The sequence below is a fragment of the Nocardioides sp. IC4_145 genome (assembly GCF_011250565.1).
In the GTDB taxonomy this organism is placed as follows: Bacteria; Actinomycetota; Actinomycetes; order Propionibacteriales; family Nocardioidaceae; genus Nocardioides.
Map to the genome: position 1 here is coordinate 1 of NZ_JAANMS010000008.1, position 56,871 is coordinate 56,871.

At 73.6% G+C, this 56,871-nt stretch carries 55 protein-coding genes, 2 tRNA genes and 1 pseudogene; 38 read left to right on the forward strand and 20 right to left on the reverse strand.

Annotated elements, in window-relative coordinates; translation table 11 throughout:
• The 3 genes from G6553_RS05600 to G6553_RS05610 form a co-directional block, all read right to left on the reverse strand.
• Positions 1–480: CbiQ family ECF transporter T component (locus G6553_RS05600; protein WP_166189958.1), on the reverse strand; the 480-nt coding region annotated here is incomplete at its 3' end.
• Positions 477–1,187: an ABC transporter ATP-binding protein gene (locus G6553_RS05605; RefSeq protein WP_347565526.1), complete on the reverse strand. Its 711-nt coding sequence runs from the start codon at positions 1,185–1,187 to the stop codon at positions 477–479. The genes G6553_RS05605 and G6553_RS05600, both read right to left, overlap by 4 nt.
• A 3-nt stretch (positions 1,188–1,190) precedes the next feature.
• Positions 1,191–1,793, reverse strand: coding sequence for a biotin transporter BioY (locus G6553_RS05610; RefSeq protein ID WP_207619409.1), 603 nt, complete (start codon positions 1,791–1,793; stop codon positions 1,191–1,193).
• Between the two features lie 102 nt (positions 1,794–1,895).
• Here G6553_RS05610 and G6553_RS05615 point away from each other — a divergent pair, with 102 nt between their 5' ends.
• Entirely contained in the window at positions 1,896–2,459 is a 564-nt protein-coding gene (locus G6553_RS05615; RefSeq protein WP_166189960.1) for a TetR family transcriptional regulator, read from the forward strand.
• Positions 2,460–2,462: 3 nt separating this feature from the next.
• On the opposite strand, the gene G6553_RS05620 is transcribed toward G6553_RS05615, so the two are convergent.
• The 7 genes from G6553_RS05620 to G6553_RS05645 form a co-directional block, all read right to left on the reverse strand.
• The gene (locus tag G6553_RS05620) at positions 2,463–2,993 is read right to left on the reverse strand and encodes a 2'-5' RNA ligase family protein (protein ID WP_166189962.1); all 531 of its coding nucleotides are present in this window, start codon (positions 2,991–2,993) and stop codon (positions 2,463–2,465) included.
• Positions 2,990–5,383, reverse strand: coding sequence for a GNAT family N-acetyltransferase (locus tag G6553_RS05625; RefSeq protein ID WP_207619410.1), 2,394 nt, complete (start codon positions 5,381–5,383; stop codon positions 2,990–2,992). Before G6553_RS05625 ends, G6553_RS05620 begins: the two co-directional genes overlap by 4 nt.
• Positions 5,380–6,678 carry a SidA/IucD/PvdA family monooxygenase gene (locus G6553_RS05630; RefSeq protein ID WP_166189964.1) on the reverse strand — a complete coding sequence of 433 codons (1,299 nt, stop codon included), beginning with the start codon at positions 6,676–6,678 and terminating at the stop codon, positions 5,380–5,382. The genes G6553_RS05625 and G6553_RS05630 overlap by 4 nt, the downstream gene beginning before the upstream one ends.
• The gene (locus tag G6553_RS05635) at positions 6,675–8,135 is read right to left on the reverse strand and encodes an aspartate aminotransferase family protein (RefSeq protein ID WP_347565527.1); all 1,461 of its coding nucleotides are present in this window, start codon (positions 8,133–8,135) and stop codon (positions 6,675–6,677) included. Before G6553_RS05635 ends, G6553_RS05630 begins: the two co-directional genes overlap by 4 nt.
• Before the next feature lie 58 nt (positions 8,136–8,193).
• A complete protein-coding gene (locus tag G6553_RS05640) occupies positions 8,194–9,456 on the reverse strand; it encodes a SpoIIE family protein phosphatase (protein ID WP_347565536.1) in 1,263 nt (420 codons plus the stop codon).
• Entirely contained in the window at positions 9,381–10,190 is an 810-nt protein-coding gene (locus G6553_RS20970; protein WP_242680037.1) for an alpha/beta hydrolase, read from the reverse strand. The genes G6553_RS05640 and G6553_RS20970 overlap by 76 nt, the downstream gene beginning before the upstream one ends.
• Positions 10,191–10,341: 151 nt before the next feature.
• Complete coding sequence (locus G6553_RS05645; protein WP_166189967.1) at positions 10,342–11,274, reverse strand: 3-methyladenine DNA glycosylase; 933 nt, start codon at positions 11,272–11,274, stop codon at positions 10,342–10,344.
• A 32-nt stretch (positions 11,275–11,306) separates the two neighbouring features.
• Between G6553_RS05645 and G6553_RS05650 the strand changes: the two genes are divergently transcribed.
• The 5 genes from G6553_RS05650 (at position 11,307) to G6553_RS05670 (ending at position 14,850) form a co-directional block, all read left to right on the forward strand.
• Entirely contained in the window at positions 11,307–12,116 is an 810-nt protein-coding gene (locus G6553_RS05650) for a fumarylacetoacetate hydrolase family protein (protein ID WP_166189969.1), read from the forward strand.
• A 38-nt stretch (positions 12,117–12,154) separates the two neighbouring features.
• Positions 12,155–13,594 (forward strand): glutamate--tRNA ligase, encoded by a 1,440-nt coding sequence (gene gltX, locus G6553_RS05655; protein ID WP_242680051.1) that lies wholly within the window; start codon positions 12,155–12,157, stop codon positions 13,592–13,594.
• A gap of 3 nt (positions 13,595–13,597) precedes the next feature.
• Complete coding sequence (locus G6553_RS05660) at positions 13,598–14,527, forward strand: type II CAAX endopeptidase family protein (protein WP_166189972.1); 930 nt, start codon at positions 13,598–13,600, stop codon at positions 14,525–14,527.
• Positions 14,528–14,594: 67 nt separating this feature from the next.
• Positions 14,595–14,666, forward strand: a tRNA-Gln gene (locus G6553_RS05665).
• Positions 14,667–14,777: 111 nt separating this feature from the next.
• Positions 14,778–14,850: transfer RNA gene (locus tag G6553_RS05670), tRNA-Glu, on the forward strand.
• A gap of 88 nt (positions 14,851–14,938) precedes the next feature.
• Here G6553_RS05670 and G6553_RS05675 read toward each other — a convergent pair.
• Positions 14,939–16,015 carry an LCP family protein gene (locus G6553_RS05675; protein ID WP_166189974.1) on the reverse strand — a complete coding sequence of 359 codons (1,077 nt, stop codon included), beginning with the start codon at positions 16,013–16,015 and terminating at the stop codon, positions 14,939–14,941.
• A gap of 105 nt (positions 16,016–16,120) precedes the next feature.
• Here G6553_RS05675 and G6553_RS05680 point away from each other — a divergent pair, with 105 nt between their 5' ends.
• Together G6553_RS05680 and G6553_RS05685 are read left to right on the forward strand one after the other, a co-directional pair.
• Positions 16,121–17,641 carry an AlkA N-terminal domain-containing protein gene (locus tag G6553_RS05680; protein ID WP_166189976.1) on the forward strand — a complete coding sequence of 507 codons (1,521 nt, stop codon included), beginning with the start codon at positions 16,121–16,123 and terminating at the stop codon, positions 17,639–17,641.
• 2 nt (positions 17,642–17,643) lie between these two features.
• Complete coding sequence (locus G6553_RS05685) at positions 17,644–18,117, forward strand: methylated-DNA--[protein]-cysteine S-methyltransferase (RefSeq protein ID WP_166189978.1); 474 nt, start codon at positions 17,644–17,646, stop codon at positions 18,115–18,117.
• 59 nt (positions 18,118–18,176) lie between these two features.
• Here G6553_RS05685 and G6553_RS05690 read toward each other — a convergent pair whose 3' ends face one another.
• Positions 18,177–18,899, reverse strand: a complete 723-nt coding sequence (locus tag G6553_RS05690) for an IclR family transcriptional regulator (protein WP_154615004.1) — start codon at positions 18,897–18,899, stop codon at positions 18,177–18,179.
• Positions 18,900–18,996: 97 nt separating this feature from the next.
• Here G6553_RS05690 and leuC point away from each other — a divergent pair, with 97 nt between their 5' ends.
• From leuC to G6553_RS05705, 3 genes are all read left to right on the forward strand, one after another.
• A complete protein-coding gene (gene leuC / locus G6553_RS05695) occupies positions 18,997–20,406 on the forward strand; it encodes a 3-isopropylmalate dehydratase large subunit (RefSeq protein WP_166190124.1) in 1,410 nt (469 codons plus the stop codon).
• A gap of 109 nt (positions 20,407–20,515) precedes the next feature.
• Entirely contained in the window at positions 20,516–21,121 is a 606-nt protein-coding gene (leuD, locus tag G6553_RS05700; RefSeq protein ID WP_166189980.1) for a 3-isopropylmalate dehydratase small subunit, read from the forward strand.
• An 89-nt stretch (positions 21,122–21,210) separates the two neighbouring features.
• The gene (locus G6553_RS05705) at positions 21,211–21,948 is read left to right on the forward strand and encodes an HU family DNA-binding protein (protein ID WP_166189981.1); all 738 of its coding nucleotides are present in this window, start codon (positions 21,211–21,213) and stop codon (positions 21,946–21,948) included.
• Between the two features lie 8 nt (positions 21,949–21,956).
• On the opposite strand, the gene cofC is transcribed toward G6553_RS05705, so the two are convergent.
• Positions 21,957–22,613 (reverse strand): 2-phospho-L-lactate guanylyltransferase, encoded by a 657-nt coding sequence (gene cofC, locus G6553_RS05710; protein ID WP_166189983.1) that lies wholly within the window; start codon positions 22,611–22,613, stop codon positions 21,957–21,959.
• A gap of 50 nt (positions 22,614–22,663) precedes the next feature.
• Here cofC and G6553_RS05715 point away from each other — a divergent pair, with 50 nt between their 5' ends.
• Positions 22,664–23,458 carry a lysophospholipid acyltransferase family protein gene (locus G6553_RS05715; RefSeq protein WP_166189985.1) on the forward strand — a complete coding sequence of 265 codons (795 nt, stop codon included), beginning with the start codon at positions 22,664–22,666 and terminating at the stop codon, positions 23,456–23,458.
• The gene (locus tag G6553_RS05720) at positions 23,455–24,474 is read left to right on the forward strand and encodes an NAD(P)H-dependent glycerol-3-phosphate dehydrogenase (protein ID WP_166189987.1); all 1,020 of its coding nucleotides are present in this window, start codon (positions 23,455–23,457) and stop codon (positions 24,472–24,474) included. The genes G6553_RS05715 and G6553_RS05720 overlap by 4 nt, the downstream gene beginning before the upstream one ends.
• A gap of 126 nt (positions 24,475–24,600) precedes the next feature.
• On the opposite strand, the gene G6553_RS05725 is transcribed toward G6553_RS05720, so the two are convergent.
• A complete protein-coding gene (locus tag G6553_RS05725) occupies positions 24,601–25,701 on the reverse strand; it encodes an aminotransferase class I/II-fold pyridoxal phosphate-dependent enzyme (RefSeq protein ID WP_242680039.1) in 1,101 nt (366 codons plus the stop codon).
• Positions 25,702–25,731: 30 nt separating this feature from the next.
• On the opposite strand from G6553_RS05725, the gene G6553_RS05730 reads away from it, so the two are divergent.
• Entirely contained in the window at positions 25,732–26,853 is a 1,122-nt protein-coding gene (locus G6553_RS05730) for a D-alanine--D-alanine ligase family protein (protein WP_166189989.1), read from the forward strand.
• Between the two features lie 93 nt (positions 26,854–26,946).
• Here the strand turns inward: G6553_RS05730 and G6553_RS05735 are convergent, their stop codons facing one another.
• Entirely contained in the window at positions 26,947–27,183 is a 237-nt protein-coding gene (locus G6553_RS05735) for an Lrp/AsnC ligand binding domain-containing protein (RefSeq protein ID WP_166190128.1), read from the reverse strand.
• A 116-nt stretch (positions 27,184–27,299) separates the two neighbouring features.
• Between G6553_RS05735 and G6553_RS05740 the strand changes: the two genes are divergently transcribed.
• The gene (locus G6553_RS05740; protein ID WP_166189990.1) at positions 27,300–28,271 is read left to right on the forward strand and encodes a thiamine-phosphate kinase; all 972 of its coding nucleotides are present in this window, start codon (positions 27,300–27,302) and stop codon (positions 28,269–28,271) included.
• 111 nt (positions 28,272–28,382) lie between these two features.
• Here G6553_RS05740 and rpmB read toward each other — a convergent pair whose 3' ends face one another.
• A complete protein-coding gene (gene rpmB, locus G6553_RS05745; RefSeq protein ID WP_011756723.1) occupies positions 28,383–28,568 on the reverse strand; it encodes a 50S ribosomal protein L28 in 186 nt (61 codons plus the stop codon).
• 161 nt (positions 28,569–28,729) lie between these two features.
• Between rpmB and G6553_RS05750 the strand changes: the two genes are divergently transcribed.
• The 16 genes from G6553_RS05750 (at position 28,730) to G6553_RS05825 (ending at position 46,644) form a co-directional block, all read left to right on the forward strand.
• On the forward strand, positions 28,730–30,391 hold the full coding sequence (locus G6553_RS05750) for a DAK2 domain-containing protein (protein ID WP_166189992.1): 1,662 nt from the start codon (positions 28,730–28,732) through the stop codon (positions 30,389–30,391).
• Between the two features lie 28 nt (positions 30,392–30,419).
• A complete protein-coding gene (locus G6553_RS05755; RefSeq protein WP_166189994.1) occupies positions 30,420–32,687 on the forward strand; it encodes an ATP-dependent DNA helicase RecG in 2,268 nt (755 codons plus the stop codon).
• A gap of 7 nt (positions 32,688–32,694) precedes the next feature.
• Positions 32,695–33,300 carry a 16S rRNA (guanine(966)-N(2))-methyltransferase RsmD gene (gene rsmD / locus G6553_RS05760; protein ID WP_166189996.1) on the forward strand — a complete coding sequence of 202 codons (606 nt, stop codon included), beginning with the start codon at positions 32,695–32,697 and terminating at the stop codon, positions 33,298–33,300.
• Between the two features lie 13 nt (positions 33,301–33,313).
• Positions 33,314–33,808 carry a pantetheine-phosphate adenylyltransferase gene (coaD, locus tag G6553_RS05765; RefSeq protein ID WP_166189997.1) on the forward strand — a complete coding sequence of 165 codons (495 nt, stop codon included), beginning with the start codon at positions 33,314–33,316 and terminating at the stop codon, positions 33,806–33,808.
• 156 nt (positions 33,809–33,964) lie between these two features.
• Entirely contained in the window at positions 33,965–34,498 is a 534-nt protein-coding gene (locus G6553_RS05770; RefSeq protein WP_347565528.1) for a YceD family protein, read from the forward strand.
• A 64-nt stretch (positions 34,499–34,562) separates the two neighbouring features.
• The gene (rpmF, locus tag G6553_RS05775; protein WP_166189999.1) at positions 34,563–34,748 is read left to right on the forward strand and encodes a 50S ribosomal protein L32; all 186 of its coding nucleotides are present in this window, start codon (positions 34,563–34,565) and stop codon (positions 34,746–34,748) included.
• Entirely contained in the window at positions 34,703–35,506 is an 804-nt protein-coding gene (gene rnc / locus G6553_RS05780; protein ID WP_166190001.1) for a ribonuclease III, read from the forward strand. The genes rpmF and rnc overlap by 46 nt, the downstream gene beginning before the upstream one ends.
• Before the next feature lie 4 nt (positions 35,507–35,510).
• Positions 35,511–36,410: a bifunctional DNA-formamidopyrimidine glycosylase/DNA-(apurinic or apyrimidinic site) lyase gene (gene mutM, locus G6553_RS05785; RefSeq protein WP_166190003.1), complete on the forward strand. Its 900-nt coding sequence runs from the start codon at positions 35,511–35,513 to the stop codon at positions 36,408–36,410.
• A 160-nt stretch (positions 36,411–36,570) separates the two neighbouring features.
• Complete coding sequence (locus G6553_RS05790) at positions 36,571–36,774, forward strand: hypothetical protein (protein WP_166190005.1); 204 nt, start codon at positions 36,571–36,573, stop codon at positions 36,772–36,774.
• 124 nt (positions 36,775–36,898) lie between these two features.
• Positions 36,899–40,462, forward strand: a complete 3,564-nt coding sequence (gene smc / locus G6553_RS05795; protein ID WP_166190007.1) for a chromosome segregation protein SMC — start codon at positions 36,899–36,901, stop codon at positions 40,460–40,462.
• Positions 40,459–40,899 carry a thioesterase family protein gene (locus G6553_RS05800; RefSeq protein ID WP_166190009.1) on the forward strand — a complete coding sequence of 147 codons (441 nt, stop codon included), beginning with the start codon at positions 40,459–40,461 and terminating at the stop codon, positions 40,897–40,899. Before smc ends, G6553_RS05800 begins: the two co-directional genes overlap by 4 nt.
• A 41-nt stretch (positions 40,900–40,940) precedes the next feature.
• A complete protein-coding gene (locus tag G6553_RS05805; RefSeq protein ID WP_166190011.1) occupies positions 40,941–41,135 on the forward strand; it encodes a hypothetical protein in 195 nt (64 codons plus the stop codon).
• A gap of 61 nt (positions 41,136–41,196) precedes the next feature.
• Positions 41,197–42,375 (forward strand): signal recognition particle-docking protein FtsY, encoded by a 1,179-nt coding sequence (ftsY, locus tag G6553_RS05810; RefSeq protein WP_207619411.1) that lies wholly within the window; start codon positions 41,197–41,199, stop codon positions 42,373–42,375.
• Positions 42,376–42,594: 219 nt separating this feature from the next.
• Complete coding sequence (locus G6553_RS05815; RefSeq protein ID WP_347565529.1) at positions 42,595–43,908, forward strand: ammonium transporter; 1,314 nt, start codon at positions 42,595–42,597, stop codon at positions 43,906–43,908.
• Positions 43,905–44,243 (forward strand): P-II family nitrogen regulator, encoded by a 339-nt coding sequence (locus tag G6553_RS05820; RefSeq protein WP_166190015.1) that lies wholly within the window; start codon positions 43,905–43,907, stop codon positions 44,241–44,243. Before G6553_RS05815 ends, G6553_RS05820 begins: the two co-directional genes overlap by 4 nt.
• Positions 44,244–44,430: 187 nt before the next feature.
• Positions 44,431–46,644: a [protein-PII] uridylyltransferase gene (locus G6553_RS05825; protein WP_166190017.1), complete on the forward strand. Its 2,214-nt coding sequence runs from the start codon at positions 44,431–44,433 to the stop codon at positions 46,642–46,644.
• A gap of 110 nt (positions 46,645–46,754) precedes the next feature.
• On the opposite strand, the gene G6553_RS05830 is transcribed toward G6553_RS05825, so the two are convergent.
• Together G6553_RS05830 and G6553_RS05835 are read right to left on the reverse strand one after the other, a co-directional pair.
• Complete coding sequence (locus G6553_RS05830; protein ID WP_166190019.1) at positions 46,755–46,955, reverse strand: YbdD/YjiX family protein; 201 nt, start codon at positions 46,953–46,955, stop codon at positions 46,755–46,757.
• Complete coding sequence (locus tag G6553_RS05835) at positions 46,952–49,156, reverse strand: carbon starvation CstA family protein (protein WP_166190020.1); 2,205 nt, start codon at positions 49,154–49,156, stop codon at positions 46,952–46,954. Before G6553_RS05835 ends, G6553_RS05830 begins: the two co-directional genes overlap by 4 nt.
• Positions 49,157–49,299: 143 nt before the next feature.
• On the opposite strand from G6553_RS05835, the gene ffh reads away from it, so the two are divergent.
• From ffh to G6553_RS05850, 3 genes are read left to right on the forward strand one after another with little or no spacing between them, the layout of a single operon-like run.
• A complete protein-coding gene (gene ffh / locus G6553_RS05840) occupies positions 49,300–50,874 on the forward strand; it encodes a signal recognition particle protein (RefSeq protein WP_166190022.1) in 1,575 nt (524 codons plus the stop codon).
• Positions 50,875–50,898: 24 nt separating this feature from the next.
• Complete coding sequence (locus G6553_RS05845) at positions 50,899–51,270, forward strand: NYN domain-containing protein (RefSeq protein WP_166190134.1); 372 nt, start codon at positions 50,899–50,901, stop codon at positions 51,268–51,270.
• Between the two features lie 22 nt (positions 51,271–51,292).
• Positions 51,293–52,375 carry an amidohydrolase family protein gene (locus G6553_RS05850; RefSeq protein WP_166190025.1) on the forward strand — a complete coding sequence of 361 codons (1,083 nt, stop codon included), beginning with the start codon at positions 51,293–51,295 and terminating at the stop codon, positions 52,373–52,375.
• Between the two features lie 9 nt (positions 52,376–52,384).
• Here G6553_RS05850 and G6553_RS05855 read toward each other — a convergent pair whose 3' ends face one another.
• Together G6553_RS05855 and G6553_RS05860 are read right to left on the reverse strand one after the other, a co-directional pair.
• On the reverse strand, positions 52,385–53,839 hold the full coding sequence (locus tag G6553_RS05855) for an ABC transporter substrate-binding protein (RefSeq protein WP_166190027.1): 1,455 nt from the start codon (positions 53,837–53,839) through the stop codon (positions 52,385–52,387).
• 126 nt (positions 53,840–53,965) lie between these two features.
• Positions 53,966–54,562, reverse strand: a complete 597-nt coding sequence (locus G6553_RS05860; RefSeq protein ID WP_166190029.1) for a hypothetical protein — start codon at positions 54,560–54,562, stop codon at positions 53,966–53,968.
• Positions 54,563–54,741: 179 nt separating this feature from the next.
• On the opposite strand from G6553_RS05860, the gene rpsP reads away from it, so the two are divergent.
• From rpsP to trmD, 4 genes and pseudogenes are all read left to right on the forward strand, one after another.
• On the forward strand, positions 54,742–55,290 hold the full coding sequence (gene rpsP / locus G6553_RS05865; protein ID WP_166190031.1) for a 30S ribosomal protein S16: 549 nt from the start codon (positions 54,742–54,744) through the stop codon (positions 55,288–55,290).
• 5 nt (positions 55,291–55,295) lie between these two features.
• On the forward strand, positions 55,296–55,535 hold the full coding sequence (locus G6553_RS05870; RefSeq protein WP_166190033.1) for an RNA-binding protein: 240 nt from the start codon (positions 55,296–55,298) through the stop codon (positions 55,533–55,535).
• Between the two features lie 95 nt (positions 55,536–55,630).
• Positions 55,631–56,179: a ribosome maturation factor RimM gene (gene rimM / locus G6553_RS05875; RefSeq protein WP_347565530.1), complete on the forward strand. Its 549-nt coding sequence runs from the start codon at positions 55,631–55,633 to the stop codon at positions 56,177–56,179.
• 7 nt (positions 56,180–56,186) lie between these two features.
• Positions 56,187–56,867 (forward strand): annotated as a pseudogene (gene trmD, locus G6553_RS20975) (tRNA (guanosine(37)-N1)-methyltransferase TrmD); the annotation flags it as partial.
• Positions 56,868–56,871 lie beyond the last annotated feature (4 nt).

The following is a 56,871-nucleotide window of genomic DNA, read 5'->3' on the forward strand; positions in this document are numbered from 1 at the left end:
CTCCAGGGCGAGGGCGAGGGTGGCGGGGAGGGCGGCGATGGCGAGGGAGAAGGCGAGCGCGACCCGTTCGGGGTCGACGCTGAGCCGGCGCAGCGGGCGGAGCCAGCGGACGAGGGCGTCGAGCAGGGCGTTGACCGGCGTGGTGGTCGTGAGGACGAGCGCGGCGACGGCGAGGGCGACCAGGTCGAGGGTGGTCTCGGCGGCGCGGGCGAGGCCGTTGACCCACCACTGCACGGCCGAGACGACGAGCAGCAGCACCGCGAGGCCGTGCAACGCACGGAGCACAGCCCCCAGCGGCACCCGCGCGACGACCGCGGTGACGAGGACCAGCGCCAGGCAGGCGCCCGAGGCCGGCAACGACCGGACCAGCACGACGACCAGGCTGAACGCGGCGAGGAGCGCGACCTTCGGCCCGACCGGCAGCCGGTGCAGGACCGTCCGCCCGGGACGGTAGGTGCCGACGAGGAGCAGCTGGCTCACGGGCCGGTCACCGCGGCGACGTAGCGGTCGACGGCGGCGTCGGGTTCGCCGTCGTACGCCACGGCCCCGTCCAGCACGACCAGCACCCGGTCGCAGCGCCGGGCCAGGTCGAGGTCGTGGGTGACGAGCACGAGCTGCTGGGGGAGCGAGAGCAGCAGGTCGCCGACGCGCCGGGAGTTGGCGAGGTCGAGCAGGGTGGTCGGCTCGTCGGCGACCAGCACGTCCGGCGCGGTGGCGAGCACGCCGGCGAGCGCGAGCAGCTGCTTCTGCCCGCCCGAGAGCGCGTGCACCGAGGTGTCGGCGTGGTCCGCCAGTCCGTGCTCGGCGAGCACCTCCAACGCCCGCGTCCGCCGCGACCGGGCGTCCCTCACGGACCGCCGCAGCGACAGCTCGACGTCCTCCACGCAGGTCGGCATCACCAGCTGCGCGGACGGGTCGGTGAAGCAGAACCCCACCCGACGACGTACGGCGCCGCCGGCACGCGCCACGTCGAGCCCGTCGACCAGCACCCGCCCGGACGTCGGCGTGACGAGGCCGTTGAGCAGCCGCGCGAGCGTGGACTTGCCGGAGCCGTTCGCGCCGACGACGCCGATCCGCTGCTCGGTGAGCGTCAGCGTGGTCGGGGCGAGCACGACACGCTCGCCCTCGGCGGTGGGGACGACGACCGAGGCGGCGTCGAGCTCGATCCGCACCGGCGACTCAGCCACGACTCATCGGCGGTGCAGCAGCTGCGGGAACGCCCGGTGCACCTCGGCGGCGACCAGCGCGACCAGGGCAGCCTTGAGGACGTCGCCGGCCCAGAACGGCGCGTCGTAGCCCCAGGCGACCGTCCACGGGACGTCGTACCAGTACTTCATGCCGACGATCCCGAGCAGGTGGTTGACCACGACGCCCGGGACGGCGCACCAGAACACCCAGAACGCCCGCGACTTCCGCGCCCGGCCGGCGACCCGGCTGACCAGGAGCCCGGCGAGCCCCGCCACGAGCGGGAACGACCACAGGTAGCCGAGCGTCGGCCCCGTGAACGTCCCGAGCCCGCCCTCGCGGCCGGAGAAGACCGGGAGCCCGATCGCGCCGAGGCCGAGGTAGAGAAGCACGGCGAGGAACCCGCGGGTCGGCCCGAGCACGCACCCGGCGAGCAGGATGCCGAAGGTCTGGAGGGTGATCTCGACCGCGGCGCCGCCGACGGGTACGCCGCCGACGAGCGCGCACGCGGCGATGAGCGCGGCGAAGGCGGCGACGAGCGCGAGGTCGGTCGTCGTGAGCCGGCGTCGCGGGGCGTCGACGGGAGCGGTCGAGTCGGTCATGGTCATCGGGGGTCCTTCGCAGACGGGGCGACCTGAACGCTGGTCAGGTGAACGGCGTTCAGGTTAGGGTCGCTGTCGTCCGGAGGTCAACGGGGAGGAGGCAGTGACGTGCGCAACCACCGCGCCGACGTCGTCGACCAGGCCCTGCGGGTGCTCGACACCTACGGGCTCGGCGACCTGACCATGCGGCGGCTGGGCAAGGAGCTCGGCGTCCAGCCCAGCGCGCTCTACCACCACTTCCCGAGCAAGCAGCTGCTCCTGGCCGCCGTCGCCGACGAGCTGCTCGCCCGCGGCGCCCGGCCCGCGCCGACCGGTCCGTGGGAGGACCGCGTGCTGGCGCGCTGCCTCGAGCTGCGCGACGCGATGCTCGCCTACCGCGACGGCGCGGAGGTCGTCGCGACCGTGCACGCCTTCGGTCTCGGCGCCGAGGCGCCCGAGCGGGCGCTCGCGGAGGCGGTCGCCGGGTCGGGCGCACCCGCCGACCTCGTCCGCGCCGCGACGCGCACGCTGCTGCACCTCGTCTTCGGCCACACCACCGACGAGCAGACCCACCTGCAGGCCGGCAGTGCGGGCGCCATCGACGACGAGCCGCGCGAGCGCTCCGACCTCGAGGTCGGCGTCGGCCTGGTCGTCGACGGGATCAGGGCGCGGGCCGCGGCCCACCGGTCCTGACTCCTAGCCCCTGGTCCCGAGCGGCCAGCGCTGCAGGAGCCGGCATCCGTCCGCCTCGTACCAGGACAGGTCCAGCGCATCCGCCCGGCACCGCGCCGGCACCACGTCGCCGAGCAGCGCGCGCGTCGACTCCTCCGAGACGTCCGGCGAGCGCAGGTCCAGGGTGAGGTGGGGGACCGGCGCGAACTCCCCGGCGTACGGCGGGCACTGCGGGAACGCCTCCGCCAGCCGCTCGGTCAGCGTCCGGAACGGCGCCTCCGGCTCGGGCACGAGGTGCACGATCCCGCTCGCGAACGTCGCCAGCCGCTCGAGCACGAAGTCGAACGGCTCGACGGACGCCGCGACCTCCGCGACCGAGGCCAGGTCGGCCGGCGACGGCTCGGCGAGCCACGGGCCGAGCGCGGTCACGTGCGCGTGCACGAACGACGGGTCGGCCGAGACCCACGCCGGGTCGTAGTGCGCGTGCCGGCCCCGCACGAACGGCTCGAGCGGCGGGACCGGCACCTGCAGCACGCTGTGCCCCGGCCACGTCACGCGCCGGAGTCAACCACCCCCGCGGGACCGGTCTGCGCGACGGGGTTGGCCAGCGTCCCGGCGTACATCAGCGACTCCGCCTGGTCGGTGATGTCGACCATCTGCAGGGTGTTGCGCAGCTGGAGCCGGTTGAGGCAGCTGTGGCGGAACTCCCCACGCAGCAGGTCGTACGCCGCGTGCCGCGCAGCCAGCTCGGGGTGGTCGTCGCGGTGGCGCACCAGGCAGTCGCGCACCTCCGCCCAGAACGCCGCCTCGTCGAGCACCCCGTCGAGGTGCAGGATCGCCGCGACGTGCCGCAGCACCCCGTCGAACACGTCGGTGTGCAGCGCCAGCGCGCGCACGTCCTGCGGCACGTCGGCGCGGATCCGCTCGACCTCGGGCGGCAGCGGCTGGTCGTCCATGACGGCGACCTCCTCGCCGACGTCCTTCATCAGCACGCGGTCGACGGCGGCGTCGCGCAGCACGAGCACGAGGTTCTCGCCGTGCGGCATGAACGCGAGCTCGTGCGCGACCAGGCAGTGCGCGACCGGGCGGACGTAGGCGTCCAGCCAGCGGCGCACCCATGCCCGAGCGGGCAGCCCGGACCGGTCGACGAGCGCGGAGACGAATGCCCGGCCGTCACCGTCGCGGTGCAGCAGCGCGGCCATGGTGACCAGCCGCTCGTCCTCGCCGAGCCGCGGCAGCGGGCTCTCGCGCCACAGGGCGGCGAGCATCTTCTGGTACGGCGACCGCACGCCGGCCCGCTCGGCGAGCCGGTGGTAGGCGTCGCCGGTGTAGCCGATGGCGGCGCGCTCGCGGAGCACCGAGAAGCCGCACGCGCGCAGCTCCTCGTCGCCGTCCACCAGGCCCGCGACCCAGTCGTTGATCGCCGGCGTCGGACCCATGTATGCCGGCGACAGCCCGCGCAGGAACCCCATGTTCTGCACCGCCAGCGCCGTCTTCACGTAGTGCCGCTCGGGCCGGCTGGTGTTGAAGAACGTCCGGATCGACTGCTGCGCCTGGTAGTCGTCCGGGCCGTCGCCGAGGAGCACCAGGTCGCGCCGCGCGACGTCCGGCGCGAACGTCACCGCGACCTTGCGCCGCCACTGCCAGGGGTGCACGGGCAGGTAGAGGTAGTCGCCCGGGTCCAGCCCGAGGTCACGCAGCCGCTTCTCGAAGCCGACCCGCGTCTTCTCGTCGAGCTCGCTCTCCCACAGCTGCTGCTCGGTGAGGTCGGCGGCCAGCGACAGCCGGGTGTGGTCGCGCCGGGCAGCGACCCACACGAGGCGGACGGGCGCGCCGGCCTCGGGGGAGTACGCCGCGTGGTCGTCGACCCCGAAGCCGATCCTCCCGTTGTTGGCCAGGAACCCCGGGTGGCCCTCGGTCATCGCGGACTCGAGCGCCTGGTAGCCCGCCGCAGCGGGACCCTCGAGCGCAGCCAGCAGGTCGTCCACGCCGAGGGCGGAGTGCTCGAGCTTCCACGCCGCCGAGGCGAGGGTGGCCGCGAGCTCCTCGAGGTACGTCGGCAGCAACCCGTCGGGGATCCCCAGCAGCGGCGCCAGCTCGACGACCAGCTCCTGCACGTCCAGCGGCGCCGGCTCGCCGTCGAGCGTCCGCTCCACGCTGGCCGGGTCGACGGCCCAGTGCTCGAGGGCGAGCCGCTGCGCGCGGAAGGTGTAGCGCGTCCGCCCGTCGGGGGAGACCAGCTCCCAGCGGTCGCCCGCCGAGCCGAGCGGCACCGGCGAGAGCAGCCGCTCGTGCGAGAGCTCCGAGAGCGCCTTGGTCACCAGGTGGCGCTGTGCGCGGGCGAGGTGGCCGGGGGTCAGGTGGCTCGCAGCGGGCAGGTCAGGGGGCGGGCCGGCGGACAGGTCAGCGGGGCGGTCGAGGACGGACAGGACGGCCTCCTTCGCGACGGGGGTGGTCAGGGAGACGGTGCGGACCTCGCGGAACCCGAAGGCGGTGTTCATCGCGCGGATCGCGCCGTTGCGGGCGTCGGGCTCGACGACGACCCGCCGCACGGCCGGGTCGGCGAAGCAGTGGTCGAGCACCGCGCCGAAGACCCGGCGGGTGAAGCCGGGAACAGGCTCGCCGGCCGGCGGCGCGACGAGCACGTGCATCCCGAGGTCACCGGGCCGCAGGTCGGGCAGGTCGCGGATCGGCGAGTGCGCGGACAGCGCGGGGTCGTAGGTCTCGGCCAGGAACGCCGGCTCCCCGCCGACCCGCCCCAGCCACGCCGCGTGGTGGGGGGCGGCGGCGATGGCGGCGTACTCGCTCGCGACCTCGGCCGCGCTCGCCCCCTGCATCAGCCAGAAGGCCGAGCGGGGGTGGGTGACCCACGCGTGCAGCAGGGCGAGGTCGCGGTCGAGGTCGAGCGGCTCGAGGGTCACCCGAAGCAGGTGGGAGACGGTCACGACGGCACCCTCCGCAGGTGGTCGGGCACGCCGAAGGACTGCACCGCGATCCGCTTCTCGACGGGGTAGACCTCGCGGCCGGTCAGCGCCGCGATGATCACCGAGCTGCGGTGGGCGCCCATCCCGAGGTCGGGCGCCACGAAGCCGTGCGTGTGCTCCTCGGCGTTCTGGACGTAGACCTCCGTGCCGTCCTCGTCCACGGCGTAGGTCGCCGACGCGAGGAACCGACCCTGGTCGTCGAGGCGCAGCCGGTCACGGACGGGGTCGAGGAAGGCCGGCACCTGCGCGGCGTACCCCGTCGCCAGCACCAGCCCCTCGGTGCGCACCGAGAAGTCCTCGTCGGTCTCGTCGTGGTGCAGGCCGAGGTCGTACGCCGTGCCGTCCCACGCCGCGTCGACCACGCTCGTGTTGGTCAGCAGGGTCGTGCGCGGGCCGGCGCCCTGCACCCGCAGCCGGTAGTGCAGGTCGAAGATCGCGTCGACCAGGTCGCCGCTGATCCCCTTGTAGAGCGAGCGCTGCTCGCGCAGCAGCCGCTCGCGGGTCTCGCCGGGCAGGCCCTGGAAGTACGACGTGTACTCCGGCGAGGTCAGCTCGAGGGTGAGCTTGGTGTACTCCATCGGGAAGAACCGCGGGCTGCGCGTCAGCCACACCAGCTCGTAGTCGTGGTCGGGGCTCTCCGACAGCAGGTCGTGGTAGACCTCCGCGGCGCTCTGCCCGCTGCCGACGATCGTGATCCGCGGCAGCCGCTGCAGCTCGGCCTTGTGCGCGAGGTAGTCGGCGGTGTGGATCGCCGGCCCGCCCGCCTCGCGGACGCAGGGGAGCACCCGCGGCTGCGTGCCGGTGCCGAGCACCACCTTGCGGCCGCGGAAGACCTCGCCGCGCGCGGTGGTGACCACGTACGCAGCCCCGTCGTGCTCGACGGAGGTCACGGCCTGCCCGAACCGCACCGAGCCGATCCGCTCGGCGGCCCACCGGCAGTAGTCGTCGTACTCCCGGCGCAGCGGGTAGAAGGACTCGCGGATGTAGAAGGGGTAGAGGTTGCCGGTCTCCTTGAGGTAGTTGAGGAACGACCAGCGCGACGTGGGGTCGGCCATCGTCACCAGGTCGGCGAGGAACGGCACCTGCAGCGTCGCGTCGTCGAGCATCATCCCGGGGTGCCAGGCGAGCGTCTCGCGGGCCTCGAGGAAGACGCCGTCGAGGTCCTCGACCGGATCGGCGAGGCAAGCGAGGCCGAGGTTGAACGGGCCGAGGCCGATGCCGACGACGTCGTGGACGTGCTCCTGCGGGGTGCTCATGCCGCCACCTCCGCGGTCAGCTCGCGGCCGAGCGCGGCGACGGCGTCGGTGACCGCGAGGACGTCGTCGAGGCTGGCCATCGGGTTGAGCAGGGTGAGCTTGAGCCAGCACCGGCCGCCGACCTTCGTGGCGGCCACCATCGCGGTACCGCGCTCGTAGAGCGTCGAGCGGATCCGCCCGGCGAGCAGGTCGGCGGTGTCCTCGCTCAGGCCGGCGGGCCGGTAGCGGAAGACCACCGTCGAGAGCTGCGGGGTCGCGGCCAGCTCGAGCTCGGCGTGCTCGGCGAGCCGCTCGCCGACCGCGGTCGCGAGGTCGACGACGTCCTCGACGTAGTCGCCGATCGCGTCCGGACCCATCACCCGCAGCGTCAGCCACAGCTTGAGCGCGTCGAACCGGCGGGTGGTCTGCAGGCTCTTGTCGACCTGGTTGGGGTGCGCGGCATCCTTCGGGTTGAGGTAGTCCGCGTGCCACGTGACGTGCCCCAGGTGCCGGCTGTCCCGGACGAGCAGCGCGCTGGAGGAGACCGGCTGGAACCACGTCTTGTGGTAGTCCACCGTCACCGAGTCGGCCCGCTCGATGCCGGCCAGCCGGGGCCGCAGCCGGGCCGAGGCGAGCAGGCCGCCGCCGTACGCCGCGTCGACGTGCAGCCACGCGCCGTGCGCCTCCGCCAGTGCGGCGACCGCCGGGAGCGGATCGACCGCGCCGAAGTCGGTCGTGCCGGCGGTCGCGACGACCGCCATCGGGACCAGCCCGTCCGCGCGCACGCCGGCGAGCGCACGGCCCAGCGCCACCGGGTCCATCCGGTGGTCCTCGTCGACCGCGACGGTGACGACGGCGTCGGGGGAGAGGCCGAGGAGCTTCGCGGCCTTCTGGACGCTGAAGTGGCCGTCCGCCGAGGCGAGCACCCGCAGGTGGGTGGCCGGGTGACCGGCCGCGAGCGCGGCGTCGCGGGCGAGGTGGAGCCCCTGGAGGTTCGACTGCGTCCCGCCGCTGGTGAAGACGCCGTCGGCGGTGGCGCCGAAGCCGATCCGGCCGGCCGTCCAGTCGACGAGGTGCCGCTCGACGAACGTGCCGCCGACGCTCTGGTCGAAGGTGTCGAGCGAGGAGTTCACCGCGGAGACGAAGAGCTCCGCCAGCAGGGCGGGCACGACGACCGGGCAGTTGAGGTGGGCGACGTACGACGGGTCGTGGAACCACACCGCGTCGTCGAGCCAGACCCGGCTCATCTCCGCCAGCGCGGCGCCGGTGTCCCCGAGCGGCCGGTCGAGGTCGACGTCGGCGACGACCTTCGCGGCCTGCTCAGGCAGCACGCCGGTGGCGGGGCCGGTTTGCTTCGCCTGGGCGCGCAGCGCGTCGGCGAGGTGGTCGAGCCCGAGCCGCATCGTGGCCAGGAAGTCGTCGAGGTGGTCGGGGTGGAACAGGTGCCGGGTGTCGCCGGCGGGCGGGGCAGGGGGCACGGGCCTTCCTTCCGAGTAAGGTAAGGCTCACCTTAGTGATACGTGCTCGGTGCGCAACTCACCCCGTCTCGAGATCCGGCCCCGGCTCGTCGTCCGGCGCGGCCGAGACCGCCACGATCGCGATGTCGTCGTGCGTGACGCCGTCCTGGTAGGTCACGACCTCGTCGCGCAGGCCGTCCACCAGGCCAGGGACGTCCGCGGCGCCGAGCCGCCCGACCGTCGCGCGCAGACGCTCCTCGCCGAACAGCTCGCCCTCGCGCCGGGCCTCGGTCACCCCGTCGGTGTAGAGCACGAGCACCTCGCCCGGCGCGAGGCGGAGCTCGGTCTCGGTGTACTCCTGGTCGCTCAGGATGCCCACCAGCGGGCCGTTGACGTCGACCTCGACCGGTGCGGACCCGGGCCGCAGCAGCAGCGGCGGCGGGTGGCCGCCGGCCGCGACCACGACCCGCCACGCGCCGTCCGGCTCGCGGCGCATCCGCAGGATGACTACGGTGCAGAAGCGGTCGGTCTCGTGGAAGCCGACGATGTCGTTGAGCTCGGCCAGCAGCGACGACGGCCGGTGGTGCAGCACGGCGAGCGCGCGGACGGTGTTGCGGACCAGCGAGGTCACCACGGCCGCGTCGACGCCCTTGCCGGAGACGTCGCCGAGGACCACGACCTGCTCGTCGGGCCCGGTCGGGAAGACGTCGTAGAAGTCGCCGCCCACCTGGCTGCCGTCGCCGGAGGGGCGGTACGTCGCCGCGAGCGTCAATCCGCGCACGCGCGGCGGCACCGGCGGCACCAGCGTCTGCTGCAGCGTCCGGGCCAGGGTCATCGCCCGAGCCTCGGCCGCGCGCGCCTCGTCGTGGGCGCGCAGCAGCTGCTGCTCGTAGCGGCGCCGCTCGGTCGCGTCGAAGACGGCGACCAGCACCTCGCGCTCCGCGCCGTGCTCGTCACGGGTCAGCGTCGCGTTGAGCAGCACCGAGAGCCGTGACCCGTCGCCGCACCGCAGGTCGACCGCGATCTCGTGCACCGATCCCTGCATCCGGAGCATCGGCGCGTAGTGGGTCTCGTGGAAGATCCGGCCGCCCGGCGTCAGCAGGTCGACCAGCCGGCGGCCGACCACCGCCTCGAGGGGTCGGGCGGTCCACCTCAGGAAGGTCGCGTTGACCCGCAGCACCGTCCCGTCGGGCGCGGTCGTCAGGAAGCCGCACGGCGCCTGGTCGAGCAGCCGTTCGGCGTCGTCGCGGGCGTTCGGGCTGGTGGTCAGGCCGCGACCCGTCCCTCGAGCCAGGCGCCGATGGCGTCCGAGGTGAGCTCCGGGGAGCTCAGCTGCGGGCAGTGCCCGGTCGCCTCCAGGGCGACGAACGTGCTGTCGGGCACCTGCTCGGCGACGTACTCCCCGACCTCCATGGGTGCGATGACGTCCTCGCGGCACTGCAGCACCAGGGTCGGCACCGGCACCCGCGGCAGGTCCTCGCGGTTGTCGGAGAGGAACGTCGCCTCGGCGAAGCGGCGCGCCACGTCGGGGTCCATCCGGCAGAACGCCTCGGTGAGCTCGTGCCCCAGCTCGGGACGGTCCGGGTTGCCGACGATCGCCGGTGCCATCGCCGCCGACCAGCCGAGGTAGTTGCTCGCCAGCGACTCGAGCAGCTCGTCGATGTCCTCGCGGGCGAACCCGCCGACGTACCCCTCGTCGTCGATGTACCGCGCGGACGGCCCCACCATCACCAGTGACGCGAAGCGGTCCGGCTCCGCGATGGTCGCCATCGCCCCGACCATCGCCGCCACCGAGTGGCCGACGAGCACCACGTCGCGCAGGTCCAGCGCGCGCACGACGTCGAGCACGTCCTGCCGGTAGCCGTCGAGCGACGCGTACTTGTCCGCGTCGTACGCCGCCGGGTCGCTCCCGCCGCCACCCACGAAGTCGAAGGTCACCACCCGGTACCGGTCCGCGAACCCCGGAGCCACGTGCCGCCACATGCTCTGGTCGCACCCGAACCCGTGCGCGAAGACCATCGGCTGCGCCCCCTCGGGACCCCGGACCGTCACGTTGTTGCGCGCGAGGATGTCCATGCCTCGGACCCTAGTGAAGCCCGGCGCGCTTGTCTCCATCCGCGGAACCCCGCCGCACCGCTGGTCGCGCAGGCGAGCTCTCGCTGGTTGAGCAGGCGAGCGCCAGCGAGCCGTGTCGAAACCCGGCGACCCTGCCTACGGCCCTGCGCCCTCACCGGCTCTCGACACGGTCGGCGCTGGCGCGCCTCCCTGCTCGACCAGCGGGGACGGCGGCGTCGGCGACGGCGAGCAGCCGCTCGCACTCCTCGACGAGCCGGCGACGCAGGGGAGCGCCGCGCTCGGCGAAGGCGCGCTGGGCGGCGACGTACTCCTGCTTGCCCTCGGGCGTCTCGACGCGCACCGGCTCGAAGCCGAGGTCGCCGAGGTCGTAGGGCGCGGCCCGCATGTCCAGCCCGCGGATGTCGCGGGCGAGCTCGAAGCAGTCGGCGACCAGGTCGGAGCAGATCATCGGCGTGAGCCGGAAGGCGTGCTTGTAGAGGTCCATGCCGGCGTGCAGGCAGGCCGGCTGCTCGAACGCCGGCCGGTCGGCGCTGGTCGGGCGCAGGGTGTTCAGCGGGCGGGCCGGCTCGGTGAAGAAGCGGTAGGCGTCGAAGTGCGAGCAGGCGATCCGGTGCGACTCGACGACCGCGTCGGTGCCCTCGGCACCCAGGCGCAGCGGCCAGTCGGCGTGCCGGGTCTCGTCCTCGCCGAGTCGGTAGACCATGGCCCACTCGTGCATCCCGAAGCAGCCGAAGTTCGCCGGCCGCTCCGAGGTGGCGGCGAGCAGCGCACGCAGCGAGCCGAGCAGCGGCCGCTGCGACGCGACGTACGCCGGGTCGACGGCGACGACGCCGTCCACGCCCGGCACGGCGGCGTACCCCTTGAGCGAGGCGTGGTCAGCCGCGTCGACGAGCCCGACGCCGAACCCCGGGTGCCACCGCCGCAGCTGCGCGGGCCGCTGGGAGTAGTAGGTGAAGAGGAAGTCGTGCACCGGGTGCTTGACCCGCGACTCCCGGCGGGCGAGGTGCGGCGCGACGAAGGCGTCGACGCGGGCCGCGTGTGCCGCGGCTCTCGCCTGCCACTCGGCCGGTTCCAGCACCTCCACGGCGCCCGATGCTAGGTCGATAGTGTCGAGTCGTGCGCATCGCGAGATTCACCACCGGCGAGGACCCCCAGTACGGCGTCGTGACCGGCGAGCTGGACGAGTTCGGGCAGCCCGACGAGGACGCCGTGGTCGTGGCGCTCGCCGGCGACCCGTTGTACGTCGGCATGAAGCTGCTCGACCAGGAGCACAAGCTCGCCGACGTCCGCCTGCTCGCGCCGGTCCTGCCGCGCAGCAAGGTCGTCGGCATCGGCCGCAACTACGCCGCCCACGCCGCCGAGATGGGCAACGACGTGCCCACCGAGCCGCTGATGTTCCTCAAGCCGAACACCAGCGTGGTGGGGCCGGGCGACCCGATCTTCTACCCGCCGCAGACGAGCGACCTGCACTTCGAGGGCGAGCTCGCGGTGGTCATCGGCCGGATCTGCCGCGACGTGCCGCCGGAGCAGGCGACCGACGTCATCCACGGCTACACGATCGCCAACGACGTGACCGCGCGCGACCTGCAGAAGGGCGACGTGCAGTTCACCCGCGCGAAGGGCTTCGACTCCTTCTGCCCGCTCGGGCCCTGGGTCGAGACGGACCTGGACCCGCAGCACTTCGCGGACGGCGTCCGCGTGCAGACCTTCCTCAACGGCGACCTCAAGCAGGACGGCAGCACCGCCGACCTGATCTTCGACGTCCCGACGCTCGTGTCCTACGTCTCGAGCGTGATGACGCTGCTCCCCGGCGACGTCATCCTCACCGGCACCCCCGAGGGTGTCGGTCCGATGGAGGTGGGCGACGAGGTCGAGGTCTCGATCGCCGGCCTCGGCACTCTCACGAACAAGGTGGCCCAGCGTTGAACAGCTCCGGGTTGAGCAACACCCCCGTCCGCGTCCGGATGGCCCCGTCCCCGACCGGCAGCCCGCACGTCGGCCTGGCCCGCACCGCGCTCTACAACTGGGCGTTCGCGCGCAAGCACGGCGGCACCTTCGTCTTCCGCATCGAGGACACCGACAAGGAGCGCAACACCCAGGAGTCCTACGACTCGCTCATCGACCTGATGCAGTGGCTGGGCCTGGAGTGGGACGAGGGCGTCGTCGTCGGCGGCCCCTACGGCCCCTACCGCCAGTCCGAGCGCACCGACATCTACGCCGACGTGCTGGCGCGGCTGCGCGAGTCGTCCTACACCTACGACTGCTTCTGCACCACCGAGGAGGTCGAGCAGCGCCGCAAGGCCAGCGGCTCCAAGGTGATGGGGTACGACGGCTTCTGCCGCGACCTGTCCGCGGAGCAGCGGGCGGCGTTCGAGGCCGAGGGCCGCACGCCGGTCGTCCGGTTCCGGATGCCCGACGGCGAGATCACCTTCGACGACCTCGTGCGTGGCGAGATCACCTTCCAGACCGAGCACGTGCCGGACTTCGCGCTGGCCCGCGCCAACGGCGACCCGCTCTACACGCTCACCGCGCCGGTCGACGACGCGACGATGAAGATCACCCACGTCCTTCGCGGCGAGGACCTGCTCTCGAGCACGCCCCGTCAGATCGCGCTGTTCGAGGGGCTCAAGGCGATCGGTGTCGCCACGGAGACCCCGGCGTTCGGCCACCTGCCCTACGTCATGGGGGAGGGCAACAAGAAGCTCTCCAAGCGCGACCCGCAGGCCCACATGGCGCTCTACCGCGAGCAGGGCTTCCTGCCCGAGGGCCTGCTCAACTACCTCGCGCTGCTGGGGTGGGCGATCGCCGCCGACCGCGACGTGTTCACGCTCGAGGAGATGGTCGAGGCGTTCGACATCACGGACGTCAACCCCAACCCGGCGCGCTTCGACCTGAAGAAGGCCGAGGCGATCAACACCGCCCAGATGCGGCTGCTCAGCATCGAGCAGGTCACCGAGCGCGTGCTGCCGTTCCTGGTCGACGCCGGCGTGGTCGACGCGGACGACGAGGCCGACCGCGTGCTGCTCGAGAAGGCGATGCCGTTGGTCGCCGAGCGGATCAACAAGCTCACCGAGGCCGTCGACATGCTCGGCTTCCTCTTCGTCGACGAGGCCGACTTCACCCGCGACGAGGCGGACGCCGCCAAGGCGCTGGACGAGAAGGGTGTCGAGGTCGTCCAGGCGGCGTACGACGCCGTCGAGCCGCTCGCGGAGTGGACGACCCAGGCGATCCAGGACGCCCTCCAGGCCAAGCTTGTCGAGGAGCTCGGCCTCAAGCCGCGCAACGCCTTCGGGCCGGTGCGCGTGGCGATCACCGGACGCCGGGTCTCCCCGCCGCTGTTCGAGTCGATGGAGCTCCTCGGCCGCGACCGGAGCCTGTCCCGGCTCCGCTCCGCGCTGGGCTGACCCGTGGACCTGACCTACGAGCGGCTGCACCGGCTCGGCCGCACCGGGTGGTGGCGGCCGCTCGTGGGGCTGCTGCTCCTCGTGGTGCTCGTGCTCGTCCTCCAGACGGTCGTCACCGCGGTCCTCGCGATCTACCTCGTCGCCACGGGCGTCGGCGTGGAGGAGGCCCTGGACCGGCTCTCGGGCGACCCGGTCACGCCCTCGTTCCTGGCGCTGGTGAACCTGGGCTGGGCGCTCGCGATCCCAGCGGTGTGGCTGGTGGGGTTCGCCCTGCACCGGCTGCGCCCCGGGTGGGTCTCCTCGGTGGGGCTCCGGCTCCGGTGGCGGTGGTTCGCGGCCTGCTTCGGCGTGGCGTTCCTCGCACTGCTGCTCACCCTGGTCGTCTCGGCGCTGCTCCCGTCGCAGGGGGCCGGCACCGAGGTGTCGACCGACCTCAACGAGTTCACCCGCACGACGCGTGACTTCGCTCTCGTCGTGCTGCTGCTCACACCGCTGCAGGCGGCGGGGGAGGAGTACGCCTTCCGCGGCTACCTCACCCAGGCGTTCGGCGGCCTGGTGCGGTGGCGCTCGGTGGCTGTGGTCGTGCCGGCGTTCCTCTTCGCGCTGGCCCACGGCGCGGGGCAGGACCTGCCGATCTTCTTCGACCGCTTCGCCTTCGGCCTGGTCGCGGGAACCCTGGTGATCCTCACCGGGGGCCTCGAGGCCGGCATCGCGATGCACGTGCTGAACAACTGGCTGGCCTTCGGGATCGCGCTCGCGTTCGGCGACATGACCTCGGCGCTCAACCCGTCCGGCGGCACGTGGTGGAGCCTGCCGGTGACGCTTACCCAGTCGCTCGCGTTCCTCGGCCTGACGCTGCTCGCGGCCCGCGCGATGGGCGTGCGCCGGACGGTCGACGGGGCCGTTTTGGAGCGCCGAAACACTCGCGTGTAAGGTTCTCGACCGTGCCCACCGCCACGGCGGAGGGCACAGAACTGCCGACATAAGTCTTGTTGGTCAGTGGGATATGGTGTAATTGGCAGCACGACTGGTTCTGGTCCAGTTAGTCTAGGTTCGAGTCCTAGTATCCCAGCGAGTCGCGGGTCCTTCCCGGTGAAGAGCCCGCGATTTTGTGCGAACGACAGCCCCGGCTAGAGTTCCGCAGGCCGCTCGGGAGAGCGGCTGACACAACTGCACAACACATGCCCCGTTCGTCTAGCGGCCCAGGACGCTGGCCTCTCACGCCGGAAGCACGGGTTCGAATCCCGTACGGGGTACACGAGGAAGGCCCAGGAGATCACCTCCTGGGCCTTCCACCTTTTCCCGGTAGGTCCGGCGGCAGGTCAGCCGCAGGTCGGTCGCAGGTCAGCCGCAGAGCCCGTTGGCGGCGGCCTCGGCCGTGGAGCCGCCCGGGCGGCGGCCGCTGATGGCGCCGCGGCCGAGCTCGCCGAGGGGCCGGTCGGCGACGACCCGGCGCCACAGCTCGTCGGCCTCGGGGGTCAGCTCCACGCGGCCCCAGTTCGGGTCGTCGCGGGGCAGCTCGACGACCGGCGCGGTGACGAACCGGATCTTGCCGAGCCTGGCGTGGCGCAGCGAGGCGGCCAGGTCGACGATCTCGGAGACGCTGGCCAGCTCCGGGTCGGTCTGGATCGACCCGGCCACGGCGCTCGCGAAGGAGACCAGGCGGTCGGGGCGGGTCAGCGTCCGGGCGGAGAGCACCTTGGCGATCATCGAGGCGATGAACGCCTGCTGGCGGCGTACGCGACCCAGGTCGGCGTTGGGCGTCGACGCGCGCTGCCGCATGTAGGCCAGCGCGTCCTCGCCGCCGACGACCTGCGTGCCGGCGTCGAGGTGGATGCCGTGCTCGCGGTCGTCGACCTCCTCCGGCAGGCAGACCTCCACCCCGCCGACGGCGTCGACGATCTCCTTGAACCCGCCGAAGTCCACGACCACGTAGTGGTCGACGTAGATCCCGGTCACGGCCTCGAGCTGGGCCACCGCGCACGGCGCGCCACCGACGGCGAGCGCCTCGTTCCAGGTCGCGTCGGAAGCCCCGGGCACGACCTCCCCGTCCACCGTGCACTCGGGCCGGTCGACGAGCGTGTCGCGCGGCACGGAGATGCCGTACGCCGACCGGCGACCGTCCGCGACGTGCAGCAGGATGGCCACGTCCGACCCGCCCCCGCCGGCCTCGCCGTCGATGCCGCAGCCCTCGCAGTCGCGCTCGTCGGTGCCGAGCACGAGGATGTTCACGGCGCCGGTGGGCAGGTCCGGCCCGGGTCGCTCCACCCCGCCGGCGTGGTCGATCGGCGCGCCCTCGTCGATGCGCCGGTCGACGTGGCGATAGACGAGCACGACGGCGATCCCGGTCACGAGCGCCAGGCAGAGCTGGGTGACGAGGACGACCCGCCAGACGGTCCGGCGGTGCGTGCGGTCGGCCACGCCCGCCATCGTCGCAGAGGGGGCGGCTCCGTGGTCCGGTTCGCGGCCGACGGCGGTGTCCGAATCCCGCCAGCCACGGTCGGCGCCATGGGCGAGGATGGGTCCATGACCACGACGCGCGAGAGGCTCGACCCCGAGTCCTGCTACCGCGCCGTGGCGTCCCGGGACCGGCGCTTCGACGGGGTGTTCTGGACCGCCGTGCGGACGACCGGCATCTACTGCCGGCCCTCCTGCCCGGCCCGCACCCCGGCGTACGGCAACGTCACCTTCCACCCGAGCGCGGCCGCAGCCCAGGCCGCCGGCTACCGCGCCTGCAAGCGCTGCCTGCCCGACGCCACGCCCGGCAGCCCGGACTGGGACGTCGCCGCCACCGTCGCCGGACGCGCGATGCGTCTCATCGCCGACGGCGTGGTCGACCGCGAGGGCGTCGAGGGGCTGGCGCGCCGCCTCGGCTACACCCCCCGGCACCTGTCCCGCCTGCTGCTCGCCGAGCTCGGTGCCGGCCCGCTCGCCCTGGCCCGCGCCCGCCGCGCGCAGACCGCCCGCGTGCTCATCGAGACCACCGACCTGGGGTACGCCGACGTCGCGTTCGCCGCCGGCTTCGCCAGCGTGCGGCAGTTCAACGACACCGTGCGCGAGGTGTACGCCGCGTCCCCGACGCAGCTGCGCGGGCGTCGCGGCGGCCGCACGGGCGGCGGGACCGTGACGATGCGGCTCGCGGTGCGCACGCCGTTCGCGGGCCGGGCGCTCCTGGAGTTCCTCGCCTTCCACCTGGTGCCGGGCGTCGAGGTGGCCGGCGACGGCTGGTACGCCCGCACCCTCGACCTGCCCCACGGGCCCGGCACGGTCCGCCTCGACCTCGCCGACCAGGACGACGTCGGGCGCACGGCCTTCGTCCCCGCGACCTTCACCCTGCACGACCTGCGCGACACCACCGCCGCGGTCGAACGGGCCCGCCGGCTGCTGGACGCCGACTGCGACCCGACGGCCGTCACGGCCCACCTCGCCGACGACCCGGTGATCGGGCCGCTCGTCCGGCTCCGTCCGGGTCTCCGGGTGCCGGGCCAGGTCGACGGCGACGAGACCGCCGTCCGCACGGTCATCGGGCAGCAGGTCAGCGTCACCGGCGCGCGGGCCGTGACCGGCCGCGTCGTCGCCGAGCACGGGCGGCCGGTCGTCACCGACGTCCCCGGGCTCACCCACCTCTTCCCGGACGCGGCCGCGCTCGCCGAGGTCGACCCGGGCACGCTGCCGATGCCCCGCGCCCGTGGCCGCGCCCTGGTCGGCCTCGCCGCGGCGCTGGCCGCGGGCGACGTCGTGCTCGACCGCGGCGCCGACCGTGACGACGTACGCCGTCGGCTGCTCGCGCTGCCCGGGATCGGCCCGTGGACGGCCGACTACGTGGCGATGCGCGCCCTGGCCCACCCCGACGTCTTCCTGCCCACCGACATCGGCGTGCGCAACGCCCTGCGCGGCCTGGCGCACGGACCGGGCCGCGACGACGCCGCGGTCGTCCGCACGATCGCCGGGGCCGACGCGTGGCGGCCCTGGCGGTCCTACGCCCTGATGCACCTGTGGAGCACGCTCATGCCACCCGTCCCGGCGGACCGACCCGAGGATACCTGACCATGTGGACCGTCATCGAGAGCCCCGTCGGGGACCTGCGCCTCGTCGAGGACGAGGGTGCGATCACCGCGATCGAGTTCGCGCCGTTCGGCGAGAAGCACGTGCGGGGCGAGCGCGACGACGCGCACCCGCTGCTGGTCGAGACCGCGCGGCAGCTGGCGGCGTACTTCGCCCGGGACCTCAAGGAGTTCGACCTCCCGCTCGCGCCCGTCGGCAGCGACTTCCAGCAGCGGGTCTGGGCCGAGCTGTGCCGGATCGGTTACGGCGAGACCGCGTCGTACGGCCAGGTCGCCGCGCGCCTAGGCATGACCGCCGCGGCCTCGCGCGCGGTCGGGCTCGCGAACGGTCGCAACCCGGTGCCGATCGTCGTGCCCTGCCACCGGGTGATCGGTGCGAACGGCACGCTCACCGGGTACGCCGGCGGCCTCCCGCGCAAGCAGCTGCTCCTGGCCCTGGAGTCCGACGGGCTGTTCTGACCGCCTCGTGCTGCTGGGCGTGCGTCCTGCGCACGCCCAGCAGCACGAGGCGAGGTGGGTCACTCCGCGGCGGCGCGGCGCAGCGACTCCGAGAGCCGCTCGGCGGCGGCGAGGACCGCGGGCGCGTGCATCCGGCCGGGCTGGCGGGAGAGCCGCTCGAGCGGGCCGGAGACCGAGACGGCGGCGATGACCTTGCCGCCGGGGGAGCGGACCGGGGCGGAGACCGACGCGACGCCCTGCTCGCGCTCGCCCACGGACTGGGCCCAGCCGCGGCGGCGGATGCCGGAGAGCGCGGCGGCGGAGAAGGCGGAGTTCTGCAGGCCGCGGTGCATGCGCTCGGGGTCCTCCCACGCGAGCAGCACCTGGGCGGCGGAGCCGGCGCGCATGGTGAGCTGCGAGCCGACCGGGATGGTGTCGCGCAGGCCCGAGGGGCGCTCGGCGGCGGCGACGCAGACGCGGTGCTCGCCCTGGCGGCGCCACAGCTGGGCGGACTCGCCGGTGATGTCGCGCAGGCGGGCCAGGACGGGGCCGGCGGTGGCGAGCAGGCGGTCCTCGCCGGCGGCGGCGGAGAGCTCGGCGAGCCGGGGGCCGAGCACGAAGCGGCCCTGCATGTCGCGGGCCACCAGCCGGTGGTGCTCGAGGGCGACGGCGAGGCGGTGGGCCGTGGGTCGGGCCAGGCCGGTGCCGGCGACCAGGCCGGCCAGGGTGGCGGGGCCCGACTCGAGGGCGGTGAGCACGAGAGCGGCCTTGTCGAGCACGCCGACTCCGCTGGTGGTGTCCATATGGCAATACTGCCGTCTCGCATCATGGGATGCAAGGGTCTACACTGGGACACGCACCGAGAAGTACGTCACGAGCACGTTCATGAGGGAGACAACCATGGGTCGGACGCTGTCCGAGAAGGTCTGGGACGAGCACGTCGTCCGCTCGACGCCGGGAGAGCCGGACCTGCTCTACATCGACCTCCACCTCATCCACGAGGTCACCTCGCCGCAGGCCTTCGACGGCCTCCGGCTCGCCGGCCGCCAGGTCCGCCGCCCCGACCTGACCCTCGCCACCGAGGACCACAACGTCCCGACGCTGGACTGGGACAAGCCGATCGCCGACCCGGTCTCGCGCACCCAGGTGGAGACGCTGCGGCGCAACGCCGAGGAGTTCGGCGTCCGCCTGCACCCGCTCGGCGACCTCGACCAGGGCATCGTCCACGTCGTCGGCCCGCAGCTGGGCCTGACCCAGCCGGGCATGACGATCGTGTGCGGCGACAGCCACACCAGCACCCACGGCGCCTTCGGTGCGATCGCCTTCGGCATCGGCACCTCCGAGGTCGAGCACGTGCTCGCGACCCAGACGCTGATGCAGGCCAAGCCCAAGACCATGGCCGTCACCGTCAACGGCAGCCTTCCCGACGGCGTCACCGCCAAGGACCTCGTCCTCAACCTGATCGCGCACACCGGCACCGGTGGCGGCCAGGGCTACATCGTGGAGTACCGCGGCCAGGCCATCGAGGAGCTCTCGATGGAGGGCCGGATGACGGTCTGCAACATGAGCATCGAGTGGGGCGCCAAGGCCGGCATGATCGCGCCGGACCAGAAGACCTTCGACTACATCCAGGGCCGCCCCGAGGCGCCGACCGGCGCCGACTGGGACGCCGCCGTCGAGCACTGGACCAGCCTGCGCACCGACGACGACGCGGTCTTCGACAAGGAGCTCGTGCTGGACGCCAGCACGATGACCCCGTTCGTCACCTGGGGCACCAACCCCGGCCAGGGCGTGCCGCTGGGCGCCTCCGTGCCCACGCCGGAGGACTTCGAGGACGTCAGCGACCAGGTCGCCGCGCAGAAGGCGCTGGAGTACATGGGGCTCGAGGCCGGCACCCCCATGCGCGAGGTCAAGGTCGACACCGTCTTCGTCGGCTCCTGCACCAACGGCCGGATCGAGGACCTCCGCCTGGCCGCCGACATCATCAAGGGTCACACGGTCGCCCCCGACACCCGCCTGCTCGTCGTCCCCGGCTCGGTCCGGGTCCGGCTGCAGGCCGAGGAGGAGGGCCTGGACGTGGTCTTCAAGGAGGCGGGTGCCGAGTGGCGCGGCGCCGGCTGCTCGATGTGCCTGGGCATGAATCCCGACACGCTCCAGCCGGGCGAGCGCAGCGCCTCGACCTCCAACCGCAACTTCGAGGGACGCCAGGGCAAGGGCGGCCGCACGCACCTGGTCTCGATCCCGGTGGCCGCCGCCACCGCCGTGCGCGGCACCCTCTCCTCGCCGTCCGACCTCGCGTCGATCGGGTGAGGGACGAACCCGAGCAGCAGACGCGAGGTTGAGCAGCGCCACGGCTGAGCCTGCGAAGCCGTGACGCGCGTGTCGAAACCTGAGCCCGATCGAGGAGCCTGAAGAACCCATGGACAAGTTCACGACCCACACCGGCGTCGGCGTGCCGCTGCGCCGCAGCAACGTCGACACCGACCAGATCATCCCCGCCGTCTACCTCAAGCGGGTCACGCGCACCGGCTTCGAGGACGGCCTGTTCGCCGCCTGGCGCAACGACCCGTCGTTCGTCCTCAACGACCCGGTGTACGCCGCCGGCTCGGTGCTCGTCGCCGGGCCCGACTTCGGCACCGGCTCGTCGCGGGAGCACGCCGTCTGGGCGCTGCAGAACTACGGCTTCAAGGCCGTCATCTCCCCGCGCTTCGCCGACATCTTCCGCGGCAACTCCGGCAAGGCCGGGCTGCTGGCCGCCCAGGTCGACGAGAAGGTCGTCCAGCGGCTCTGGGACCTGCTCGAGGAGCAGCCCGGCGCCGAGATCACCGTCGACCTCGAGTCCCGGACGGTCCGCGCCGGGGCGGGTCCTGACGCGATCGAGGACTCCTTCGACATCGACGACTACACCCGCTGGCGCCTGCTCGAGGGCCTCGACGACATCGGCATCACGCTGGGCCACGACGCCGACATCGCGTCGTACGAGGCCTCGCGCCCCAGCTGGAAGCCGGTCACCCAGCACGCCTGACCCGTTGTGACCTGGCCCGCTCGCCCCTAGCGTGCGTCCTCGAGGTCGAGCACGAGCTCGGCGTCCTGGTTCGTCGGAAGGGAAGCCAGATGAACAAGTCCGAGCTCATCGACACGCTCGCGGAGCGCTTCGACGGGAACAGGAAGGCGGCGGCGCACGCGCTCGAGTCGGTCGTCGACACGATCACCCGTGAGGTCGCCAAAGGCAACAAGGTCGCGATCACGGGCTTCGGCTCGTTCGAGAAGCGGGTGCGCGAGGCTCGATGGGTGCGGAACCCGTCGACCGGCGAGCGGGTGCAGGCGAAGAAGACGGCGGTGCCGCGGTTCAAGGCCGGGTCGCAGCTCAAGGACGTCGTCTCGGGCGCCAAGAAGCTCCCGGCGTTGACCGTGGCCGCCTCCGCGGGCGCGGCGAGGGCGGCGGCCGGCGCCGCGCTGAAGGCGGCGCCCGGCGGGAAGCCCTCCGACGGGAAGTCCTCGGGCTCGACCGCTGCGACGAAGGCGGCACCCGCGGCGAGGAAGCCGACGCCGGCCAAGACCAGCGCCGCTGCGCCCACGGCGAAGAAGTCCGCCACCACGGCCGCCACGAAGAAGGCGGCCGCCAAGACGTCCCCGGCCACCAAGTCGGCCCCCGCGAAGTCCGCGGCCGCCACGAAGAGCTCGGCCACGAAGAAGACGGCGTCGAAGAAGGCGACGTCGACGAAGGCGGCGGACGCCACGACCGCGAAGAAGGCAGCCCCGAAGAAGGCCCCGGCGGAGAAGGCCCCGGCGAAGAAGTCCACCGCCAAGACGGCCAAGAAGTCGACGGCGAAGAAGTCCGCCAGCAGCTGACCGGCCGGTCAGGCCAGCCCGAGCTCCTGCACGAGCGGCGCCGTCCTCGAGCCGAGTCCGAGGACGGCGGCCGCGCGCAGGTCGTCGAGGTCGTCGACGTCGCGCCGCAGCGTCGGCAGCGCGCCGCGCACCTCGAGCGCGCCCGCGGCCAGGTGCGCCTCCCGCGAGCCGCCCCCGAAGCGCGGGTCGAACTCCCCGTGCGGCGCGGTGTAGAGCGTCGTGCCGACGCCGTCGGCGTCGGCCACGAACGACGGGCCGCCGGGGACCAGCGCGTCGAGCGCCTCGTCGAGGTCCTCGCACCGCAACGCGGGCAGGTCGGCGCAGAGCGCGACCGGCTCGAGGTCCGGCCACCGCCGCCGGGCCTCGCTGGCCGCCTGCCGCAGCGCCGAGTTGAGGTCGTTGGTGTCGCCGTCGGGCACGGCGACGCAGCCCAGCGCGGCGAGGCGGGCCGCGAAGCCGGCGTCGTCGGTGGCCACGAGCACCGCGCCCACCGCCCGGGCGGCCAGGCACGCCGCCGCCGTGTCGAGCGCGAACGCCGCGGCCAGGCGGCGGCGCTGGTCGTCGCCGAGCCCACCGAGGCGGGACTTCCCGAAGGCGGGCGGCTTGACCGGCACGACCGCCACGAAGCGGGCGGGGGAGGCGGTCCCGGGAGGCTGCGCAGACATCCCTCCGATCCTCTCAGGCGCCGTCGCGGCGGGCGAGTAGCCTGCCCGTCGTGACGGTGCGGAAGCTGCAGCAGAAGCGGGGGTGGGCGTGGAACGTCGCAGTCGCGATCGTGAAGCCCACGCTCCTCGCCACCACCCGCCACGAGTGGGAGGGCGGCGAGCGGATCCCCGAGCGCGGCGGCTGCATCCTCGTGATGAACCACATCTCGCACGTCGACCCGCTCACCGCGGCGCACATCGTCTACGACCACGGCCGCATCCCGCGCTACCTGGCCAAGTCGGGCCTGTTCAAGAACAAGGCGCTCGGCTTCTTCCTGCGGGCTGCCGGCCAGATCCCCGTCGAGCGGCTCACCCGCAACGCGGTCGGGGCGTACGACGCCGCTGTCGCCGCGGTGCGCGCGGGGGAGTGCGTGGTGGTCTACCCGGAGGGCACGATCACCCGCGACCCCGACCTGTGGCCGATGACGGGGAAGTCGGGCGCCGCGCGGATCGCCCTGGAGACCGGATGTCCCGTGCTCCCCGTCGGTCAGTGGGGCGCGCAGCAGCTGCTGGCGCCGTACGCGAAGAAGCCGGACCTGTTCCCCCGCAAGCTGATCCGGATGAAGGTCGGTGAGCCGGTCGACCTCGCCGACCTGCTGGCGCGGCCCCGGAGCCCGGAGGTCGTCGCGGAGGCGACCGACCGGATCATGGCCGCCATCACCTCGCTGGTCGAGGACGTCCGCGGGGGCACCGCTCCGGCCGAGAGGTACGACATGCGCAAGCACGGGACCCGGCGGACCGGGAACCCCACCCCCCACGAGACCGAGTACGAGACCCGCCACGAGATCGGGGAGGACCCGGCATGAGCACACTCCCCACCGGCGGCAAGGTCGCCGTCTTCAGCGCCGGATCGTGGGGCACGGCGTTCTCCGTCGTGCTCGCCGACGCCGGCAACGACGTCACCCTCTGGGCGCGGCGCCCCGAGGTGGCCGAGGCGATCGCGGAACGGCGGGAGAACCCCGACTACCTCCCCGGCGTGGAGCTGCCGCCCTCGGTCACGGCGACCGCCGACGTGGAGGAGGCGCTGCGCGGCGCGGACGTCGTCGTGCTGGCCACCCCGAGCCAGTCCCTGCGGGAGAACCTCACCACCTGGGCGCCCCACATCGAGCGGGACGCGGTGCTCGTCTCGCTGATGAAGGGCGTCGAGCTCGGCACGCAGGACCGGATGAGCGAGGTCATCGGCCAGGTGACCGGTGCCGGTCCGGAGCGGATCGCGGTCATCAGCGGCCCCAACCTCGCCAAGGAGATCGCCCGCCGCGAGCCGGCCGCCTCCGTCGTCGCGTGCGCGGACGAGGACGTCGCGCAGGTGCTCCAGCAGCGCTGCCACACCGCGGCGTTCCGCCCGTACACGAGCACCGACGTGCTGGGCTGCGAGCTGGGCGGCGCCTACAAGAACGTCGTCGCGCTCTCGGTCGGCATGGCCGTCGGCCTCGGGTTCGGCGACAACACGACCGCGTCGGTCATCACCCGCGGCCTGGCCGAGACCGCCCGCCTGGCCATGAAGCTCGGCGCCAACCCGCTCACGCTCATGGGCCTGGCCGGCCTCGGCGACCTCGTCGCCACGTGCTCCTCACCGCTGTCGCGCAACCGCACCTTTGGCGAGAAGCTCGGCCAGGGGATGAGCACCGAGGAGATCTACGCCTCCACCAAGCAGGTCGCCGAGGGCGCCAAGTCCTGCTCCTCGCTGCTGGCCCTCGCCGAGCGCACCGGCGTCGACGCCCCCATCGCCCAGCACGTCGACGCCGTCGTCGCTGGCCGGATGACCGCGAAGCAGATGATGGAGGCCTTCATCGCCCGCGACACCAAGTCGGAGATCTACTGACCCCGTGAGGGACGCAAGGCGGGTGGGCACCTCACCGGGTCTCGACACCGCTCGCCGGCGCGCGCTCGCCTGCTCGACCAGCAGGGGCGCGCGGCGACATACCGCTGCGCGACCAGCGGACGGACGTCAGCCGACGAGGTCGTCCAGGGCGACGCGGAGGTCCTCCCACAGGTCGTCGACGTCCTCGACGCCGACGGAGAGACGGACCAGCGCGTCGGGGATGGTGGCCGGCTCGGACTTCCAGCGGCGGCGCCGCTCGAAGGTCGACTCGACCCCGCCGAGCGAGGTGGCGTGGACCCACAGCCGGGTCTTGTGGGTGAGCAGGTCGGCGGCCATCGCGCCCTGGGCCAGGACGATCGCGACGATGCCGCCGAAGCCGGGGTAGCGGACCTCGCCGACGGCGGGGTGCTCGGCGAGCCGGCGGGCCAGCTCGTTGGCGTTGGCCTGGGCGCGCTCGACGCGCAGGTGGAGCGTGCGCAGGCCGCGCAGGGCGAGGTACGTCTCGAACGTGCCCGGCACGGCGCCGATGAGGTCGCGGCGGCCCTTGAGGACCGAGAACAGCTCGTCGTCGCGGGTCACGACCGCGCCCATGAGCACGTCGCTGTGGCCGGCGAGATACTTGGTCACCGAGTGCACGACCAGGTCCGCGTCCGACTCGAGCGGGCGCTGGAGCAGCGGGGTCGCGAAGGTGTTGTCGACGACGGCGTACGCCCCGGCCTCGTGCGCGGCCGCGACGATCGTCGGCAGGTCGGCGATCTCGAGCGCGGGGTTCGTGGGGGACTCCAGCCACACCAGCGCCGCGTCGTCGCACGCCTTGACGACCGCGTCGGTGTCGGTGACGTCGACCAGCTCGGTGCGCAGCCGGCCGCGGGCCTCGAGGTCGGCCAGCTGCAGGATCGTGCCGTTGTAGCAGTTGCGCGGCGCCACGACCTTCGCCCCGTGGCCGACCAGGTCGAGCACGGTCGCCACGGCGGCCAGCCCGGAGGAGAACGCCAGCGCGCGGCCGCCCTCGAGCCCGCCGAGCGCGGTCTCGAACGCCGCCCAGGTCGGGTTGCCGTACCGGCCGTACTCCCGGTCGCCCCCGGCCACGAACGTCGACGCCGGCGTGATCGGCTCGTTGAGCGGCTGGTCCGGCTCGTGCGCCGGGCGACCCAGGTGCACGGCGCGGGTGCCCGCGCCCATGGCGGCCAGGTGGTCGGTCAGGTGGTCGGGCGCGTCCGCGGTCATGGGACAACCCTAGGTCGATAGGTTGGACCGGTGACCCGCAAGCCCCGCGTCGCCGTCGTCTTCGGCGGCCGTTCCAGCGAGCACGCCATCTCGTGCGTGACCGCCGGCAGCGTCCTCCCGGCCATCGACCGCGACCAGTACGACGTCGTCCCCGTCGGCATCGCCCGGGACGGCCGCTGGGTGCTCGAGTCCGGGGACACCGACCGGTTGCGGATCGGCGAGGGCGCGGGCGAGGACCGGCTGCCCAGCGTCGACGGTGACCGCGCGAGCGTGACGCTCGCCCGCGACGTGGACTCCACCGACCTCGTCGTCACCGAGCCGTCGGCGCCGCCGCGCACGCTGGGCGAGGTCGACGTCGTCTTCCCGCTGCTGCACGGTCCGTGGGGCGAGGACGGCACGATCCAGGGGATGCTCGAGATGGCCGGCGTCCGGTACGTCGGCGCGGGCGTGCTCGCCTCCGCGGTCTCGATGGACAAGGCCTACATGAAGGTCGTGCTCGCCGCGGCCGGTCTGCCGGTCATGCCGAGCGTCGTCGTCACCGCCCGCGAGTGGGCGAGCGACCCGCAGGAGTGCCGCGACCGCTCCGCGGGGCTCGGCTACCCGCTCTTCGTCAAGCCCGCGCGCGGCGGCTCCAGCATCGGCATCTCCAAGGTGCACGACGCCTCCGGCCTCGACGCCGCCCTCGAGGAGGCGCTGCGGCACGACCCGAAGGTGCTGGTCGAGGTCTGCGCCACCGGCGCCCGCGAGGTCGAGTGCGGGGTGCTCCAGTCCCTCGACGGTGGCGCGGAGACCAGCGTGCCTGCCGAGATCCGGATCACCGGCGACCACGAGTTCTACGACTTCGACGCGAAGTACCTCCCCGAGGAGGCCACCGAGCTCGACGTCCCCGCGATCCTCCCCGACGGGGTGGAGGAGCGGCTCCGCGACCTGTCGGCCCGTGCGTTCGAGGCGGTCGGCTGCGAGGGGCTCGCTCGGGTCGACTTCTTCGTCTTCCCCGACGGCTCGCTGGTCGTCAACGAGATCAACACGATGCCGGGGTTCACCCCGCTGTCGATGTTCCCGCGGATGTGGGCCGCGAGCGGGCTGGCGTACCCCGACCTCGTCGACCGGCTGATCCGGCTGGCGCTGGCGCGCGACACCGGCCTGCGCTGAGCCCCGGCCCGGTCCGGCCGGCCCGGACACAGCGACGCCCCGCGCCCGGGTCGGGTGCGGGGCGTCGTACGCCTGGTGCCAGCGGGGGCAACCTCAGATGTGGACGACCGGGCAGGTGAGCGTCCGGGTGATCCCGTCGAGGGTCTGCACCTTGGCGACCACGAGCTTGCCGAGCTCGTCGACGTTGCGCGCCTCGGCGCGGACGATGACGTCGTAGGGGCCCGTGACGTCCTCGGCGAGGGTGACACCCTTGACCTGCGCGATCTCGCGGGCGACCTCGGCGGCCTTGCCGACGTCGGTCTGGATCAGGATGTACGCCTGGACGACCATCGTGGTGCTCTCCCTGCTGGTGGACGGAGGTTCGGCGGTCAACCTACCGCGTGCCCCGCGACCGACGACAGCCCGGCGGGCGCGGCGGAGCGATCGGCGTCTGGTGGGATGGGGCCATGGCTGCTCCTGACCCGTTCCCCGCCGGCGCGACCCTCGCCGACGTCGGCGAGTTCGGGCTGATCGGCGAGCTCACCCGGTTCTTCGAGCAGGGCGAGCACGTCCTGGTCGGGCCCGGCGACGACGCGGCCGTCCTGCGAGTGCGCACCGGCCACGTCGTGGTCTCCACCGACCTCATGGTCGAGGGGCGGCACTTCCGCCGCGAGTGGTCCACCGCCGAGGACGTCGGGCACCGCGCGGCCGCGCAGAACCTCTCCGACATCAACGCCATGGGCGGCCGCGCCACCTCGCTGACCGTCGGGCTGGCCGCGCCGGCCGACCTCGAGGCGCAGTGGGCCCTGGACTTCGCCCGCGGCTTCGCCGACGAGTGCGCGCTCGTCGGCGCCAGCGTCGTCGGGGGAGACGTGACCCGGGCCGACCAGGTCGTCGTCGCCGTGACCGTCCTGGGCGCCTGCACCGTCTCCCCGGTGCTGCGCTCGGGCGCCCGCCCCGGCGACGTGCTGGCGCTGCACGGCCGCCAGGGCTGGGCCGCCGGCGGGCTGGCGGTCCTGGGCCGCGGCTTCCGCTCCCCGCGGGTGCTGGTCGAGGCCTACCGCCGCCCCACCCCGCCGTACGACGCCGGGCTGGTCGCCGCGGAGGCCGGTGCGACCTCGATGATCGACGTCTCCGACGGCCTGCTCGCGGAGGCGGGCCACCTCGCGTCCGCCTCCGACGTGGCGATCGACGTCCGGCGCGGCGCGTTCGAGGTGCCCGAGCCGCTGCACGCGGTCGGTGCCGCCCTCGGTGCGGACCCGCTCTCGTTCGTGCTCGGAGGAGGGGACGACCACGCGCTCCTGGCGACGTTCGCGCCCGCCGACGTGCCGGACGGCTGGGCGGTCGTCGGCGAGGTCGTCGAGCCCGGCGACGCCGGCGCCGTGGTCACCATCGACGGCGCGCCCCACGACGGCCCGACCGGCTGGACCCACTTCTGAGCCGAGGTGGCACGCCCGCAGGGGCGAGGTGGCACCGCTCGCGGACGAGACGAGAGGCCGCCACCCCGAAGGGTGACGGCCTCTCGCGTGAAGCTGTGGAGGACGCTCGCGTCAGCGAGTGACCTTCCCGGCCTTGAGGCAGCCGGTGCAGACGTTGAGCCGCTTGGGCGTCCCGTTGACGGTCGCACGAACCCGCTGGATGTTGGGGTCGAAACGACGCTTCGTGATCTTGCGCGACCACGGCCGGTTGTTGCCGAAGCCAGGCTTCTTGGCGCAGATGTCGCAGACGGCAGCCACCGTGAACTCCTGATGATCGATTGCGTGTGAGGGGCCCGGCGAGCGGGCAACCGGACGAGAATATCCGACACCCGGGTCCGCCGGGAAATCGCGGCCCGAGGCCATACCCTGTCTCCTCATCATCCCCGCAGGGGCCGCCCACGACCAAGCCGAGGACGCCGATGGAGGAAGTGCCGGGCCGCGGCGCCATCTCGCTGGCGGTCGTGCTGCGCTTCGTGGACATCGCCGTCGAGGCGCTGGCCGAGGCGCGCGAGGAGGTCGACGCCCTCAACGTCTACCCCGTGCCGGACGGCGACACGGGCACCAACATGTGGCTGACCGTCTCCGCCGCGCGCGACGCGGTGCGCGAGGCGACCGGCGGCGGCGACCCCGCGGCGGAGATCGGCCCGGCCCTGGCGGCGCTCGCCCGCGGCGCACTCCTGGGGGCGCACGGCAACTCGGGGGTCATCTTCAGCGAGATGCTCGGTGCGATCGCGCGGCGCCTCGCGGCCGGCACGCCCGACGAGCGCAACGCCGTGGTCATGGCCGAGGCGCTGCGGCAGGCCAACGAGGCGGCGTACGCCGCGGTGGGGCAGCCGGTCGAGGGCACCATGCTCACCGTCGGCCGCGCCGCCGCGGACGCTGCGGCCGAGCGGGCGGCCGAGCCGGACGCCCGCGCCCGCGACGTGTTCGCCGCCGCGGCCGAGGCCGCCCGCGCCGCCCTGGCACGCACGCCGGAGCAGCTCGCCGTCCTGCGCGACGCGGGCGTCGTCGACGCCGGCGGCCGAGGGCTGAGCGTCGTGCTCGACGCCGCCGAGACGGTGCTGACCGGTCGACGACCGGTGCCGGTGACGGTGCCGCTGGGCAGCCACGCGATCCCGCAGCCGGTCGCGCAGCAGCACGACCTGTCCCCGGACGGACCGTCGTACGAGGTGATGTACCTCCTCGACGCCGACGACGACCGGATCCCCCCGCTGCGCAAGGCGCTGGCCGACCTCGGCGACTCCCTCGTCGTGGTCGGCGGCGAGGGGCTGTGGAACGTCCACGTCCACGTCGACGACGTGGGCGCGGCGATCGAGGCCGGCATCGAGGCCGGCCGTCCGCACCGCGTGCGGGTCACCCACTTCGCCGAGCAGGTCGCCGAGAAGCGGCGCCGGACACCGACCCGCACGGGCCGCAAGGTCGTGGCGGTCGCCGCGGGCCCGGGCCTGGCCCGGTTGTTCGAGGACGCCGGCGCGGTCGTCGTGCACGGCGGCCCCGGCCGGCGGCCGAGCACCGGCGAGCTGCTCGAGGCGATCACCTCGTGCGGCGCCTCGGAGGTCGTCGTCCTGCCCAACGACCACGACTCGCTCCGGGTCGCGCAGGTCGCGGCGAGCACGGCCGAGAGCGACGCCCCCGGAGACCTGCGGGTCGCGGTGATCCCGACCCCGGCCCAGGTGTCGGGCCTGGCCGCGCTCGCGGTGCACGAGCCCGGCCGCTCCTTCGACCAGGACGTGCTCGAGATGACCGCGACCGCCCGGCACGCCCGCCAGGGCGCGGTCACGATCGCGGCCCGACGAGCGATGACGATGGCCGGCCCGTGCGAGGTGGGCGACGCCCTCGGGGTCGTGGCGGGCGACTTCGTCGTGGTCGGCGACGACCTGCTCGAGGTGGCCACGCAGGTGCTCGAGCGGCTGCTCGGCGGTGGCGGGGAGCTGGTCACGATCGTCGCGGGGGCCGAGGACGCCGACGCCGCGCTGGCCACTCGCTGCGCCGGCTGGGTCGAGGAACGGCACCCCGCTGTCGACGTCGTCGTGTACGACGGTGGCCAGGAGCGCTACCCGCTGCTGGTCGCGGTGGAGTGAGCGCACGGGTGAGGGGAGCAGCCGCCGCGTGATCACCGTCGACACCCCGGTCGCCGCCGTGCTCGGCGACCACAAGGGCAAGCGCGCCAAGATCGAGGACAAGCTGGGCATCCGCACGGTCGGGGACCTGCTGCGCCACTTCCCGCGGCGGTACGTCGAGACCAAGGAGCTCACCAAGGTCGACGAGCTGGAGCCCGGCGAGGTGGTCACCGTCGTCGGCGAGGTCGTCTCCTCCGACGTGCGCACCTACACCGACCGCCGCACCGGCCGCACGGCGTACCGCCTCGACGTGGTGCTGACCACCGACGGCCCGCGGCTGCGGATGTCGTTCTTCGCGAAGGGCCGCGGCGTCGCCGAGTGGAACGCCCGCCGCCTCGCGGTCGGCCGCCGGGGGCTGTTCGTCGGCAGCGCGAGCGTCTTCCGCGGCGACTGGCAGCTGACCAACCCCACGATGGTGCTCTTCGGCGCCGGCCCCGAGGGCAGCGGCCCCGAGGGCTCCGACGCGGAGGCGGAACTCGACGCGATGGGCGCGCTCTACCCGATCTACCCGCTGACCAGCGGCGTGGAGTCGTGGGACCTGCAGCGCGCGATCACCTTCGCCCGCAGCGTCCTCGACGACGTGCCGGAGGTGCTGCCCGCCGACGTCCGCGAGGAGCACGACCTCCTGCCCGCCCGCAAGGCCCTGGACTGGGTCCACGCGCCCGACGACCGCCGCCAGGTCGGTGCGGCGCTGAAGCGCTACCGCTTCGAGGAGGCGCTGGTCACCCAGCTCGTCCTGGCGCGCCGCCGCCGCGCGCTCCGGGCGCTCGGCGCGCAGGCCCGGACGGGCGGGGACGGCGGCCTGCTCGCGGCGTTCGACGCCCGGCTGCCCTTCGAGCTCACCGCCGGCCAGCGGGCGGTGGGGGAGGAGATCGAGCGGGACCTCGCCGAGCCGCACCCGATGAACCGCCTCCTCCAGGGAGAGGTCGGCTCCGGCAAGACGCTCGTGGCGCTGCGCGCGATGCTGCGTGTCGTCGACTCCGGCGGCCAGGCGGCGCTGCTCGCACCCACCGAGGTCCTCGCCCAGCAGCACCACCGCTCGATCACCGCCATGCTCGGCGACCTCGCCACCGGCGGCATGCTCGGCGGACCGGCCGAGGCGACCGCGGTCGAGCTGCTGACCGGGTCGATGACCAAGGGCCAGCGCACCGAGCCGCTGCTGCGGATCGCCTCCGGCGAGGCCGGCATCGTCATCGGCACCCACGCCCTGCTGGAGGAGAACGTCTCCTTCTTCGACCTCGGTCTCGTCGTCGTCGACGAGCAGCACCGCTTCGGCGTCGAGCAGCGCGCGGCGCTGACCGGCAAGGCCGGCACCCCGCCGCACGTGCTGGTCATGACGGCCACCCCGATCCCGCGGACGGTCGCGATGACGGTCTTCGGCGACCTTGAGACCTCCACGCTCACCGAGCTCCCCGCCGGTCGGGCCCCGATCCAGACCAACGTCGTCCCGGTGGCCGAGCACCCCGGCTGGATGGGCCGGGTGTGGGAGCGCGTGCGCGAGGAGGTGGCCGCCGGCCACCAGGTGTACGTCGTGTGCCCCCGCATCGCGGGCGACGAGCTCGAGCAGGGCGGCGAGGACGCGCCGGACGGCGACCCGGACGAGCCGGAGGCCGCTGCGCCGAAGAAGGCGCAGCAACCGCAGGGCCCGCCGCTCGCGGCGGTCGAGGAGGTCGTCGCCGACCTGGCCGAGGGCGCGCTCGCCGGCCTCCGGGTCGCCCCGCTCCACGGCCGGATGGCCCCGGACGAGAAGGAGCGCACGATGCGCACCTTCGCCGCCGGCGGCATCGACGTGCTGGTGTCCACGACGGTCATCGAGGTCGGTGTCGACGTCGCCAACGCCACCACGATGGTCCTGCTCGACGCCGACCGGTTCGGCGTCTCGCAGCTGCACCAGCTGCGCGGCCGGGTCGGCCGCGGCGGGCTGCCGGGCCTCTGCCTGCTGGTCTCGCGCGCCGAGGCCGGCACGCCCGCCCGCCAGCGCCTCGAGGCGGTGGCCGCGACGACCGACGGCTTCGAGCTGAGCCGGGTCGACCTGGAGCAGCGGCGTGAGGGCGACGTCCTGGGCGCGAGCCAGTCGGGCTACCGCTCCAGCCTGCAGAACCTCCGGGTGCTGCGCGACGAGAAGACGATCGTGGCGGCCCGGAGCACCGCCGACGCGCTGCTCGACCGCGACCCCGAGCTCGCCGATTCCCCGGGCCTCGCCGCCGCCGTCCGCGACATGGAGCTCGCCGCCGGCGGGTTCATCGAGAAGTCGTGAGCGCGCAGTGACCAGGATCATCGGGGGCAGCGCCGGCGGCCGGCGGATCGCGACCCCGCGCGGCGCCGCCACCCGCCCGACCAGCGACCGCGTGCGCGAGGCGCTCTTCTCCGCGATCGAGGCGTGGTGCGGCTCGCTGCAGGGCCTGCGGTTCCTGGACCTCTACGCCGGGTCCGGCGCCGTCGGGCTCGAGGCGTGGTCGCGCGGCGCCGGCGTCGTCACGCTCGTCGAGCAGGACCGCCGGACCGCGGCGCTCGTCCGGCAGAACGCCCGCACGCTGGGGTTCGCCCGCGCCGACGTCGTGGCCGCCTCCGTCGGGACCACGCTGCACCGGCCACCGACCGCGCCGTACGACGTGGTGTTCAGCGACCCGCCGTACCCCCTGGAGGAGGCGAGCCTCGCGCGCGACCTCGCGGCGCTCGTCGAGAACGGCTGGCTCGTGCCGGACGCGCTGGTCGTCGTCGAGCGCTCCGCGCGCAGCCCCGAGCCCACCTGGCCGACCGGCATCGAGCCGGTCCGCGAGCGCCGCTACGGCGAGACCGTGCTCTGGTACGGTCGCGCCGCCCACGCCACGGACGAGCCGTCCCCCGACGAGCCGTCCTCCGAGGACTAGAGCGGAGCCGCACGTGCGCCGAGCCGTCTGCCCGGGGTCGTTCGACCCCGTCCACCACGGGCACCTCGACGTCGTGGGACGGGCCTCGGTCCTCTTCGACGAGGTCGTCGTGGCCGTCGGGGTCAACGCCTCGAAGAGCCGGCTCTTCGGCCCCGAGGAGCGCCTCGCGATGCTCGAGGAGGCGTGCGCGGAGTGGGACAACGTCCGCGTCGACGGGTTCACGGGGCTGCTGACGACCTACTGCGCGGAGAACGACGTGCGCGCGATCGTGAAGGGCCTGCGCGGCGCCGGCGACTTCGAGTACGAGCTGCCCATGGCGCACATGAACTCCTCGCTCACCGGCGTCGACACTGTCTTCGTGCCCACCCGCCCCGAGTGGTCGTTCCTGTCCAGCAGCCTGGTGAAGGAGGTCGCCGCGTTCGGCGGCGACGTCGCCCCGTTCGTGCCCGCGCCGGTGCTGGAGCGGCTCACCGCGCGGCTCGCGGAACGGCGTGCGCACGGTGCCTGACAGCACCCTTCGTCCGACCCCCCGTCCGGCCTCCGAACCTGCCCCTGAGCAGCGTTTTGTCCGATCCTCGGCCCGGCGGTTAGGCTTCTCGCTGATCTGTACGTGCCCGGACCCGGAAGTGATCTCCTGAAAAGCCTGGACCCGAGAGCGCCGCTCGTGCTCGACACCCGCGAGCTCGGCCGCCGCCCGGGGTCCCAGCGACAGGTGACGCGGACGGTGCCGGCACCGCCAGATCTGGGCATCGAAGTCCTCAAGGTCACCGAGGGGTCGCCGGTCGAGCTCGACCTGCGCCTCGAGGCGGTCATGGAGGGTGTGCTGGTGACGGGCACGGCGCGAGCCGTGCTCGAGGGCGAGTGCGCACGGTGCCTGGAGCCGATCGAGGACGACACCGAGGTCACGTTCCAGGAGCTGTTCGTCTACGACGACCCTGCTCACCGGGGCGACCCCGACGAGGACGACGAGGTCAGCACGCTCGAGGACGACCTGCTCGACCTCGAGCCGCTGCTGCGGGACGCGGTGGTGCTCGCACTGCCGTTCCAGCCCTTGTGCGAGGACGACTGTCCCGGGTTGTGCACCGAGTGCGGTGTGCGGCTCGAGGACCCGGACCACTCGCACGAGGCGCCGGTCGACCCGCGGTGGGCGGGTCTCGCGGCCCTGAAGGAAGACAGCAGCACCCGCTCGCAGGACTGAACCCGGTCCGCGAGCACGACCAGGAACGGCCGGCACCAACCGGTCCCAAACCGAGGAGAGAACAGTGGCAGTCCCGAAGCGGAAGATGTCGCGCAGCAACACGCGTCACCGTCGGTCGGCCTGGAAGGCCGTCGCGCCCACCCTGGTGACCTGCGCGAACCCCGCCTGCGGTGCCAAGCACCTCCCGCACCGTGCGTGCGGCGAGTGCGGCCAGTACGGCGCTCGCGCCGACCGTCGTCAGGTCATCTGAAGACCGGTCCCCTGACCAACTACAGCGAGCTGCGCGCGGCGCTCGGGGATCCGGAGCTGGACCCCGAGCTGCTCGAGCGTGCGCTCACGCACCGTTCGTACGCGTACGAGAACGGCGGCCTGCCGACCAACGAGCGCCTGGAGTTCCTGGGTGACTCGGTGCTCGGCGTCGTCGTGACCGAGACGCTCTACACGACCCACCCCGACCTCTCCGAGGGTCGGCTGGCCAAGCTCCGCGCCGCGGTCGTCAACGCCCGCGCGCTGGCCGAGGTGGGTCGTGCCATCGGCCTCGGCGAGCACGTGAAGCTCGGCCGCGGCGAGGAGTCGACGGGCGGTCGGGGCAAGGCCTCGATCCTCTCCGACACCGTCGAGGCGGTCATCGGGGCCGTCCACCTCTCCGGTGGGGGCTTCGAGACCTCCGCCAAGGTCGTCCACCTCCTCTTCGACCCGCTCATCGAGGCCGCGTCGGCGCTCGGTGCCGGTCTGGACTGGAAGACCTCGCTCCAGGAGCTCGCCGCCGAGCACGCCCTCGGCGTGCCCGAGTACGTCATCGAGGACGAGGGCCCCGACCACCAGAAGACCTTCACCGCGCAGGTCCGGGTCGGCGACCGGCTCTACGGCAACGGCGTGGGCCGCTCCAAGAAGGAGGCCGAGCAGGCCGCCGCGGAGACGGCGTACGGCGAGATCGCGGCCGCCCTCGGGGTCAGCGACCCCGCCGTCGACGCCGCCACGAGCGCCACCGGCCAGCAACCGGCCTGATCCCGTGCCCGAGCTGCCGGAGGTCGAGGTCGTCCGGGCCGGCCTCGAGCGCCACGTGCTCGGCGCAACGATCACCCGCGTCGACGTCCTCCACCCGCGTCCCGTCCGTCGCGACGCCCGCGGGCCGGAGGGCTTCGCGCAGGCGCTGGACGGCCGCCGGATCCTCGCGGCCCGCCGGCGCGGCAAGTACCTCTGGCTGCCGCTCGACGACGGCGACGCGTTGCTGGCGCACCTCGGCATGAGCGGCCAGCTGCTGGTGCAGCCGCCGGACGCTCCCGCGGAGCGGCACCTGCGGGTGCGGCTCGCGCTCGAGGGCGCCGACGAGGGCCGCGAGCTGCGCTTCGTCGACCAGCGGATGTTCGGCGGGCTGTCGGTCTCGACCGGCGGGGCCGACCTGCCGCCGGAGATCGCCCACATCGCCCGCGACCCGCTCGACGAGCGGTTCGACCTCGCCGACGTCGTACGCCGCGTGCGCCGGCGCACCTCCGGGATCAAGCGGCTGCTGCTGGACCAGAACCTCGTCTCGGGCGTCGGCAACATCTACGCCGACGAGGCCCTGTGGCGCGCCCGCCTCCACGGCGACCGGCCGGGGGAGCGCCTGACCGGCCCGCAGGTGCGCGAGCTGGTCGGCCACGTCCGCGACGTGATGACCGACGCGCTGGCCCAGGGCGGCACGTCGTTCGACGCGCTCTACGTCAACGTCAACGGCGAGTCCGGCTACTTCGACCGCTCGCTGCACGCCTACGGACGCGAGGGCGAGCCCTGCGACCGGTGCGGGACGCCGATCCGCCGGGTGGCGTTCATGAACCGCTCCTCCTACTTCTGCCCCCGCTGCCAGCCCGCTCCGCGACGCCGCCGGCCGCCGGCCGTCGGGGGACCGCCGGCGGTGCCCGTCCCGGAGTGACGCCGGATCGACGCCGGATTGACCCTGGGGCGCCGTGGTGGGACTCTTGAAGACGGCCCGCCCGCGTGCGGCCCTCGTCTCCGGCGGCCTCGACGCCGCCCCACGGTCCCCTCGCCGGGACCACCCCGCGCACGTCCACCTCGACCCGAAGGAACACTCCATGGCCAAGGCGCTGATCGGCTACCTGGACAGCGACCTGCGTGACCCCCGCCTCGCGGCGGACAACGCCCGTCTCCGCGCCCGCGTCCGCGAGCTCGAGGCCCTCGTGCTCAAGCTGAGCGAGGAGAACGACCGGCTCGTCGCGGCCTCGGCCGCCGACATCCTCGACCGCGAGTCGGGGCTGCAGGAGATGCAGCCGGCCTGACCGGCCCGGTCACCGACGGACGGGCATCCCGAGCGGTAGTCTGACGCCCGCTGAGCTTCCCCCGGCGCGGCCCCACGGCCGTCCGACATCAGCGCCGACGTCCGACCGGTGTAGGGAGCCTCCGTTGTACCTGAAGAGCCTGACCCTCAAGGGGTTCAAGTCCTTCGCCTCCTCGACGACGCTCCAGCTCGAGCCGGGCATCACCTGCATCGTCGGGCCCAACGGTTCCGGCAAGTCCAACGTCGTCGACGCGCTCGCCTGGGTGATGGGCGAGGCCAGCGCCAAGTCGCTGCGCGGCGGCAAGATGGACGACGTCATCTTCGCCGGCACCTCCGGCCGCCCGCCCCTGGGCCGCGCCGAGGTCGTGCTGACCATCGACAACGCCGACGGGGCCCTCCCGATCGAGTACGCCGAGGTCACGATCAGCCGCACGATGTTCCGCTCCGGCGGCTCGGAGTACGCCATCAACGGCAGCACCTGCCGGCTGCTCGACGTCCAGGAGCTGCTGTCGGACTCCGGCATCGGCCGCGAGATGCACGTGATCGTCGGGCAGGGCCAGCTCGACCAGATCCTGCACGCGACCCCCGAGGACCGCCGCGGGTTCATCGAGGAGGCCGCGGGCGTCCTCAAGCACCGCAAGCGCAAGGAGAAGGCGCTCCGCAAGCTCGACGCGACCGAGGGCAACCTCAACCGGCTGGGCGACCTGATCGGCGAGATCCGCCGCCAGCTCAAGCCGCTGGGCCGCCAGGCCGAGGTGGCCCGTCGGGCGCAGACCGTCCAGGCCGACGTCCGCGACGCCCGGGCCCGGCTGCTCGCCGACGACCTGGTCGCCGCGCGCACCGCGCTCGAGCAGGAGATGGCCGACGAGTCGGTGCTGGTGCAGCGGCGCGAGCAGGTCGAGGCCGCGATCGCGGCCGCCCGGGAGACCGAGGCGTCGCTAGAGGCCGCGCTGCGCGAGGACCTGCCCGCGCTGGCGGCGGCCCAGGAGACGTGGTTTTCCCTGTCCGGGCTGCGCGAGCGCCTTCGCGGCACCCAGTCGCTGGCCGCCGAGCGGGTCCGCAACGCCGCCGGCACCGCCGAGAGCGAGCACCGCGGCGGCCGCGACCCCGAGGAGCTCGAGGCCGAGGCCGAGCGGATGCGCGAGAACGAGCAGCGCACCGCGGCCGAGGTCGACCGCCACCGCACCGCGCTGGAGGAGGCCGTCGCCGCCCGCCGCGCCGCCGAGGACGCGGCCGCCGAGGAGGACCGCCGGATCGCCGCGCTCCAGCGGGCGGCCGCCGACCGTCGCGAGGGGCTCGCCCGCCTGCACGGCCAGGTCAACGCGCTCCGCTCCCGCGCCTCGGCCGCCGACGAGGAGGTGGGCCGGCTGACGGCGGCACGCGAGGAAGCCCTCGCCCGCGCCGAGCGCGCGCAGCGCGCCTTCACGGCGCTCGAGACCCGGGTCGCCGGCCTCGACGCCGGCGAGGAGGGCCTCGACGCCGAGCACGAGGCCGCGACCTCGCTGCTCGACGACGTCGAGGAGCGGCTCGCCAAGGTCCGCGAGGCCGCCCAGCAGGCCGACCGGGACCGCTCCGCGCTGGCCGCGCGCAAGGACGCCCTCGAGCTGGGCCTGGACCGCAAGGACGGCGCCGGTGCCCTGCTCGCCGCCACCGGCACGGTCTCGGGCCTGCTCGGCTCCGTCGCCGCGCTCCTCACCGTGCGCAGCGGCTTCGAGACGGCGGTCGCCGCCGCCCTGGGACAGGCGGCCGACGCGGTCGCGGTCACCGGCGCGGACGCCGCCGTCGACGCGATCGCCCACCTCAAGGGCGAGGACCTCGGCCGGGCCGGGCTGCTGCTCGCCGGGGCAGGGACGGGGTCCACGGCCGGCGACCGGCCCGCGCTGCCGGGCCACGCGACGTACGCCGTGGACGTGGTGGAGTGCCCCGACGACCTGCGGCCCGCGGTGGGACGGCTCCTCGACCGCGTCGCGGTGGTCGACAACCTCGCGACCGCCCGCGCGCTGCTGGCCGACCTGCCCGACCTGACCGCCGTGACCCGCGAGGGCGACGTGCTCGCCGCGCACCTCGCCGCCGGCGGCTCGAGCAGCCGGCCCAGCCTGATCGAGGTGCAGGCCGCGGTCGACGAGGCGGCCGCCCAGCTCGCCGAGGTGACCGCGGCAGGGGAGCGGCTCTCCTTCGACATCTCGCGGCTGGAGGCCGAGCGGCTGGAGGCGCAGAAGCGGGCCGACGTGGCGATGGCCAAGCTGCACGAGTCCGACGCGACCCTCGCTGCGGTCGCCGAGGAGCTGGGGCAGCACGGCTCGCAGGCGCGCGCGGCCCGCGGTGAGGCCGAGCGGCTGGCCCAGGCGATCGCGAAGGCGCGGGAGGGGCGCGAGCAGGCCGTCGCCGGGCTGGCCGAGCTCGAGGCCCGGCTCGCGACCGCCGAGGAGGCGCCCGACGAGGAGCCCGACACCGGTGACCGGGAGCGGTTGACGGCGGCCGCGCGCGACGCCCGCCAGGGGGAGATGGACGCCCGGCTCGCGCTGCGCACCGCGGAGGAGCGCGCCCGCGCGCTGCACGGTCGCGCCGACGGGCTGCTGCGCGCCGCCCGCGTCGAGCGCGAGGCACGGGCGAAGGCCGCCGAGCGCCGCGAGCGGCTCCTGCGCGAGGGCCGCGCCGCCGAGGCGGTCGGCACGGCCGTCGCGCACGTGCTCACCCGGCTGGAGACCTCGGTGGCGCGGGCCGCCGAGGCGCGCAGCGCGGTGGAGCAGGCCCGCGCCGGCCGCGAGGAGCAGCTGCGCGAGGTGCGCACCCGGCTGCGCGACCTCGCCCGGGAGCACGACGAGCTGGTCAGCTCCGCGCACCGCGACGAGCTGGCCCGCGCCCAGCAGACGATGCGCATCGAGCAGCTCGAGCAGCGCGCGGTCGAGGAGCTCGGCCTGGCCCCGGACGCGCTGGTGGGGGAGTACGGCCCCGACGTGCCGGTCCCGGTCGCGCCGGCCCCGGACGCCGCCGAGGACGACCCGGCGCCCGAGCCGGTGCCCTACGTCCGGGCCGAGCAGGAGAAGCGGCTGCGCGCCGCCGAGCGGGCACTGTCGATGCTCGGGCGGGTGAACCCGTTGGCGCTCGAGGAGTTCTCCGCGATGGAGGAGCGGCACCGGTTCCTCACCGAGCAGCTCGAGGACCTGCGCAAGACCCGCAAGGACCTCCTCGACATCGTCCGGGAGGTCGACACCCGCGTCGAGCAGGTCTTCACCGAGGCGTACGCCGACGTCGAGCGCGCCTTCGACGCCACCTTCGCGCGGCTCTTCCCCGGCGGCGAGGGGCGGCTCGTGCTCACCGACCCCGACAGCATGCTGACCACCGGCATCGAGGTCGAGGCCCGGCCGGCCGGCAAGAAGGTCAAGCGGCTCTCGCTGCTCTCCGGCGGCGAGCGCTCGCTGGTGGCCGTGTGCTTCCTCGTGTCGCTGTTCAAGGCCCGGCCCTCACCGTTCTACATCCTCGACGAGGTCGAGGCCGCCCTGGACGACACCAACCTCGGGCGCCTGCTCGAGATCTACGAGGAGCTGCGCGAGAGCTCGCAGCTGCTCGTCATCACCCACCAGAAGCGCACGATGGAGGTCGGGGACGCGTTGTACGGCGTGACGATGCGGGGGGACGGCGTCTCGGCCGTCATCAGCCAGCGGCTGCGCGAGCCGGAGCCGGCATGAGCGACCGCACCCGGCCGACCCGGGCCGACTACGTCGCCTGGCGGACCATCACGACCCGGTGGCGCGACGACGACGCCTACGGCCACCTCAACAACGCGACGTACTACGAGATGTTCGACACCGCGGTGAACGCGCACCTCTACGAGGCGACCGGGCTCGACATCCGCCGGCTGCCGCAGATCGGGATCGTCGCCGAGACCGGCTGCCGCTACTTCCGCGAGCTCGGGTTCCCGGCGCCCATCGAGGCCGGCCTGGTCTGCGACAAGGTCGGCACCTCCTCGGTGGTCTACCGGATCGGGTTGTTCCAGGGTGACTCCGACGAGGCCGCGGCCGAGGGGCGGTTCGTGCACGTGTACGTCGACGACACCGACCCCACCCGCCCGGTCACGCCGGTGCCGGACGTGATCCGCGCCGCGGTCACGCCGCTCCTGCGCTGACCGATTGCCCGTCACTTGCGTCACAGGGGTATCAATGGGGCGTGCTGACGATCTCCCTGGTGATGGTGTTCATCCTCGTCGTGGCGGGACTCGTGATGACCTTCGTGGCCTTCCCGCACCGCGGCCAGCAGGTGCCGCAGGCCCCCTGGCTCGGTGACGCGATGAGCCGCGTCGCCGAGCGCGCGCCGCTGCTGGACCCCGAGCGCGACGAGGTGCCCGCGGGCCGCGGGCACTGACCCCCCCGTCCGTCCCCGGCGCTTTTCGGGCGCCGCGGACCCGGATGGTTGGATGACGACCATGGACGCCCTCGCCCTCTTGATCCTCGTCGTCGCGCTCGTCGGCCTCGGCCTCGTCGCGACCGTCACCGGGCTCATCGTCGGTCGGCGCCGCGGCCCGAAGCCGCTGCCGAACACCCACACCGACGTCATCGTCAAGCCGCCCGTCGAGGCGGCCGAGGACGAGCCGCCGGTCGAGCTCAGCTCGCCGCCGGCGACCCTCGAGCCCGAGGTCGAGGTCCCCGAGGAGCTCCTCGAGGAGGCCCCGGCGCTCGAGCGCCCGGAGGGCACGGCGAGCCGCCTGGTGCGGCTGCGCCAGCGCCTGGCCGGGTCCCAGGGCGCGCTCGGCCGCGGCCTGCTCGCGCTGCTGAGCCGCGACCGGCTCGACGAGGACACGTGGGAGTCGATCGAGGACACGCTGCTGACCGCCGACATCGGCGTCGGGCCGACCCAGGAGCTCGTCGAGCGGCTGCGCACCCGGATGCGCGTCGAGGGCGGCACCGGCGCGGACGCCCGCACGGTCCTGCGCGAGGAGCTGCTGGCGCTCGTCGACCCGTCGATGGACCGCCGCCTCCAGGTCAGCGGGGCCGACGGCCAGCCGGGCGTCGTCCTGGTCGTCGGCGTCAACGGTGCCGGCAAGACCACCACTGTCGGCAAGATCTCGCGCATCCTCGTCGCGGAGGACCACAGCGTCGTGCTCGGCGCGGCGGACACCTTCCGCGCCGCCGCCGTCGAGCAGCTAGCGACGTGGGGCGAGCGGGTCGGCGTCGAGGTCGTCCGCGGCCCGGAGGGCACCGACCCGGCGAGCGTCGCGTTCGAGGCCGTCAAGGAGGGCGTGACCCGCGGGGTCGACACCGTCATCGTCGACACCGCCGGCCGCCTGCAGAACAAGGCCGGCCTGATGGACGAGCTCGGCAAGGTCAAGCGCGTCATCGAGAAGCAGGCGCCGGTCACCGAGGTGCTGCTGGTGCTCGACGCGACCACCGGCCAGAACGGCATGATCCAGGCGCGCGTGTTCAGCGAGGTCGTCGACGTCACCGGCATCGTGCTGACCAAGCTCGACGGCTCGGCCAAGGGCGGCATCGTGGTCGCGGTGCAGCGCGAGCTCGGCGTACCGGTCAAGCTCGTCGGCCTCGGCGAGGGCGCCGACGACCTGGCGCCGTTCGACGCCGGCGCGTTCGTCGACGCCCTGCTGGGCTGACCGCCCCTGCCGGGCGCGGCGGGCCGGACGCCCAAACGCGGCGCGCGCGGCCCGTAACCGGGACGCAACAAAACTCCAGGACTCGTTTCCTGCTCGCAACAGTCGACGGCGAGCGGTGAAATCTGGCGGGCCGAGTGTTCTCGACAACAGGCGGACCCGCGCCGGACAGCGACGTCGAGCGCGTGCGGGCCGTCTCCCCGAGAGCAACCTGGAGGTTTCGTGGACGGCTACTACGCGTTCATGCTGGTGGCGACAGCGTTCGTCCTGATGATGACCGTGCCCGCGCTGGCGCTCTTCTACGGCGGCATGTCGCGGTCGAAGTCGGTGCTGAACATGATGATGATGTCGTTCGTCGCCGCGGCGATCGTCGGCATCATCTACGTCGCGATCGGCTGGTCGATGGGCTTCGGCGGCGACGGCACGTTCTTCGCCAACCCGTTCGAGCTCTTCTGGCTCGACGGCGTCGACACTGCCGACTACGTCTTCGTGATGTTCCAGATGACGTTCGCCGTCATCACCGCGGCCCTGATCAGCGGCGCGGTCGAGGGTCGGATGAAGTTCTCCGCGTGGGTCGTCTTCGTCCCGCTGTGGGCGGTCATCGTCTACTTCCCGATGGCCCACATGGTCTTCTCCTGCACCGACGACTCGCTCATCTGCGGCCGGATCGGCGCCCAGGACTACGCGGGCGGCACGGCCGTCCACATCAACGCCGGCATCGCGGCGCTCGTGCTCGTGCTGCTCCTCGGCAAGCGCCTCGGCTTCCCGAAGGAGAAGATGCGTCCCCACAACCTGACGCTGACCATGCTCGGCGCCGGTCTGCTGTGGATGGGTTGGTACGGCTTCAACGTCGGCTCGATCGTCTTCGGCGGGGAGAGCGAGGAGGCCGACATGGCCCAGTTCTTCTCCGAGACCGGCCGCACCTTCGCGAACACCACCCTGGCCACCATGGCCGCCATCCTCGGCTGGCTGGTCGTCGAGCGGCTGCTGCACAAGAAGGCCACCTCGCTCGGTGCCGCGTCGGGCATCGTGGCCGGCCTCGTCGCCATCACCCCGGCGGCCGGTGCGGTCGACATCGAGGGCGCCGTGGCGATCGGCCTGCTCGCCGGCGCGATCTGCGCCTGGGCCGTCGGCCTGAAGTACAAGCTCGGGTACGACGACTCGCTGGACGTGGTCGGCGTCCACCTGGTCGGCGGCATCGTCGGCACCGTCCTCATCGGGGTGTTCTCCACCGCGGACGGCGCCGGGGGCATCGACGGCCTCCTCTACGGCGGCGGGGTCGACTCCCTGGTCGACCAGGTCCTCGGTGTCCTCGTCGCGATCGTCTACGTCGGTGTCCTCACCACGGTCATCGGCCTGGCCATCAAGTACACGATGGGTCTGCGCATCAACGAGGACGACGAGGTCGAGGGCATCGACCTCGTGGCGCACGGCGAGTCGGCGTACGACCTGCACAGCAGCAGCTTCGGTGGGGGTGCCGGCAAGTCCGGGGTCCTCGCGGGAGCGACCAAGAGCACGGAAGGAGCCAGCGCGTGAAGCTCGTGACCGCGGTCATCAAGCCGCACAAGTGGGAGGACGTCCGCGAGGCGCTCGAGACCTTCGGGGTGACCGGCATGACGGTCAGCGAGGTCAGCGGGTACGGACGCCAGAAGGGCCACACCGAGGTCTACCGGGGCGCGGAGTACGACATCGCGCTCGTGCCCAAGATCCGGATCGAGATCGTGGTCGACGACGGTGACGCCGACGACGTCGTCGGCATCGTCGTCAAGACCGCGCAGACCGGCCGGATCGGGGACGGCAAGGTCTGGGTCAGCCCCGTCGAGACGGTGGTGCGGGTCCGCACCGGCGACAAGGACGAAGCCGCCCTGTGAACCGTCGACGGCCCGGCTCCCCAGCGTGGGGAGCCGGGCCGTCGCCGTCCGTCGGGCATGATCGGCGCGCCTCCCGGACCGGGGGAGCGTCGCGACAGGAGGAGCGCATGGAGCTGGCCACTGCGGACCCGGAGCGACGACACGGCACCGAGCCGGCCCGCCCCGCGACGACCCTCCCCAGGACGCCGTGACCGCCGCCGAACGCGCCGCCCGGACCGAGCAGGCCGACGCGCTCTGCCTCAAGGCCTACGACGGCGCCGGCGGGCCCGAGAGCGGGATGGCGCTGGTGGCCGTCGGCGGCTACGGCCGCTCCGAGCTCGCGCCCCACTCCGACCTCGACGTCGTCCTGGTCCACGACGAGGGCGTCGACCCGGGGGAGGTCGCGGACCGGCTGTGGTACCCGCTGTGGGACTCCGGCGTGAGGGTCGACCACTCGGTGCGGGCGCTGCCGGAGATGGTGACGACGGCCGAGGCGGACGTGAAGGTCGCCCTCGGCTCGCTCGACGTCCGGCACCTCGCCGGCGACCCCGGCCTGTCGCTGCGGCTGCGGACCACCATGCTGGCGCAGTGGCGCCGCGGCGCCCGCGAGCGGTTGCCGGTGGTCGAGCGGCTGGTGCGGGCGCGGCACGACCTGGTCGGCGAGCTCGCGCACGTGTCCGTCCCGGACCTGAAGGAGGCCGAGGGCGGGCTGCGCGACGCGACCGTGCTCCGCGCGCTGGTGGCGACCTGGCTCGTCGACGTGCCCCACGTCGAGCTGGAGCGGGTGCGGCTCGCCCTGCTCGACGTCCGCGACCTGGTGCAGGAGGTGGCCGGCCGGCCGAGCGACCGGGTCACCCCCGAGATGTGGGCGGAGCTCGCGACCCGCCTGGAGGTCCCCGACGCCCGCGCCGCCCAGGTGCACGTGCGCGAGCTCGGCCGCCGGATCACCCACCTGTCCCGGCTGACCTGGCGCCGGGTCGACGACTACCTCGCCCGGCCGGCTGCTGTCGGCGCCCGCCGGCCCGCGCTGACCCCGATCGCCCCCGGCGTCGCCCTGGCCGGCGACGAGGTCGTGCTCGACCGCGGCGCCCGGCCGGCCGACGACCCGGTGCTCCTCCTGCGTGCCGCCGCGGAGGCCGCGGAGCGCGACGTCGTGCTGGCCCCGCCCACAGCGGCCCGGCTGGCACGCGAGTGTGCCCCGCTGCCCGACCCCTGGCCGGCCGAGGCGCGCCGGCTGCTGGTGCGCCTGCTCGCCTCGGGGCGCGGCCTCGTCGACACCTGGGACACGCTCGAGGAGACCGGAGCGCTCGGCGCGGTCCTGCCCGAGTGGGAGCGGATCCGGCTGCTGCCGCACGCGTCGGCCATCCACCGCTTCACCGTCGACCGCCACGTCGTCGAGACCTGCGTCGAGGCGTCCGCGCTCATCCGGACCGTGGCGCGCCCCGACGTCCTGATGGTCGCCGCGCTGCTGCACGACATCGGAAAGGGCAGCCTGACCGAACACAGCGTCGCCGGCGAGCCGATCGCCCGCGACATCGCCCGTCGGATGGGCTTCGACGCCGAGGCGGTGGAGCTGGTCGGCACGCTGGTGCGCTGGCACCTCCTCCTCGCCGAGACGGCCACCACCCGCGACCCCGACGACCCCGCGACGGTCGAGCTGGTGACCTCCCGGGTCGGCTCCGCCGAGGCGCTCTCGCTGCTGACCGCGCTCACCGAGGCGGACGCCAAGGCCACCGCGCCCAAGGCGTGGTCCTCCTGGCGGGCCGGGCTCGTGCTCGACCTGGCCCGCAGGACGCGCACCGCCCTGGACACCGGCTCCGCGCCGGCGCCGGTGGTGCCCGAGGAGGTGCCGGTGCCTGCGGAGGTACGCCGCGGCGAGGTGTCGTTCGCGGTCGAGGAGCTCGCCGACGGGGCGCGGGTCACCGTGCTGGCGCCCGACCGCGTGGGCCTGCTCGCGGACCTGGCCGGCGTGCTCGCGCTCCAGCGGCTGCCCGTCCGCGCGGCCCGTGCCTGGGCCCAGGACCAGCACGCCGTCGCCGTCTTCGAGGTCGCGGCCGGGGGTCTCGACCCGACCGTCCTCCGCACGCGGTACGACGCCGTCCGCTCCGGCGCGGTCGACCCGACCGCCCGCCTACGACCGGCCGGCCCCGACGTGCTCGCCCCCACCGTCGCCGTACGCCCCGAGGCCTCGGCGCAGTCGACCGTGCTCGAGGTGCGTGCCACCGACCGCCCCGGCGTCGTGCACCTGGTCTGCGCCGCGCTGGCCCGGCTCGGCGTCGCCGTCCGCTCGGCGCACGTCGACACCCTGGGCCCTCAGGCGGTCGACGTGTTCTACGTCCAGGAGGCCGACGCCGGCCCGCTGCCCGACAGCCGCGCCGCCGAGGCCGCCCACGCCGTCCGCGCCGCGCTGTCCGGGGAGTAGGCCGCAGCCGGGCCGGTAGCGGGGTAGTAACGGTCGGGAACGTCCGTCACTGTGCCGGCAGAGGCCAGAAGCGTCCGTTACTACCCCGACGACGGTGCCGAGCGGTCGGCTCAGCAGCAGCGCGACTGGGGGTTGTGCTCGCGCAGGTCGATCCGGTGCCGCTCGTAGTCCCGGCGGGTCATCGGGTCGACCCCGTCCCGCTCGCAGCGGGCGAGGTAGGCCTCCCAGCGGGACTCGCCGGTGACCTCCTTGAGGTACCACCGGACACCGTCGACGGCGCGGCGCACCCGCACCGCGGGTCCGGCGCTCATCGCCGGCCCCCGACCGGCTCGGCGCCGTGGGACTCCTCCCAGGCGCGCATCGCCTCCTTCTCCTCGGCGGTGGCGAAGAAGTCGGCGGGCGCGACGATCCGCGAGGGGGTGTGCGGCACCTCGGTGGTCGGCAGGCCGCCGGCCCGGGCCGCGCGGACCCAGATGACGACGGCGTTCGCGACGATGACGATGACGAGCAGCGCGAACGCCGCCTGCAGCACGCCGTTGAGGGTGGAGTTGAAGACGACCTGGTCCATCTGGCCGGCATCGGCGGCCGGAGCGAGCACCTCGCCCGCGTCCCGTGCCTCGCGGTAGCGGTCGGCCTGGGCGAAGTAGCCGATCGCCGGGTTGTCGGAGAAGACCTTCTGCCAGCTCGCGGTCATCGTGACGACGAGGTCCCAGGCGAGCGGGATGCCCGGCACCCAGGCCCAGCGCAGCTTGTCGTGCTTGATGAGGAGCGTGACGCACAGGGTCAGCGCGATGGCGGCCAGCAGCTGGTTGGCGATGCCGAACAGCGGGAAGAGCTGGTTGATCCCGCCGAGCGGGTCGGTGACGCCGACGTACAGCATCGACCCCCAGGCGCCGACGACGACGGCGCTGGCGATCCACGTCCCGACCGTCCACGAGGTGTCGCCGAAGCGCTTCCAGACGTTGCCGACGGTGTCCTGGAGCATGAACCGGCCGACGCGGGTGCCGGCGTCGACGGCGGTGAGGATGAACAGCGCCTCGAACATGATCGCGAAGTGGTACCAGAACGCCTGGAGCCCGCCGCCGAACGCCTCGGAGAAGACCTGCGAGAGGCCGAACGCCAGCGTGGGCGCGCCGCCCGTGCGGGAGATTAGCGACTCCTCCTCGACCGCAGCAGCCGCGGCGGCGAGCTGGTCGGGGGTGATCGTGAAGCCGAGGTTCGCCACGAACTCCGCGGCGCTCTCGACCGTGCCTCCCGTGGCGCCGGCCGGGGCGTTCATCGAGTAGTAGAGCCCCTGGTCGATGACGACCGCCGCGATGAGCGCGCTGATGGCCACGAAGGACTCCATCAGCATGCCGCCGTACCCGATCATCCGGACCTGGCTCTCCTTGGCCAGCAGCTTCGGCGTGGTGCCCGAGGCGATCAGGGCGTGGAAGCCGGACAGCGCGCCGCACGCGATCGTGATGAACACGAACGGGAAGACCTTGCCCGCGAACACCGGCCCGTCGCCGTCGGTGGCGAACGACGTGACCGCGTCGGCCTGGATCGTGGGCGCGGCGATGACCAGGCCGACGGCCAGCAGGACGATCACGCCGACCTTCATGAACGTCGAGAGGTAGTCGCGCGGGGTGAGCAGCATCCACACCGGCAGCACCGACGCGATGAAGCCGTAGGCCACCAGGCAGAGGGTCAGCGTCTCCTTCGACAGCGTGAGGTCGTCGGCGAGAGCCGAGCCGTCGATCCAGCCGCCGGCGACGATCGCGAGCAGCAGCAGGACCACGCCGATCGCGGTCACCTCGAGCACCCGGCCGGGTCGCAGGCAGCGCAGGTAGAAGCCCATGAACAGCGCGATGGGGATGGTCAGCCCGATCGAGAAGACGCCCCACGGCGACTCCGCGAGCGCGTTGACGACAACCAGCGCGAGCACCGCCAGGATGATGATCATGATCGCGAAGACCGCGATCAACGCCGCGATGCCGCCCACGACGCCGATCTCCTCGCGGACCATCTGGCCCAGGCTCTTGCCGTCGCGGCGGACCGAGAAGAACAGCACGACCATGTCCTGCACGGCGCCGGCCAGGATGACGCCGACGATGATCCAGATCGTCCCGGGCAGGTAGCCCATCTGCGCGGCGAGGACCGGTCCCACGAGCGGTCCGGCGCCGGCGATGGCCGCGAAGTGGTGGCCGAAGAGCACCCGGCGGTCGGTCACCTCGAAGTCCACGCCGTTGTCCAGCCGCTCGGCCGGCGTGGCCCGGGTGTCGTCGACCTCCAGCACCCGGCGCGCGATGAAGCGTGAGTAGAAGCGGTAGGCGATGGCGTAGGAGCTCAGCGCCGCGAACAGCATCCACAGCGCCGAGACGTCCTCGCCGCGGGAGAGGGCGAGCACCGCCCAGCAGACCGCACCGACGAGCGCGACCGCTCCCCAGACCAGGACAGAACGTACGCCGGGGCGTCGCGGTGGGCCGGTCGGATGCGCCGGCTGTGGGGAGGCGTCGGTGGTCGTGCTCATGGTGGTGCTCCTGTCCCGAGTGACTGCGCTCACCTGTGGGGCTCACCATTGCACGCCGAGCGGGCGGTGGGTAGCCACGTGGCCCGGTTACGATTTGGGCGTCCGACCACCCGTCGTACCCGTCACCGATCGTCAGGATTCACGTGTTCGCCACCCTCTCCGACCGGCTCGCCGACACCTTCAAGAACCTCCGCGGCAAGGGCCGGCTCTCCGAGGCCGACATCGACGCCACCGCCCGCGAGATCAGGATCGCCCTGCTCGAGGCGGACGTCGCGCTGCCGGTCGTCAAGGAGTTCGTGGCCGCCGTCAAGGAGCGCGCCCGTGGCGAGGAGGTCAGCCAGGCGCTGAACCCCGCCCAGCAGATCGTCAAGATCGTCAACGAGGAGCTCGTCGCCATCCTCGGCGGGGAGACCCGGCGGCTGCGGTACGCCAAGACCGGCCCCACGGTCATCATGCTCGCCGGCCTCCAGGGCGCCGGCAAGACGACCCTGGCCGCCAAGCTCGCGCTGTGGCTCAAGGAGCAGGGCAAGACGCCGATGCTCGTGGCCTGCGACCTGCAGCGGCCCAACGCCGTCCGGCAGCTCGAGGTCAACGGCGAGCGGGTCGGCGTACCCGTCTTCGCCCCCGAGCCCGGCAACGGCGTCGGGGACCCCGTCTCCGTCGCCCGCGCGTCGATCGAGGAGGCCAAGCGCCGCCTGCACGACGTCGTCATCGTCGACACCGCCGGCCGTCTCGGCGTCGACGCCGAGCTGATGCAGCAGGCCTCCGACATCCGCGACGCCGTCACGCCCGACGAGGTGCTCTTCGTCGTCGACGCCATGATCGGCCAGGACGCGGTCTCGACCGCGCAGGCGTTCCTCGACGGCGTCGGGTACGACGGGGTCGTCCTCACCAAGCTCGACGGTGACGCCCGCGGTGGTGCGGCGCTGTCGATCGCCTCCATCACCGGCAAGCCGGTCATGTTCGCCTCCAACGGCGAGAAGATGACCGACTTCGACCTCTTCCACCCCGACCGCATGGCCTCGCGCATCCTCGACATGGGCGACGTCATGACCCTGATCGAGCAGGCCGAGAAGGCCTTCGACTCCGAGCAGGCGATGAAGGCGGCCGCCAAGCTCAGCGGGCAGGGCGGCGAGTTCACCCTCGACGACTTCCTCGAGCAGATGCAGCAGGTCCGCAAGCTCGGCTCGATGTCCAAGATCATGGGGATGCTGCCCGGGATGGGCCAGTTCCGCGAGCAGCTGGAGAACTTCGACGAGCGCGAGATCGACCGGATCCAGGCGATCATCCAGTCGATGACCCCGGCCGAGCGGGCCAACCCCAAGATCATCGACGGCTCCCGCCGCGCCCGCATCGCCAAGGGGTCCGGCCGCCAGGTCTCCGACGTCAACCAGCTCGTCGACCGCTTCTTCGAGGCGCGGAAGATGATGATGCAGATGGCCCGCGGCGGTGGGTTCCCCGGCATGCCGGGCATGCCCGGGATGCCCGGTGCCGGCGGCCCGAAGAAGGGCAAGGCCAAGCCCCAGCAGAAGAAGGGCAAGGGCGCCAAGCGCTCCGGCAACCCCGCCAAGGCCGCCCAGCAGGCGGCCGCCGAGAAGGAGAAGGCCGCCGCTGCTCCGGCCAACCCGTTCGGGCTGCCCGGCGGCGAGGACGTGGACTACGAGAAGGCCGCTGCCGCCCTGGACCTGCCGAAGGACTTCAGCAAGTTCCTGAAGTGATCCAGCGAGACGAGAGGCAAGCCCATCACGACCGTCCTTGTCGTCGACGGAGCCAACGTCGTGGGCAGCCGCCCCGACGGGTGGTGGAAGGACCGGGCGGGGGCGGCGCGGCGGCTGCACGAGCGGTTGCTGGTCGCCGACGTGCCGCAGGACGAGGTGGTCCTCGTGCTCGAGGGAGCGGCGAAGGGTGGGGTGCGGGCCGGCCGCGATGCGCACGTGCGGACCGTGCACGCGAAGGGTGTCGGTGACGACACGATCGTCGCGGAGGCTCGCGCCGCGGTGCAGCGCGGCAGCCGGGTCACGGTGGTGACCGCCGACCGGATGCTGCAGGCGCGGGTGCAGGGGGTCGGCGCGCTCGCCGTCGGTCCGTCGTGGCTGCTGGACCTGACCGACTGACCGGGCCCGCTAGCGTCGGGCCATGGCTGCGCTGAAGTTCTCCGGACCGGTCCTGCCCGACGGCGAGAGCCGCGACCTGTACGTCGTGGACGGGACGGTCACCTACGAGCCGCAGCCCGGGGCCGAGACGGTCGCGCGCGGCTGGATCCTGCCCGGTCTCGTCGACGCCCACAACCACCTCGGTCTGGAGGACCACGGCGCCGTCGACGAGTCCGAGATCGAGGCCCAGGCGCTGGCCGACCGCGACGCGGGGGCGCTGCTGCTGCGTGACTGCGGGTCACCCGCCGACACGCGCTGGGTCCAGGAGCGTCAGGACCTGCCGCGCCTGGTGCGAGCGGGTCGGCACGTCGCTCGCACGAAGCGGTACATCCGGAACTACGCGCACGAGGTCGAGCCGGCCGACCTGGCGTCGTACCTCGCCCGGGAGGCTCGCGGCAGCGATGGCTGGGTGAAGGTCGTCGGCGACTGGATCTCCCGCGACGCGGGCGACCTCGCGCCGTCCTTCCCCGCGGAGGCCTTCGCGGAGGCGATCGCCGCTGCGCAGGCCGAGGGCGCCAAGGTCACCGCGCACTGCTTCGGCCGCGACGTGCTCCAGGGGCTGCTCGACGCCGGCATCGACTGCATCGAGCACGGCACCGGCCTCTCGCTCGACCAGCTCGACCAGATGGCCGCGCGTGGGGTGGCGCTGGTGCCGACGGTGATGCAGACGGCCAAGTTCCCGACGTTCGCCGAGCAGGGGCGCGAGAGGTTCCCGGCGTACGCCGCGACCATGGAGGACCTCTTCGCCCGTCGGCGCGAGGTGCTGATGTCGGCCCACGAGGCGGGCGTGCCGATGTACGTCGGCAGCGACGGTGGCGGCGCCCAGCGCCACGGCTGGCTGGCCGGCGAGGTGCAGGCGATGGTCGACCTCGGCCTGCCGGCAGTGGACGTCGTGGCCGCCGCCTCGTGGCGCGGGCGGGAGTGGCTCGGGTTCGACGTGCTCGCGGAGGGCGCGAGCGCGGACCTCGTCGTCTACGACCGCGACCCGGTGGCGGACCCGACCGCGCTGTGGGAGCCGGTCTGCGTCGTGCTGCGCGGCCGGGTGGTCGGCCGCACCCCGGCGTAGGCCCGGGCGTCAGGAGACCTGGACCAGCTCACCGCAGACGTAGTCGCCGGGGGAGACCTGCTTCCAGCGGCCGCCGCCGAGCTGGATGAACCGGACGCAGTCCCCGCTCCGCTTGGACCCGACCTGCTGCGGCGAGTGCAGTCCGTTGCCCGTCCAGTCCGACACCTTGCGGAGCGCCGCGACCAGGGAGGGACGTGCGAGCCTCCCGCCGAGCCGGTTCGCCTGCTCCACGAAGAGACGGGTCGCCGACCACGCGTACGCGCCGTAGATCGTCGCGACCGCGCCCGGCCGGACCTGCTCGAGCCATGAGCGGTAGAGCGCGACCTCCTGGTTGCGCATGTCGTCGAGCAGCGCGGTCGTCGTGTAGACGAGCGTGCCCTCGCCGGCCGCGCCCGCCTCCTGCACGTAGGTGTCGTCGTAGATCGTCTGGTCCTGGATGAACGCCTTCGGCTCGTAGCCCTGCTGCTGCATCGCCTGCTGCAGGCGGATCGTGTGCTGGTAGGGGCCGACGTAGGTGACCAGCTCGATCCCGCGGTTCTTCAGCTCCTGGACGTAGGGGGCGTAGTTGAACTCCGCCACGTCGATGGCCTGCACGTAGTCGACGCCGAGCCCGCCCTTCTTCCACGCCTCGGCCAGCCGCTTGGAGGCGAGCGGGACGGTGCCGACGTTGATGTAGAGCACGCCGACCTTGTCGGCAGCGGCGCCGTACGCCTTGCGGAGGTACTGAGGGACCGCCGCGGGCTGCAGCGTCGGGGTGACAGACGCCGTGCCGAAGCAGGTGGAGCACTCGAAGACCTGCTGGGAGACCGAGAGCGCGTGCAGGTCGGGCAGGCCGCACTCCTGCGCGGTCGCGGCCCCGCCGTCGTCGAAGACCGACATCGAGCCGATCGCCGCGAACGCCTCGTCGCACGCCTTGGTGTAGGCGACCTGGTTGGCCGCGGAGTCAGCGCGGCTGTCGAGCGCGAGCACCTCGAGCTTGCGGCCGCAGATGTCCGAGGTGGCGTTGAAGTACGCCGCGAACGCGCGCGCGCCGTCCTGGGCGGCCTGGAACACCCCGGGCACCGGGCCGGAGATGTCGGAGACGTTGGCGAGGGTGATCGTCCCGTCGGTCACGCCGGTGGTGTTGGCGAAGCCGTCGCAGCTGCCCTGCTGGTCAGGGTCGGCGGCCGGGGGAGCGCCGCTGCCGGACGACCCGCCGGACGACCCACCGGACGAGCCCCCGGCGCTGCCGGTCCCGGCCGAGCCCGTGCTCCCGGTGGTCGAACCGCCGCCGGCCGAGCCGGCCGTGGTGCCCGTGCCGTTCCCGCTCGCGTCGACATCGCCGTCGGCGATCGCCGGGTCGGTCCCGTCCAGGTCCGCCGCCCCCGGGGCGAGGGCCCCGGCGCTCGTCACCCGGGCGACCGTCCCCGGCGCGACCTGCGAGCCGCAGCCCGCCAGTGCCAGCGCGAGGGTCGCCCCGAGCACAGCCGCCGCTGTCCGTGCTCCTGCCGTGGTCACCCCATGTCTCGCCACCTTCGGCACGGTAGACCCGGACGTGACCTGTGTCACTACTTACCTGCGCTAGCGCCGATAAATGTCTCGATGAACCCGTCAGTCGCGCGGTCGGCCGGTCGCCCAGCGAACAGCGGTCACGAGGAGCACGACCAGCCCGGCGAGCCCCAGCAGCAGCGGGACCGCGACGGTCAGCGCGATCGAGCCGAGGAACCCGCCGATGTCGGGCGCCGGTCCGACCTGCACGTCCGGGCTCGCGGCCGGGCTGGTGCAGGTCACGTCCAGCTCGCCCGAGCCGGGGTCGAACCGCCGGGCGGCGAACCAGTCGCCGTCGCCGTCGGACTTCTCGAAGGACCCGGACACCGCCCGGAGCGTCACCTCCTGTCCGGCCTCCGAGTCGACCACGCGGCACGTGAGCCTCGTCCCCGCCGGGAACCACAGGACGCGGTCGCCGTCGGCCGGCACGGAGACGGGGTGCGCCACGCCGTCGGCCGGCACGGTCGCGTCGGTCTCCATGAAGGAGGAGAGCGTCCAGAGCAGGAGCGCGGCGCCCGCGGCGACCGCCCCGACGAGCAGCGCGCCACCCAGGACGAACCACCAGCCGCTCGGCCGCGGACGGCGCGGGTCCGGGCCGGCCGGTCCCGCCGGCCCGGCGGCGTACGGTGGGGGAGGCGGAGGTCCCGGAGGGGTGGTCATGGGGCGACCATGCCCGATTTCGCCGCCCGCGCGCCGGTCTGGCAGACTTCCCCGCTGAGTCCTGCGCGCCCGGACCCTCTCACCCGGGCCCGCGAGACCCATCCGAGGAGCCCGACCCGGTCCCCACCTGGTGGCGGTGCGCCTCACCACACACGACATCCTGAGGAGACACCACAGCTGTGGCCGTCAAGATCCGTTTGAAGCGCCTGGGCAAGGTCCGGGTGCCGCAGTACCGCATCGTCGTCGTCGACTCGCGCAAGAAGCGCGACGGTCGCGTCCTCGAGGAGATCGGCAAGTACCACCCCAAGGAGGACCCCTCGTACATCGAGGTCGTCTCCGAGCGGGCGCAGTACTGGCTGGGCGTCGGCGCGCAGCCGACCGAGCCCGTCGCAGCGATCCTCAAGGTGACCGGCGACTGGCAGAAGTTCAAGGGTGAGCCGGGCGCCGAGGGCACCCTGCGCCATGCCGAGCCCAAGCGCGACAAGCTCGAGATCTTCAACGAGGCCCTTAAGGAGGCCCAGAGCGAGCCCCGCGGTGACGCCGTCACCAAGAAGGCCGCCAAGAAGACCGAGGCCGCCGAGTCCGAGTCCGCCGCGGCCCCCGAGGCCAACGTGACCCCCGCGGTCGAGACCCCCGAGGGTGCGACCGAGGAGGCCGAGGCGATCGAGACCGCCGAGACCACGTCGGACGCCGACCCCGAGCGTCCTGACGCGGACAAGCAGGCCTGAGCCCGATGCTGGCCGACGCGCTCGAGCACCTGGTCCGCGGCGTCGTGGACAACCCCGACGACGTGGTCGTCCGGGACAAGCAGCTGCGCCGCGGCTCCGTCCTGGAGGTCCGGGTCCACCCCGACGACCTCGGCAAGGTGATCGGTCGCGGCGGACGCACCGCGTCGGCGTTCCGCACCGTCGTCTCGGCCCTGGCCGGCCGCGAGGGTGCGCGGATCGACTTCGTCGACGTCGACCGGCGCTGACCGGCGACACTGCGTCAGCAGGCATTGGACGGGTGCCGCTCCCTGCGGGGAGCGGCACCCGTTCGCATTTCACGAGTGCACCGAGGAGAGCAGCAGTGGAGACGATCGAGCTGGTCGTGGGGCGCATCGGCAAGCCGCACGGCCTCCGCGGCGAGGTCACGGTCGACGTGCGGACCGACGAGCCGGAGCGGCGGTACGCCGTGGGCTCGCGGCTGCGCGCCGAGCCGCCGAAGGGCGCCGCGTCGTCGCTGCGCACGCTGACGGTCGCGAGCTCGCGCTGGCACCAGACCACGCTGCTGGTCGCGTTCGAGGAGATCGGTGACCGCAACGCCGCGGAGGCCGCACGCGGCATCGTGCTCCACGCGACCGTCCCGGTCGACGAGACCCCCGCCGACCCCGACGAGTACTACGACCACCAGCTCGTCGGCCTGGCGGCGTACGACCTCGAGGGGGCGGAGCTCGGCGCCGTCACCGGGCTCGTCCACGGTGGCGCGCAGGACCTCCTGGCGATCCGCACGCCGGACGGTCGCGACACGCTGGTGCCGTTCGTCAAGGCGCTCGTGCCCGAGGTCGACCTCGAGGCCGGCCGCGTCGTCGTCGCCGACCGGCCCGGGCTCGTCACGCCGCTGCCCGAGGACGCGTGAGCCGGCCGTGCGGCTGGACTACCTGACGATCTTCCCCGACTACCTCGCCCCGCTGCAGCTGTCGCTGCCCGGCAAGGCGGTCGCCTCGGGGCTGCTCGAGGTGCACGTGCACGACCTGCGGCACTGGACGCACGACCGGCACCGCACGGTCGACGACACGCCGTACGGCGGCGGCGCCGGCATGGTGCTCAAGCCCGAGCCGTTCGGCGAGGCCCTCGACGAGCTGTTCGCCGAGGGAGGTCCGGCGGGCGCGACCGTCGTGGTCACGACCCCGTCGGGCGAGCCGTTCACCCAGGAGCTCGCGCGCGAGCTGGCCACGCGGGACCGGCTGGTCTTCGCGTGCGGGCGCTACGAGGGCATCGACCAGCGCGTGCTCGACCACGCGCGGACGCTGACCGAGGTCCGGGAGGTCTCGATCGGCGACTACGTGCTCAACGGGGGAGAGGTCGCGGCGCTCGCCATCACCGAAGCGGTCGTGCGGCTGCTGCCGGGCTTCATGGGCAACGCCGCCTCGCTCGTCGAGGAGTCGCACGAGGGCGGCCTGCTCGAGCACCCCGTCTACACCAAGCCCGCGTCCTGGCGCGGCCACGACGTCCCGCCGGTCCTGCTCTCCGGCGACCACGGCGCGATCGCGGCCTGGCGCCACGAGCAGGCGGTACGCCGCACGGCCGAGCGCCGCCCCGACCTCGCCC

Coding starts and splice junctions, on each gene's coding strand:
- G6553_RS05610 (WP_207619409.1), bottom strand. CDS start 1,793: ATGACCATGACCGACTCGACCGCTCCCGTCGACGCCCCGCGACGCCGG.
- G6553_RS05630 (WP_166189964.1), bottom strand. CDS start 6,678: ATGAGCACCCCGCAGGAGCACGTCCACGACGTCGTCGGCATCGGCCTC.
- G6553_RS20970 (WP_242680037.1), bottom strand. CDS start 10,190: ATGGACATCCTCGCGCGCAACAACGTGACGGTCCGGGGTCCCGAGGGG.
- gltX (WP_242680051.1), top strand. CDS start 12,155: ATGGCCCCGTCCCCGACCGGCAGCCCGCACGTCGGCCTGGCCCGCACC.
- G6553_RS05680 (WP_166189976.1), top strand. CDS start 16,121: ATGACCACGACGCGCGAGAGGCTCGACCCCGAGTCCTGCTACCGCGCC.
- G6553_RS05685 (WP_166189978.1), top strand. CDS start 17,644: ATGTGGACCGTCATCGAGAGCCCCGTCGGGGACCTGCGCCTCGTCGAG.
- G6553_RS05690 (WP_154615004.1), bottom strand. CDS start 18,899: ATGGACACCACCAGCGGAGTCGGCGTGCTCGACAAGGCCGCTCTCGTG.
- leuC (WP_166190124.1), top strand. CDS start 18,997: ATGGGTCGGACGCTGTCCGAGAAGGTCTGGGACGAGCACGTCGTCCGC.
- leuD (WP_166189980.1), top strand. CDS start 20,516: ATGGACAAGTTCACGACCCACACCGGCGTCGGCGTGCCGCTGCGCCGC.
- G6553_RS05705 (WP_166189981.1), top strand. CDS start 21,211: ATGAACAAGTCCGAGCTCATCGACACGCTCGCGGAGCGCTTCGACGGG.
- cofC (WP_166189983.1), bottom strand. CDS start 22,613: ATGTCTGCGCAGCCTCCCGGGACCGCCTCCCCCGCCCGCTTCGTGGCG.
- G6553_RS05720 (WP_166189987.1), top strand. CDS start 23,455: ATGAGCACACTCCCCACCGGCGGCAAGGTCGCCGTCTTCAGCGCCGGA.
- G6553_RS05725 (WP_242680039.1), bottom strand. CDS start 25,701: ATGACCGCGGACGCGCCCGACCACCTGACCGACCACCTGGCCGCCATG.
- G6553_RS05735 (WP_166190128.1), bottom strand. CDS start 27,183: ATGGTCGTCCAGGCGTACATCCTGATCCAGACCGACGTCGGCAAGGCC.
- G6553_RS05740 (WP_166189990.1), top strand. CDS start 27,300: ATGGCTGCTCCTGACCCGTTCCCCGCCGGCGCGACCCTCGCCGACGTC.
- G6553_RS05750 (WP_166189992.1), top strand. CDS start 28,730: ATGGAGGAAGTGCCGGGCCGCGGCGCCATCTCGCTGGCGGTCGTGCTG.
- G6553_RS05790 (WP_166190005.1), top strand. CDS start 36,571: ATGGCCAAGGCGCTGATCGGCTACCTGGACAGCGACCTGCGTGACCCC.
- G6553_RS05800 (WP_166190009.1), top strand. CDS start 40,459: ATGAGCGACCGCACCCGGCCGACCCGGGCCGACTACGTCGCCTGGCGG.
- ftsY (WP_207619411.1), top strand. CDS start 41,197: ATGGACGCCCTCGCCCTCTTGATCCTCGTCGTCGCGCTCGTCGGCCTC.
- G6553_RS05830 (WP_166190019.1), bottom strand. CDS start 46,955: ATGAGCGCCGGACCCGCGGTGCGGGTGCGCCGCGCCGTCGACGGTGTC.
- G6553_RS05835 (WP_166190020.1), bottom strand. CDS start 49,156: ATGAGCACGACCACCGACGCCTCCCCACAGCCGGCGCATCCGACCGGC.
- G6553_RS05850 (WP_166190025.1), top strand. CDS start 51,293: ATGGCTGCGCTGAAGTTCTCCGGACCGGTCCTGCCCGACGGCGAGAGC.
- G6553_RS05860 (WP_166190029.1), bottom strand. CDS start 54,562: ATGACCACCCCTCCGGGACCTCCGCCTCCCCCACCGTACGCCGCCGGG.
- G6553_RS05870 (WP_166190033.1), top strand. CDS start 55,296: ATGCTGGCCGACGCGCTCGAGCACCTGGTCCGCGGCGTCGTGGACAAC.